Below are 57671 nucleotides of genomic sequence, written 5' to 3'. Positions count from 1 at the left end.
CGCGATCGCCGACGTGCGTGCGGACCGGGCCGAGATCTGGGGCGCGCTGAAGGCGCCGATCGTGGCCCAGGAGCTGATCGCGGCCGCGCTCGGGCTGCTGCCCACCCAGGTCACCGTGCACGTCACCCAGGGCGGCGGGTCGTTCGGCCGCAAGCTCTTCCACGACGCGGCGCTGGAGGCGGCGCTGGTCTCCCGGGCGATGGGCAAGCCGGTCAAGCTGATGTGGCACCGCACCGACGACTTCCGCCAGGGCCGCGCGCACCCGATGTCGACCTCCCGGGTGCGCGCCACCTACTCGCTGGGCAACGTGGTCAGCTTCGAGCAGCGCCACACGTCGGTCGCCACCGACTTCGGCCACGGCGTCGGCGAGATCCTCACCTCGCTGGTCGACAAGCTGCCGGTGACCAATCTGGCCTTCTCCGAGACGATGTTCGCGCTCACCCAGCAGACCCCCTACGAGTTCGGCGTCACCACCCAGCTGCTGAGCGAGGTCGACCACGGCTTCAACACCGGCAGCATGCGCGGCATCTACTCGCCCAACGTCCGCTGCGCGCAGGAGCTGGTGGTCGACCAGTTGGCGGCGGCGATGGGCCAGGACGCCTACCGGTTCCGCCGCCAGTTCCTCAAGGACGACCGGGCCAGGGCGGTGCTGGACCAGGTGGCGCAGGCCGGCGACTGGGGCAGGGCGATGCCCGCCGGGACCGCGCAGGGCATCGCGGTGCACCCCGAGTACCACGGCTTCGTCGCGGTCCTGGCCGAGATCGACTGCACCCCCGCCACGGTGGGGCGACAGGTCCAGGACGCGTACACCGGGCCGCGGGTCACCAAGGTGGTCTGCGCGGTGGACGTCGGCCTCGCCGTCAACCCGCGCGGTCTGGAGGCGCAGATGATGGGCGGCATCATGGACGGCATCGCGGTCACGCTCTCCTCCAGCCTGCATCTGCGGAACGGCCAGTTCCTGGAGGGGAGCTGGGACAACTACTTCTACACCCGGCAGTGGAACGTCCCGCCCGAGCTGCAGATCATCGTGATGCCGCCCACCACCGGGATCCCGGGCGGGGCGGGCGAGTTGGCCGTGGCGGGCGCGATGGCGGCGGTGGCCTGCGCGTACGGCCGGGCCACCGGCGGCATGCCGACCAGCTTCCCGATCAACCACACCGCCCCGCTCGGCTTCGACCCGCTGCCGGCCGAGCCGCCGATCCCCGCGTCCCCCGTCGACGGCCTCGGCCGCGCCTACTAGGAGCCACTCACCGTGCCCCAACACACCTTCATCCTCAACGGCGCCCCGGTCTCGGTCGAGGTCGAGGACGACGTGCGGCTGCTCTGGGTGCTGCGCGACGTGCTCGGCGTCACCGGTCCCAAGTACGGCTGCGGGCTGGGCGTCTGCCAGGCCTGCACCAGTCACATCAACGGGAAGGCCTTCAACCCGTGCTCGGTGCCGGTCGGCGCGGTCCAGCCGACCGACGAGATCACCACCATCGAAGGCCTGCCCGCCACCGTCGGCAAGGACCTGCACCCCATGCAGGAGGCCTGGTTGGCGTACGACGTCGCGCAGTGCGGCTACTGCCAGCCCGGTCAGATCATGGCGGCCGTGGCCAAGGTGCGCCAGGCCCGCGCGGCCGGCCACGAGATCGGTGACGCCGACTTCGACGAGATCCGCAACATCTGCCGCTGCGGCACCTACTACCGGATCCGGGAGGCGATCACGGCTGCCGCGAAGCAGTTCTGACGGGGTGTCGGGGTGTCGGGATGTCGGAGTGGTGGGGCGGCGGGGTGGGGGGCGGTGGGGCGGGGCGCCGGGCGCCCCGCCCGGTGGCGGGTGCTCCGGTCAGTCGAGCGGCGGGAGTTCGATCAGCACGGAGGAGGCCAGGGCTCCGGCGGCGGTGTTGACGATGCCCGAGGCGCTGTCCATCGGCAGGCCGCGCGCGTAGGCGCCGCCGTAGCCGTTGACGCCGGTGAAGACGCCCCAGGCGACCAGCCAGGGAACCAACTCGCCCTGCTCGTCCGGGAAGTACTCCGTCACCGGGACCGCGCGGCGCTGCAGCAGGTACGGCCCGTCCACCGCGGCGGCGATCTGCTCGCGCCAGGCGTCGGCGCTCACCCGCTCGTCCCAGCCGAGCACGATGCCCTGACCGCCGTGCAGCAGGGTCGGCTTGAGGGCGAGCGACTCCTGATGGGCCAGGGCGTGGTCGAGCAACTCGACCCGCTCCCCGTCCTCCAGGGTGACCTGGCCGGCCCGGACCATCCGGGTCCACGGCAGCAGGCGGTCCAGACTCTCCAACTCCTCGGCGGTGAAGAGGTGGCGGTTGCGCTCGTCGGAGAGCATCGCCAGCGCGCCCTTGCTGGCGAAGGCCTCGGTGGCCATCGGGGTGAAGATCTTGACCAGCCCTGCCTCGGCCGCGTCCAGCACCGGGTCCATCAGCGCGGGGGCCTCGGGGGATTCCAGCAGGTCCTCGATCAGGAAGGTGCGCACCACGATGTCGATCGGCCGCCCCGCCAGCCGGACCCGGCCGTCGCGCACCTCCAACTCGCCGATGTGGCAGGCGTGCGCCTCCAGCCCGTAGCTCCCCCAGCGCTCGCAGAGCAGCTTGTTGTAGGGGGCCAGGGTCTCGTAGCTGCTCGGCCAGTCGGCCAGTGCCACCACCGGGTGGTCCGCCAGGGTGAAGCCGCACTCGGTCACCGTGTTGTGGACCTGGACCTCGGTGGAGTCGACGAAGCCGAGCCGGTGCTCGGCGGCGAAGTCGCGCAGCACCGGGTGCTCCAGCAGTGCCTGGGCCATCACGCCGTTGTCCATGCCGCCGAGCGCGCTGCCCATGTTGCACTCGAGCATCTTGAACCCGGACTCGGTGCAGTAGATGTCCGCGCGGGTCTGCCGGGTCACACCCTGGCCACGACCGCGCAGGATCGCCGAGACCTGCACCTCCGTCATGCCCACCGCGCGGGCGAAGGCGCCGAGGTCGCCGCCGAAGAGCAGTTCGGGCAGCCGGGTCAGGGCGCCGTGGAACCGCAGCAGGTCGAGTTCGAGCTGCTCCAGCTCGGCCCGGCCGATGAAGAGCGGCCGGGAGAGGAACTCCTTGCCGTAGAACGCAGTGAGCTGGGCCGAGTCGGGCTGGCTCCCGATCAGCTCGGCAGCGGTGGCGCCGCTCGCCCGCACCCGGGCCAGGTACTGCTCGGTCAGACTCGCACGGTCGCTCACGCAGCTCGCCCTCATCTCAAGTCCGGCACCGCCAGGGGACCTGGTCGCGCTCGGCTCCGGCGCGTTCTGACCGCGCCCTCCTCGTGGCAGGGGACGATAGCCGGAAGCGGCGGAACGGGGCGGCTCGCCTGCGCAGTTGAACAGGAGGCGGGGCGGGGCGGGGCGGGGCGGGGGTGAGGGCGGAGGAGAGGCGGGGGTGGGGCTGGGGGTGGGCGGAGCGGGGCGGGGGTGGGGCTGGGGGTGGGGGTGCGTGAGGGCGGCTCAGCGCCGGGTCACGGCCGGGTGCTCGCCGGGTAGCGGAAGACCCCGGCGGGCAGCGGTGCGGGGGTCGGCAGCCAGAGGCCCAACACCCAGGCGGAGGGCCCGAAGAGGGGTGCGGGCAGCCGGTCGAGCGCGCACCGCTCCCAACCCCCGCACGCGTGCGGCTCGGTGACCTCGGCCGGCGCGTCGCTCGGCGGCGCGAGCACGGCTGCGGTCAGCCGGGGGCGGCCGTCCAGGTGGTCGAGGAGCACCCCGAGTACCCGCATCAGCCCGGCGGGCAGCTCGATCCCGGTCTCCTCGGCCAGTTCGCGCGCCGCTGCCTGCTCGAACGACTCGCCAGGGTGGTCCACCTTGCCGCCGGGCAGGCCCCAGGTCGGCGGTTCGCCCGCCGTGGTGCGGCGGCCGAGCAGCACGCCGCGCCCGTCGGTGGTGGGGACGATGACGCCCGCGCCGATCAGCGGGGCCCGGTCCAGCGGCGTACGGTCCAGCGGCGTACGGTCCAGCGGGGCACCACTGATCGGGGCACGCTCCAGCGGGGCCCGGTCGGCTGCGGTGCCGTCGCTCGTGCCGCGGTCGGTCGCCGCGTCGGGGGTCACCAAGGAGAGGGCTCGAAGTCCTTGAGGAAGCAGCCGTAGACGTCCTCGCCGTGCTCGCCGCGCACGATCGGGTCGTAGACCCGGGCCGCGCCGTCCACCAGGTCGAGCGGGGCGTGGAAGCCCTCCTCGGCCAGCCGCATCTTGTCCGGGTGCGGCCGCTCGTCGGTGATCCAGCCGGTGTCCACGGCGGTCATCAGGATGCCGTCGTTCTCCAGCATCTCCAGCGCGCTGGTGCGGGTGAGCATGTTCAGCGCGGCCTTGGCCATGTTGGTGTGCGGGTGCCCCGCGCCCTTGTAACCCCGGCTGAACTGGCCCTCCATGGCCGAGACGTTCACCACGTACTTGCGGCGGGCAGGGGAGGCGGCGAGCGCCTTGCGCAGGCGGCTGACCAGGATGAACGGCGCCGTGGAGTTGCAGAGCTGCACCTCCAGCAGCTCGATCGGGTCGACCTCGCTGACGGTCTGCACCCAGCTGTTGGAGTCGGCGAGGTCCGGCACCAGGCCGCCCGCGTCGATCGCGGTGCCCGCCTCGATCCGGGCCGGCGAGGCCGAGCCGGTGACCAGCGCGAGCGCGGTGACCTGCTGCGCGGTGAGCGCCTCGCGCTCGCCGCTCGCCTGCCCGGGCAGCGCGGGGCGGTCGACGCTGCCGCTGCCGAAGGCGCCGATCACCTCGCTGGCGGGCAACTGCCCGGCCGGCAGCGGCGCGGACTCGGCGGCGACCAGCTCGGCGTAGGCGGCGGGGGAGCGGCGCACCGTCTGCGCGGCGTTGTTGATCAGGATGTCCAGCGGGCCCTCGGCGGCCACCGAGTCGGCCAGCGCGACGACCTGGGCGGGGTCGCGCAGATCGATGCCGACGATCTTCAGGCGGTGCAGCCAGTTCGCGCTGTCCGGCATCTCGGTGAAGCGGCGGATCGCGTCGTTCGGGAACCGGGTGGTGATGGTCGTGTGGGCACCGTCACGCAGCAGGCGGAGCGCGATGTACATGCCGATCTTGGCCCGGCCGCCGGTGAGCAGCGCCCGGCGACCGGTGAGGTCGGCCGACGCGTCCCGGCGGGTCCGGTTGGTCTCGGCGCACGTCGGGCAGAGCTGGTGGTAGAACGCGTCGACCTCGACGTAGCGGCCCTTGCAGACGTAGCAGGAGCGCGGGCGCTGCAGGATGCCGGCGATCTCGGCGGTCGCGGTCGGGCTGGTGAGACCGAAGACACCCGCGGTCTCGTCGTCGATCCGGCCGGGCGCGCCGGTCGCGGTGCGCGCGGTGACGGCGCGGTCGTTGGCCGTCTTCGCGGCGCGCACCTCCTGGCGGCGGCGCTGCTTCACGGTGCGGAAGATGCCGGCGACGGCCTGGCGCACGGTGATCGCGTCGGGGTGGTCGATCGGGAGGCCGTCCAGCTCGGCGAGCACGTCGAGGCAGAGGCGCAGGCGCTCGGGCGCGAGCCCGGGGCCGAAGTCGAGTTCGGCCTCGGTGGCCTCGGTGGCCTCGGTGGCCTCGGCGGCGGCGGCCTCGGTGGCCTCGGTGGTCGCGGTGGTGGCCTCGGTGGCGGCGGTCTGCTGGCCCTCGCCGGGCGGCGTCGGGTAGCCGATCGGCTCCTGCCGGTCGTGTCGCTGCTCCGCTGCCGTCGTCATGGCGTGCCGCTTCCTTGTGTCGCTGATGGTGGAGTGGGGATGTACTCGGTGAACTTTACGGAGTGGGCGAGGGTCGGCCAAACGGCGTTGTCGTGATGACGGATGACAGAATCTGAAATCTGTCATCCGTCAGCTGAAAATGCATCGCCGCTATCGGGAATCCGACGCCCGCCGACAGTCATCGAGGGAGCGTCCCCCCGCGTCGCCACGCTGAAGAGCCGACGCCCGCCACCCTCCGCGCGGCCCGTTGGCGACTCGTGCCGCCCGGGAGGTCGAGCCTCCTCCCCGCCCTCGGCGGTCGCCGGGCGTGGTGTGCCCCGCCGGTGGTGGCTCGGTAGATTCAGCATCCATGAGCGCTGAATCCACCGTCCCGCTGTCCGACCCCGTGGTGCTGCTGCCCTATCCGGCCGCGGAGATCCCGGGCCTGCCAGGTGGTGTCGAGGTGCACACCTTCGACGGCGCCGCCTGCGACGGCCGGCCGGGGCCGCCGCCCGCCGAGCTGCTGGCGCGGGTCGAGCTCCTGGTCGTGCCGTACCTGCGGACCGGGACGGTGCTGCCGCTGCTGCCCGCGATGGAGCGACTGCGCGTGGTGCAGACGCAGACCGCTGGGGTGGACGACATCTCGCCGCACGTGCCGCCGGGCGTCACGCTCTGCAACGCCCGCGGGGTGCACGACGCGAGCACCGCCGAGCTGGCGGTGGCGCTCACGCTGGCCGCGCTGCGCGACATCCCGGGCTTCGTGCGCGGGCAGGAGCGCGAGGAGTGGCGGTCCGGTTTCTACCCGGCGCTGGCGGACCGGACCGTGCTGATCGTCGGGTACGGATCGGTCGGCGCGGCGATCGAGGACCGGCTGCGGCCCTTCGAGTGCGAGGTCCTGCGGGTGGCCCGCACGGCGCGTGAGGCACCGGCCGGTCCGGTCCGCTCGCTGGCCGAGCTGCCCGAACTGCTGCCGCTGGCAGACGTGGTGATCCTCGCCGTGCCGCTCTCGCCGCAGACCCGGGGCCTGGTGGACAGCGCCTTCCTCGCCACGCTGCGGGACGGCGCGCTGCTGGTCAACGTCGCTCGCGGCCCGGTCGTGGTGACGGACGCGCTGCTCGCTGAGCTGACGTCGGGTCGGTTGCGGGCGGCCCTGGACGTCACCGACCCCGAGCCGCTGCCCGCGGGCCACCCGCTCTGGCACGCGCCGGGCGTGCTGATCAGCCCGCACGTGGGCGGCAGCTCCTCGGCGTTCCTGCCCCGCGCCCAGCGGTTGATCGGCGCCCAGCTGACCCGGTTCGCCAAGGGGGAGCCGCTGGCGCACGTGATGCCCACGGGGTGAGGGCCTGCCGTCAACACCACCCCGCACCGTCCAGCCCGGCCCACCCGCACTGACTCCTCAGCCCAGCCGCTCCAGCGCCGCCGGCTCCAGCGTGATGCCGAAGTGCTCGCGGTAGGCCGCGAGCCGCTCGTCCGGGTCGGTGAGCCGCTCCTCGTGGCGCTCGCCGCCGGCCGTGCGGATCAGCCGGTCGCCGGAGAGCGTGATCCGGCCCTCGGCGGTGGCCCGCGAGCAGGTGGTGCTCCGGGTGAAGTGCGAGTCCGGGGAGGTGGCCTGCCACCAGCAGGTCGGGACGAAGTCCGGGAGCTGGTAGGAGCGTTGGTCCAGTCGGTACTGGGGCGCGCCGTGCTCCAGGACGTCGAGGTCGGGCCCGTGATCGCGGACGGTGAAGACGCCGGCCGGGTCGTGCTGCTCGCCGCGGTCGGCCAGCCGCAGCGGCAGGCCGCTGAACCGCCCGAAGCCCACGTCCACCAGCCAGGGTTCGGCCAGCAGCACCCGCAGTGCCAGGTGGCCGAAGAGCGGACCCGGCCCGTTGTCGCCGAAGACCCGGGCCGCCAGTAGCTCGACCCGGTAGCCGAGCGCGCCGAGCAGCGCGGCGAAGGCGCCGTTGAGTTCGTAGCAGAACCCGCCGCGGTGCCGGTCGAGCAGCTTGGCCACCAGGGCGTCCGGCTCCAGCACGATCGGCTCGCCGAGCCGCACGCTCAGGTTCTCGAACGGGACCCGGGCCAGGTGCGCCTGCTGCAGGGCGCGCAGGCCGGCCAGGTCGGGTGCGGCGGGCCGGGCGGCGCCGATCCGGGCCAGGTAGGCGTCGACCCGCCGCTCGTCGAGCGGCGGGTGGGGGAGAACGGGCCGGTCGGGCTGGTCGGGCCGCGCGGGTTGGGCTGTCATCGGATCCCCTTCAGTTGACCACGGTGCTCATGATCCCGTACCGGGCGGCGAGCGGACCGTGATCCTGCCCATGGATCGGTAGGGGCGGCGTGACGCGTGGTCAGATCTTGATGCGCGCTGGTCAAAGGGGGCGGAGGCGGCGGGCTGCCGAGCGCGACAGTGGGTGGACGTCGATTGACGGCGTCGACACGGCGTTCGTACACTCGGGCTCGGCGAAGAATGTCAGCCACGGGCCCCGGCCGGCTGACTGGCAACCCTCCACTGCGGGTGGGGTGCCCCGGGGATAAGCCAGGTGGCATGGGTGTCATGTCCACAAGCGCAGCCGGCCCCTGAGGGGCTGGGACGGAGAGGTTCATGCGGCAGGGGTCCGATGGTGCGGCCGGCCAGCTGATGCTGGTCGCCCGGCTGGACATCGATCTGCTGCGTCGCGCCAGCTCGCTCTGTTGTTGACCACGCGTCACCAGTAGTCGATCGACGGGTCGGCGGGTGGCTGTGCGGCGGCTCGGGCCGCCCCGGTCCAGCGGACCGCTGCCTTGGCCGTCCCAGCGGGCGACCAACCTGGTCCGTACTCCGTCTCGGCGCCCCGCGTTCGGCTCCGCCAGGACGGGGCCACCTCGGCCGATGAGCTGACCAGCTGGCCCGGTCGGCTCATCGGACCGGGCCGCCGGGCCCGTCGCTCCTTCTCGATCGCCGCCGCCACGGCCGCTCGGACCCCGTCCCCTCGTGTCCCGACCGGGCACGCCGAGTGCCTCCGGCCTCCCTGCCACCCGAATTCCACGCTTCTCGCACGTGACCCGCCCCGGCCCCGGGCGAGCGCCGTGCGCCTTGTACCAGGAGAACGGATGTCCGCGTTCGCCGCGCCCACCACGCGCACTTTCCCCAGGCCGCTGCCGTTCGGGCGCGACCGCGAGTTCCACCGGCTGACCGAGGCGCTGGAGCGCTGCCTGAACGGCCGTGGCGGTGTCGTCGCCCTGAACGGCTCGGTGGGCAGCGGCCGCAGCGAGCTGCTCTACACCTTCATGGAGGAGGCCGCGCTGAGCGGTGCGCGGGTGCTGGTCGGCACCGGCTCGCCGCTGGAGCGGGACTTCCCGCTCGGGCTGCTGCGCCAACTCCTCGACAGCGCCGAGCTCGACCGGGACGGCGCGGCGCGCGCGGCGCTGCTGCTGCGCGGCGCGGTGATCGAGGAGACCGAGCCGGACGGCGCCGGGAGCCACCCGCTGGCCGAGCACCGCTCGCCCCGCCTCGCGCAGCACGCCCTGGAGGGGCTCTGCGCGCTGCTGCTCGAACTCGCCGAGCGCCGACCGCTGCTGATCGCGGTCGACGACCGGCAGGACGTCGACCTGCAGTCCCTGGAGTTCCTGCTCTACCTGGTCCGCCGCACCCGCAACGCACGGGTGCTCACCGTCCTCAGCTCGCGCGAGACGATGACGCCGCCGAACCCGTTCTTCGACGTCGAGCTGGCCCGACAGCCGCACCACGAGCGGGTCAAGCTGGAGTTGCTCGCCCCGCGCGAGGTGGCCGAGCTCTGGCGGCAGCGGTTCGGCCTGCGCGCCGGGGTCGAGCACGCCGCCGAGGCGCACGCGCTGACCGGTGGGAACCGGCTGCTGGTGGACGCGCTGATGGATGATCAGGGGGACGTGCGACAGTTCGGTGGCGGTGGCCGAGGCGCGAACGCCCTGGGCACCGGCGGGTCGCCGGACGGCGGACTGGCGGTGGGGGAGAGCTACCGCAGGGGCCTGATGAGCTGCCTGCACCGGATGGACCCACTGGCGCTGCGTTGCGCGCGTGGCGTCGCGGTGCTCGGGGGTGCCGCCGAACCGGAACTGCTCGCCGAACTGCTGCTGCTCGCACCCGACTCGCTGGCCCGCGCCTTCTACCTGCTGCACGCGGCCGGGCTGTTCCAGGACGGCGCCTTCCGGCACCCCACCGCCGCCGGCGACCTGCTGGCCGCCGTGCGGCCCGCCGAACTGGCCGGGCTGCACCGGCGGGCGGCGGAGCTGCTGACCGCGACCGGCGCGCCCGACGCCACGGTGGCGGTCCAACTGCAGGCCGCCGCAGGGCAGTCCAGGTCGCCCTGGTCGGTGCCGCCGCCGCGCTCCGCCGGGCTGGGGGAGCGGGTGCCGCGGCCGCCGGCGGCGCGGGCCCCGGGTGGGCCGGTGGTCGCGGTCGAGCCGCCGGTCGCCGCCGACCACCCGTCGGATGACGGGCCGGCCGCCCGGGAGGAGGCAGGTGGCAGCGAGGCGGGTGGCAGCCTCGACCTCAAGCCGCTGCGCTACCTCTTCTGGCACGGCCGGGTCACCGAGGGGCTGGGCGAGTTGGCCAGGGCCGAGGCGGCCCCGGGTGGCGGTGCGGCCACCCGTGAGCTGCGCGCCTGGCTGGCGTACTGGTACCCCTCGCTCCTGCCGTCCGCCAACGTGGGGACGGGCGGTGGCGAGGGGACGGGCGTTGGCGCGGGGGCAGGCGGTGCCGCGGGGACGGGCGGTGGCGCGCGGGCGCTCCTCGGCGTGCGGCCGGGCGGCACCCAGGTGTTGGCGGCGCTGCTGGCCGGGACCGACCCCGTGACGGCGGTACGGCAGGCCGAGCAGCTGCTGCGGGCCGGGCAGTTGGGCCGTTCGCCGGTCTCGGTGGAGTCACTGACCGCGGCGCTCACCGTCCTGGTCTACGCCGACCGGGCGGATCTCGCGGCCCGCTGGTGCGGACCGATCGCGCAGCGCACCGGGAGCCTGTGCAGCACCGCCTGGCACGCGCTCTTCTCCGCCCTGCGGGCGGAGACGGCGTGGCGACAGGGCGACCTGCGCGGGGCGGAGGAGGGTGCCAAGGCGGCCTTCGCCGCCGTGCACCCGGACAGCTGGGGGGTGGCGGTCGGCGTCCCGCTCGCCACCATGGTCGCGGTGCAGACCGCGCTGGGCCGCCACCAGGAGGCCGCCCGTTACCTGGCACTGGAGACGCCGACGGAGATGGACCGCACTCCCGCCGGGCTGCACTACCGGTACGCGCGCGGCGGGCACCGGTTGGCGACCGGCCAACTGGACCAGGCGCTCGCCGACTTCCGGGCCTGCGGCGAGACGATGGCGCGCTGGGGGCTGGACCACCTGCCCGGCCTGGTCCCCTGGCGGATCGGCGCGGCGCGCACCCAGCTGGCGCTCGGCCGCCCTGGCACCGCGCTCGCGCTGGCCGAGGAGCAGGAGGCCAGGCTCGGCGCGTCCGGGCACGCCCGGGTGCGGGGGATGGCGCTGCGGGTCCGGGCGGCGGCCGGGGGCCGGGGCGGGCGCACCGAGCTGCTCGAAGCTGCTGTCGGGGCGCTGGAGGAAGCCGGCGACGAGTACGAACTGTCCGGTGTGCTGGCTGAGTTGAGCGTCGCCCATCAGGTCCAGGGGGATCCGGTGCGGGCCCGCCTGACGGAGCGCCGCCGACGCCACTCGCCGGCCGGCGCGGGGACGCTCTCAGCGGTCGGGGCGCTGGCGGCGGTGGGCGCGCTGGCCGCGGTGCCCGCTCCGGTCGGCCCGCCGACCACCGTCGCGTCGGCCGCCGCGCCCGCGTCGGCCCCCGCGCCGGCCGCCGCGCCCGCGCCGGTGGCGCCGGGCTCGCCGGTGCCGTCGGGCGCGCAGGCCGACGCGAGTCTGAGCGATGCCGAGCGGCGGGTGGCGGAGCTGGCGGCGCACGGGCTCAGCAACCGGGAGATCGCCCGCAAGCTCTACATCACGGTCAGCACGGTCGAGCAGCACCTGACCCGGGTGTACCGCAAGCTCGGGGTCCGCCGCCGGGTCGACCTCGGCCCGCGCCTGGCCCAGGTCGACGCGGTCGGGCTGCCCGCACCGGCCGGCCCGCCGACCACGCCCGGAGCGGTGGGCCTGACAGGCCTGCCGGGCTTGCCGGGCTTGACAGGTCTGACCGGCCTGACAGGCCTGCCGGGCTTGACAGGCCTGCCGGGCCTGGTGGGCATGGCAGCCCTGGCCGGTCCGGTCGGACCCGATGGACCGCTCGACACCCCCTTGCTGCTGGCCGGTAGGGGTACCACAGGGGTTGCCTAGGGGTCAGCTCCAGCGCCACTCGCGGAAGTCTGAGGGACATCGCCCATCGCCGTCCCCCAGAGTGGAAGCCCGCCATGCCCCTGGAAGCGCTTACCCCGCCCGAGTCGGCCCGCGCCGCCGCCACGCAGGCCGTGGCCGTCGTGGGCGCCGCCTGCCGCCTCCCCGGCGCGGCGAGCCCGCAGGAGTTCTGGGAGCTGCTGGACCGCGGTGCGAGCGCGGTCGGCCGCCCGCCCGCGGGGCGCTTCGCCGAGGGCGAGGCGGCCAGGGCCGGCGGCTGGTTGGCCCAGGTCGACCGGTTCGACCCGGAGTTCTTCGGAATCTCGCCGGCCGAGGCCGCCGCCAGCGACCCGCAGCAGCGGTTGCTGCTCGAACTCGCCTGGGAGGCCCTGGAGGACGCGGGTGTCCGGCCCGCCACGCTGGCCGGGCGCCCGGCCGGGGTCTTCGTCGGAGCGATCGGCGGCGACTACGCCACGCTGGTGACCCGCGGCGCGGGGGCGGCGCTCACCCGGCACAGCCTCACCGGTCTGAACCGGGGCATCATCGCCAACCGGATCTCCTACGCGCTGGACCTGCGCGGGCCGAGCCTGACCGTCGACTCCGCGCAGTCCTCCTCGCTGGTCGCCGTCCACCTGGCGATGGAGAGCCTGCGCTCCGGTGAGTCCGAACTCGCGCTCGCCGCCGGGGTCAACCTCAACCTGGCCGCCGAAAGCACGCTGACCGTCGAGCGGTTCGGCGCGCTCTCCCCGGACGACCGCTGCTTCACCTTCGACGCGCGGGCCAACGGCTACGCCCGGGGCGAGGGCGGCGTGCTGCTGGTGCTGAAGCCGCTGGCCGCCGCGGTGGCGGACGGTGACACGGTGCACGCCGTCCTGCTCGCCGGCGCCGTCAACAGCGACGGCGCCACCGAGGGCCTGACGGTGCCGAGTGCGAGTGCCCAGGCGGAGCTGGTGCGGACCGCGACGCGCCGGGCCGGGCTGCGCGCCGAGCAGGTCCAGTACGTGGAACTGCACGGCACCGGGACCCGGGTGGGCGATCCGATCGAAGCCGCCGGGCTCGGTGCGGCGCTCGGCGAGGGCCGCCCGGCCGGCGAGCCGCTGCTGGTCGGTTCGGCCAAGACCAACGTCGGTCACCTGGAAGGTGCTTCGGGGATCGTCGGGCTGCTGAAGACCGTGCTCAGCGTGCGGCACCGGCGGCTGCCCGCCAGCTTGAACTTCGAACAGCCCAACCCTGACATCGACTTCGACGGGCTCGGCCTGCGGGTCCGCACCGAGTCCGGGGCCTGGCCCGCGCCCGAGCGGCCGCTGATCGCGGGAGTGAGCTCCTTCGGGGTGGGCGGGACCAACGCCCATGTGCTGGTGGGACCGGCTCCGGAGCGGACCGCCTTGGTGGCAGCCGCTTCTGACGCTCCGTCGCGGGAGCGTGGGCCCGTGCTCTGGCCGCTCTCCGGCCGCACCCCTGCGGCCCTGCGCGAGCAGGCTTCCCGCCTGCGCGCGCACCTCCAGGAGCACCCCGGCCTCCGCCCGGCGGACGTGGGCCACACGCTGGCCACCACCCGCACCGGCTTCGAGCACCGGGCCGTCCTGCTGGGCCAGGCCCCCGCCGTCCAGCCTTCCGCCGTCCAGCCTTCCGCCGTCCAGCCTTCCGCCGTCCAGCCTCCCGCCGTCCAGGCCTCCGCCGTCCAGGCCTCCGAGCACGCCGAACTGCTCGCCGCACTGGCCGCGTTGGAGCGCGGTGACCAGCACCCCGACCTGGTGCGCGGGGTGGCGCGCGGCGGCCGGGGCACCGTCTTCGTCTTCCCCGGGCAGGGCTCCCAGTGGGCCGGCATGGCACGTGAACTCCACGCGACCGCACCGGCGTTCGCCGAGCGGCTGGAGGAGTGCGCCGACGCGTTGGCCCCGCACACCGACTTCGCGCTGCTGGACGTGCTGCTCGGCAGCTCCGGTGCGGCCGAGCAGTTGGAGCGGGTGGCGGTCGTGCAGCCCGCGCTCTTCGCCGTGATGGTCTCGCTGGCCGCGCTCTGGCAGGCCTCGGGCGTGCACCCGGACGCCGTGATCGGGCACTCGCAGGGCGAGATCGCCGCGGCCGCGGTGGCGGGTGCCCTTCCGCTCGCGGACGCCGCCGCCGTGGTCGCGCTGCGCGCCCGTGCCATCGCCGGACTCGCCGCCGGGCGCCCGGCCGCGGGGCGCCGGTCGGAAGGTCGGCAGTTCGACGGTCGGCAGCCGGCCGCGCCGCGCGGGGGGATGGCCTCGATCCCGCTGCCGGCCGACGAAGTCCGTTCCCGCGTCGAGCGGTTCGCGGGCCGGCTGGCCGTCGCCGCCGTCAACGGGCCGGGCGCGACCGTGGTCTCCGGTGATCTGGCGGCGGTCGAGGCGCTGGTCGCCGAGTGCCGGGACGAGGGCCTGCGGGCCAAGCTGGTCCCGGTCGACTACGCCTCGCACTCGCCGCACGTCGAGCCGCTGGCGCGGAGCCTGCCGGAGCTGCTGCACGGCATCGGGCCGCGCCGGGCCGCGACCGCCTTCTACTCCACGGTCACCGGCGCCGCCCTGGACACCACCGAGCTGACCGGCGCCTACTGGTACCGCAACCTGCGCTCGACCGTCGAGCTGGAGCGCGCCGTCCGGGCCGCCCACGCGGACGGCCACCGCGGCTTCGTCGAGATCAGCCCGCACCCGGTGCTGACCGTCGGCCTGGACCAGATCCTGGACGGCACCGCGGCCGTGGCCGGCACGCTGCGGCGCGACCAGGGCGGGCTGCGCCAGTTCCGCACCTCGCTGGCGGAGTTCCACGCCAGGGGCGGCGCGGTCGACTGGTCGGGGCTGCACGGGCCCGCCGCGCGGCGGGTGCCGCTGCCGACCTACGCGTTCCAACGGCGGCGGCTCTGGCTGGACTCGATCGCCGAGCGGCCCGCGGCGGCGGCCGGCGGCGCGCTGCTCGACGAGGCCGCCGCGCTCGCCGCGGTCCGGGTCGGCACGGCGCTCGTGCTGGGCCACGACGGCCCGGCGGCGGTCGATCCGGACCGGACCTTCAAGGACCTCGGACTCGACTCGGTCTCCGCCGTCGAACTGCGCGAGCGGCTGGTCGGCACCACCGGCCTGCCGCTGCCCGCCACGCTCACCTACGACCGCCCCACGCCCCGCGCGGTCGCCGCCTACCTGCACGAGCTGGCGGCCGGGCCCGAGCGTGACGCGGACGCGGCAGCGGTGGCGGGTACGGTGACGGCGCAGGCGGCGCAGGACGACCCGATCGCCATCGTCGCGCTGAGCGGCCGCTGGCCGGGCGGGGCCGACACACCCGAGCGGCTCTGGGAGCTGCTGCGCGAGGGGCATGACGCGATCGGCCCGTTCCCCGACAACCGTGGCTGGGACCTGGAGGCCCTCTACGACCCCGAGGGGCTGCGGCCGGGCAGCTCCTACACCCGCCAGGGCGGGTTCCTCCAGGACGCCGACCGGTTCGACGGCGCCTTCTTCGGGCTCAGCCCGCGCGAGTCGGCGGCCATGGACCCCCAGCAGCGCCTGCTGCTGGAGTGCACCTGGGAGCTGGCCGAGCGCGCGGGCCTGCGTCCGGCGGAGCTGCGCGACAGCGCCACCGGGGTCTTCGTCGGTGTGATGCCGCAGGAGTACGGCCCCCGGCTGCACGAGACGTCGGAGAGCTACCAGGGACACGCGCTGACCGGCACCCTGACCAGCGTCGCCTCCGGGCGGTTGGCCTACACGCTGGGCCTGCGCGGCCCGGCGATCACCGTGGACACCGCCTGCTCCTCCTCGCTGGTGGCGATCCACCTGGCCGCCCAGTCGCTGCGCGCGGGGGAGAGCGACCTGGCGCTGGCGGGCGGGGTGACCGTGATGTCCATGCCCGGCATGTTCACCGAGTTCAGCCGCCAGCGCGGGCTGGCCGCCGACGGGCGCTGCAAGCCGTTCGCCGCCGCGGCCGACGGCACCGCCTGGGCCGAGGGCGCGGGCCTGGTGCTGCTGGAGCGGCTCTCCGACGCCCGGCGGCGCGGGCACCAGGTGCTCGCGCTGATCCGCGGCTCCGCCGTGAACCAGGACGGGGCCTCCAACGGCCTGACCGCGCCCAACGGTCCGAGCCAGCAGCGGGTGATCACCCAGGCGCTGGCCGCCGCCGGGCTGCGGCCCGAGGAGGTCGACGCCGTCGAGGCGCACGGCACCGGGACCGCCCTCGGCGACCCGATCGAGGCGCAGGCGCTGATCGCCGCGTACGGGCCGGGGCGGCCGGCGGACCGGCCGCTGCTGATCGGCTCGGCGAAGTCGAACATCGGACACACCCAGGCAGCCGCCGGGGTGACCGGGGTGATCAAGTTGGTCCAGGCGATGCGGCACGGGGAGCTGCCCGGCACGCTGCACCTGGACCGCCCCTCCCCGCACGTGGACTGGTCGGCCGGCACGGTCGAGCTGCTGACGGACCGTCAGGCATGGCCGGAGAACGGGCGGCCGCGACGGGCGGCGGTCTCCTCCTTCGGCATCAGCGGAACCAACGCGCACCTGATCCTGGAGGCGCCGTCACAAGCTGACGCTCCGTCAGTTCCGGCGCTGGACGAGGCCCCGGCCGGGGACGCCCCGCTGCCGTGGGTGCTCTCCGCCCGGGACGAGCCGGCGCTGCGCGAGCACGCCGCGCGGCTGGCTGCCTCGCTGGCGGACCGGCTGGACGAGGGGGCGCGGCTGGACCCGGCCGACGTCGGGCACGCGCTCGCCGTCGACCGCACCGCCTTCGGACACCGCGCGGTGCTGCTCGCCGCCACCCCGGCCGACCGGCTCGCGGCGCTGCGTGCACTCGCCCGGACCGCTGAGGCCGCCGGGCCCATCGGGGGCGGCGCGGCAGCGGACGGCGCTGCGGGGGCGGCGTTCACCCTGATCCAGGGGGTCACCACCCCGGCGGCGGCTGGAACCGCGTTCCTCTTCTCCGGCCAGGGCAGCCAGCGGCCGGGCGCCGGGCGCGAGCTCTACCGCTCCCACCCGGTCTTCGCCGAGGCGGTGGACGCCGTGGCGGAACTCTTCGACCAGCAACTGGACCGCCCGCTACGCCCGCTGCTCTTCGCCGAGCCGGGCAGCGCGCAAGCCGCGCTGCTCGACGACACCGCTTACACCCAGCCCGCCCTGTTCACCCTGCACGTCGCGCTGTACCGGCTCGCGGAGTCCTTCGGGGTGCGCCCGGCCTACCTGATCGGCCACTCCATCGGCGAGTTGAGCGCGGCCCACCTGGCCGGGGTGCTCTCGCTGCCCGACGCCGTCACGCTGGTCGCGGCCCGCGCCCGGCTGATGCAGGCGCTCCCGTCCGGCGGCGCGATGGCGGCGATCCAGGCCACCGAGGCCGAGCTGCTGCCCGAGCTCGCGGCCGCCGGGGCCGGGGCCGGTGCGACCGAAGGAGCCCCGGGCGCCGCCCGGGTGGGCATCGCCGCCGTCAACGGGCCTGCCTCGGTGGTCGTCTCCGGTGACGCCGAGCCGGTCCGGGCGTTCGCCGAGCGCTGGCGGGCCAAGGGGCGGCGGACCAAGCTGCTCCAGGTCAGCCACGCTTTCCACTCGCCCCGGATGGACGCGGTGCTGGCCGAGTTCGGGGCCGTTGCCGCCGCGTTGGACTACGCCGAGCCGCGGTTGCCGGTGGTCTCCAACCTGACCGGTGCCCTGGCCACCGCCGAGCAACTGCGCAGCCCCGACTACTGGGTGCGCCACATCCGCGAGGCCGTCCGCTTCCATGACGGGATCCGCACCCTGCACGGACTCGGGGTCGGCGCCTACCTGGAACTCGGGCCGGCCCCGGTGCTCACCGCGCTCGTCGCGGCGAGCCTGGAGAGCTTCGAGGGCGAGCCGGGCTTCGAGGACCCGCAGATCCCGCAGATCCCGCAGGCCCCGGATGCCGCCCCCGCCGCCCCCGCCGTGGCGGTGCTGCGCGCGGACCGCCCCGAGGTGCTGACCTTCACCGAGGCGCTGGCCCATCTGCACGTGCACGGCGCGGCGGTGGACTGGCGGCCCGCCTACGCGGGCCGGGCCGGCCACCGGGTCGAGCTGCCCACCTACCCGTTCCAGCGCCGCCGGCACTGGCTCCAGGCGCCCGTCCGGGCCGACGGCGCGGCCGCCGGGCTGCTCGTCCTGGATCACCCGCTGCTCGGCGCGGCGGCCGAACTGAGCGAGGAGGACGGCTGGTTGCTGACCGGTCGACTCTCGCTGCGGACCCACCCCTGGCTGGCCGACCACGCGGTGGGCGGCGCGGTGCTGCTGCCGGGCACCGCGTTCGCCGAGCTGGCGGCGCAGGCGGCCGCCCGGGTCGGCGCGGTGCGCGTCGAGCAACTGGACCTGCGGGCCCCGCTGGTGCTGACACCGCGCGGCGCCGTGCGCCTTCAGGTGCTGCTCGGCGGCGCGGACGAGGACGGGCGGCGCACCCTGCAGGTGCGCTCGCAGCCGGAGGACGCCGCCACCGGATGGACCCAGCACGCCGGCGGCACGATCGCGCCGGTCGGCGCCGACGCCGAGGCGGCCGACAGTGCTGAGGTCGACGGCGCTGAGGTCGACGGCGCTGAGGTCGACGGCGCTGAGGCAGACGCGGGCGCGGCGGCTTGGCCGCCGCCCGGTGCGGCACCGGTCGAACTCACCGGTCTGTACGAGCAACTCGCCGAGCGCGGTTACGCGTACGGCCCGGCGTTCCGGCAGCTGACCGGCGCCTGGCGGCTGGGCGAGGAGCTGTTCGTCGAGGTCGGGCCCACCGAGCCCGAGCGGCGCTACGCGGTGCACCCGGTGCTGCTCGACGCGGCACTGCACGGCGTCGTCGGCCTGCTGCTGGCGGCCGGCACGCCTCTCGTCCCGTTCTCCTGGCAGGATCTGACGCTCCATCGGAACAGTGCCTCGGTGCTGCGCGCCCGGATCACCCCGAACGGCTCGAACGCCGTCGCGCTGCGGCTCTTCGGCCCCGGCGGCGAGCGGATCGCCACGGTCGGCGCGCTCGGCTTCCGCGCCCAGGCCGCGGCGGCCGCCGACTCCCTCTACCGCCTCGACTGGACGCCCGCCCCGGCGCCCGCCCCGACAACTGCTCCGGCACTCGCCCCGACGCCCGCCCCCACGTCGGCGCCCGCTCCGACCGGAGCGGTGGCGGACTGGCTGCTGCTCGGCGAACCGGCGCTGCTCGGCCTCCCCGCCGACACCCCGGCGCACGCCACCCTCGCCGAGCTCCCCGCCGGCTCCGCCACCGCTCCCACCGCCCCCCGAACAGTCGCCGCGCCCGTCACCACCGCGCCGCAGGCCCTCGCGCTGCTGCAGCGGTGGCTGGCCGAGGACCGTCCGGGCAGCCTCGCGCTGATCACCCGCACGGCCGTCGCCACCCACCCGGGTGAGGACGTCCCCGACCCCGCGGCCGCCGCGGTCTGGGGCCTGGTCCGCGCCGCGCAGGCCGAGCACCCCGACCGCTTCCTGCTCCTCGACACCGACGGCACCCCCGAGAGCGCCGCCGCCCTGCCGGCCGCCCTGGTGACGGCCGCCGGGCCCACTGCCAACTCGGCCAACCCGGCCGCCCCGGGGACCCCCGGTGAGCCGGAACTCGCCCTGCGGGCCGGTGAAGCGCTGGTCCCGAGGCTGGCCGCCCCCGCGTCCGGTGACGTGCCCGGCGAGGTGCTGGCGCCGCGCGGCGAGCACGCCTGGCGGCTGGACACCGAGCGGCCCGGCAGCCTGGACAGCCTGGCGGCGCTACCCGCCCCCGAGGCGCGGGCACCGCTGACGGACCATCAGGTACGGTTGGAGATCCGGGCGGCGGGCCTCAACTTCCGGGACGTGCTGATCACCCTGGGCATGTACCCGGGTGGCGCGCGGGTCGGAGCCGAGGCCGCGGGCCTGGTGCTGGAGACCGGCCCGGGCGTGACCGGACTGCGCCCCGGCGACCGGGTGATGGGCCTGGTCCAGGGCACCCTGGGGCCCGTCGCGGTCACCGACCACCGGCTGCTCACCACGATCCCGGCCGACTGGAGCTTCGCTCAGGCGGCCACCGCCCCGGTCGCCTTCCTCACCGCCTACCGCGGCCTCCACGACCTGGCGGGGCTGCGCGCCGGCGAGCACGTGCTGGTGCACGCCGCGACCGGCGGGGTCGGCCAGGCCGCCGTCCAACTGGCCCGGCACAGCGGAGCGGTGGTGCTCGGCACCGCCGCGCCCGGCAAGTGGCCGGTGCTGCGCTCGCAGGGCCTGGCGCAGGACGCGATCGCCTCCAGCCGCACCCTGGACTTCGAAGCGGAGTTCCGGGCGCGCACCGGCGGGCGCGGAGTGGACGTCGTCCTCAACGCGCTGGCCCGGGAGTTCACCGACGCCTCGCTGCGCCTGCTCGCCCCCGGCGGCCGGTTCGTCGAGCTCGGCAAGACCGACCAGCGCGACCCGGCCGTCGTCGCGGCCGAGCACGACGGCGCCGCCTACCTGGCCTTCGACCTGTTCGACGTCGCGCCGCAGCGGATCTCGGAGATCCTGGCCGTGCTGCGGCCGCTCTTCGAGGACGGCGCGCTGCGCCCGCTCCCGGTGGCGGCCCAGGACATCCGACTCGCCCCGCAGGCGGTGCGCCGGTTCAGCCAGGCGCGGCACATCGGCAAGCTCGCGCTGACCGTGCCGCGGGCCCTGGACCCGGAGGGCACGGTGCTGATCACCGGCGGCACCGGCGCGCTCGGTGCCCTGATCGCCCACCGCCTGGTCACCCGCCACGGCGTGCGCCACCTGCTGCTGGCCGGGCGGCAGGGCGCCCGAGCCGCCGGAGCCGCCGAGCTGGCCGCCGAACTCACCGCGCTGGGCGCCGAGGTGACCATCGCCGCCGCCGATGTCGCCGATCCGGCGGCGGTGGCCGGGCTGCTCGCGGGCCTGGCGCCCGAGCACCCGCTGACCGCCGTGGTGCACGCGGCCGGGGTGCTGGCGGACACGCTGCTCACCGACCTGACACCGGAGCGGCTCGCCCAGGTGCTGCGCCCGAAGGCGGACGGGGCCTGGCAGTTGCACCGCGCCACCGAGCACCTCGACCTGGCCGCCTTCGTACTCTTCTCCTCGGCGGTCGGCCTGCTCGGCAACGCGGGCCAGGCCAACTACGCGGCGGCGAACGCCCAGTTGGACGCGCTGGCCCAGCACCGCCGGGTGCGCGGCCTGCCCGCCCTCTCGCTCGCCTGGGGACACTGGGCGCAGGCCGGCGGCATGGCCGCCTCGCTGAGCGCCGCCGAGACCGAGCGGCTGGCCCGCACCGGTCTGGCGCCGATGACCAGCGAGCAGGCGCTCGCCCTCTTCGACGCCGCGCTCGACTCGCCTTACGCCGCCCTGGCCGCCGCGCGCCTGGCGCCGGCCGCGACCGAGGGCGACCGGCTCGCCCCCGTGCTGCGCGGCCTGCTCCGGGTGGGACCTCGGCCGACCCGGGCCGCCGCCGCACCTGGCGGAGACGAACCAGCGGCGCTGGCCAGGCAGTTGACCGGACGGCAGCCCGCCGACCAGGAGCGGATCCTGCTCGCCCTGGTGCGCGCCACGGCGGCGGCGGTGCTCGGGCACCCGGATCCGGCGGTGATCCAGCCCCAGATCGGCTTCATGGACGCCGAGTTCGACTCCCTCGGGGTGATCGAACTGCGCAACCGGCTGAACCGGGCGACCGGTCTGCGGCTGCCCACCACAGCGGTCTTCGACCACCCCACCCCGCTGGCCCTGGCGGCCCACCTGCGCGAACTGCTGGCCCCGGTCGAGCCCGCGCCGAGTTCGGCGCCAAGGATCGGCGGCCCCGGCGAGTTGGAGCTGGACCGGCTCGCCGCCCTGCTCACCGAGCAGGCCGCGGCCGACCCGGGCGCCCGGGAGCACGCGGTGCGCCGGCTGACCGACCTGCTCGCCGAGCTCGGCGCCGCGCGGCACCTGGCGGACACCGAGGCCGGCCACGACGCCCGGTTCGGCCAGGACGGCCAGCTCGGCCCGGACGGCCACGGTGGCCGGCTCGGCCAGGACGGCCCGCCTGACGAGGACATCGCGGCCCGGCTGACCGGTGTCAGCACCGACGAGATCTTCGACTTCATCGACAACGAGCTCGGAATTTCCTGAGAGAGGCGACCAGAGACATGACCACCAACGAGGAGAAGCTCCGCGACTACCTCACCAAGGTCGCCGCCGAGCTGCACCAGACCCGCAAGCTGCTGCGCGAGGCGGAGGCCAAGGCGAAGGCGGCGGGGGCGGAGCACGAGCCGATCGCGATCGTGGGCATGGCCTGCCGGTTCCCCGGCGGCGCCGCGAGCCCGGAGGCGCTGTGGCGGCTGGTGACCGAGGAGCGCGATGTGGTCGGGCCGTTCCCGACCGACCGGGGCTGGGACCTGGAGCACCTCTACGACCCGGATCCCGACAAGCCCGGCCGGAGCTACGCCCGCGAGGGCGGCTTCCTCTACGACGCGGGCGACTTCGACGCGGAGTTCTTCGGCGTCTCGCCGCGTGAGGCGCTGGCCGCCGAGCCGCAGCAGCGGCTGCTGCTGGAGACCGCCTGGGAGGCGCTGGAGCACGCCGCGCTGGACCCGACCGCGCTGCGCGGCACCCGCACCGGCGTCTTCGCCGGGGTGATCGCCCAGGAGTACGGGCCGAGCATGCACCACCTGCCCGCCGAGGAGACCGACGGCTACGTGCTCACCGGCACCACCACCAGCGTCGCCTCCGGGCGGATCGCCTACACGCTGGGCCTGGAGGGCCCGGCCGTCACGGTGGATACCGCGTGCTCCTCCTCGCTGGTGGCGCTGCACCTGGCGGCGCAGGCGCTGCGTGCCGGGGAGTGCTCGCTCGCGCTGGCCGGCGGCGCCACCGTGCTGTCCGCGCCCGGCCTGTTCATCGAGTTCTCCCGGCAGCGCGGGCTGGCTCCCGACGGCCGCTGCAAGCCGTTCGCCGCGGCGGCCGACGGCACCGGCTGGGGCGAGGGCGCCGGCGTGCTGGTGCTGGAGAAGCTCTCCGAGGCGCAGCGCCTGGGGCACCGGGTGCTGGCCGTGCTGCGCGGCTCGGCGGTCAACCAGGACGGCCGCAGCAGCCAGCTCACCGCGCCCAGCGGCTCGGCGCAGCAGCGGGTGATCCGCCAGGCGCTGGCCGGCGCCGGGCTGCGCGCCGCCGACGTGGACGTGGTCGAGGCGCACGGCACCGGCACCCGGCTGGGTGACCCGATCGAGGCGCAGGCGTTGATCGCCACCTACGGTCGTGAGCACAGCGCCGAGTCGCCGCTCTGGCTGGGTTCGGTGAAGTCGAACATCGGGCACACCCAGGCGGCGGCCGGGGTGGCGGGTGTGATCAAGTCGGTGCTGGCGATCCGGAGCGGCGTGCTGCCCAGGACCCTGCACGTGGACGAGCCCTCCTCGCACGTGGACTGGTCGGACGGCACGGTACGGCTGCTGACGGAGCGTCAGGACTGGCCGGAGCTGGGGCGCCCGCGTCGGGCCGCCGTCTCGTCCTTCGGTGTCTCCGGCACCAACGCGCACGTGATCATCGAGCAGGCTCCAACCGCCGAGCCGGCCAAGGCCGCCCCGGCGCCCGAGATCGCCCCGGCGCCCGAGGCCGGGACCGCCCCCGAGGCCCAGGCGGCGGCGTTGGTGCCGCCGGTGCTCCCCTTCGTGCTCTCCGCCCGCACCCCGCAGGCGCTGCGCGACCGGGCCGGGCAGTTGGCCGGTCTGCTGGAGAGCGCCGATCCGACGGCGCTCGCGCACACCCTGGCCACCACCCGGGCCGCCCTGGAGGAGCGCGCGGTGCTGCTCGGCGCGCCCGCCGAGGGCCTGCGGGCCCTGGCGGCCGGGCGTGATCTGCCGGAACTGGTCCGGGGTCGGGCGCGGACGCCCGGCAAGGTGGTCTTCGTCTTCCCCGGCCAGGGCTCCCAGTGGCTCGGCATGGGCGCCGAACTGCTCGCCACCGAACCGGTGTTCGCGCAGGTCATCGAGCAGGCCGCCGCCGCGCTCGCCCCGCACACCGACTGGTCGCTGCTCGATGTGCTGCGCGGCGCGGACGGCACGCCCGACCCCGACCGGGTGGACGTGGTGCAACCGGCGCTCTGGGCCGTGCTGGTGGGCCTGGCCGAGCTGTGGCGCTCCTACGGCGTGCGGCCGGACGCGGTGGTCGGCCACAGCCAGGGCGAGGTGGCCGCCGCCTACGTGGCCGGCGCGCTCACGCTTGAGGACGCCGCCCGGATCGTCGCGCTGCGGGCCAAGGCGCTGGCCAGGATCTCGGGACTCGGCGGGATGCTCTCGGTGCCGCGCCCGCTGGCCGAGGTCGAGGCGCGGATCGCCGACCGCGCGCAACGGCTGTCGATCGGCGTGGTCAACGGCCCGTCCTCGACCGTGGTCTCGGGCGAGCTCGCCGCGCTGGCCGAACTCGCCGAGCAGTACGCGGCGGAGGGCGTGCGGACCCGTCCGGTCAACATCGACTACGCCTCCCACTCGGTGCAGACCGAGGCGCTGCGCGCCGAACTGGCCGAGCTGCTCGGCGGTGTCGCGCCGCGCGCCGGTCAGATCCCGCTGGTCTCCACGGTGACCGCCGACTGGCAGGACACCGCCGGGCTGGACGCCGACTACTGGTTCGCCAACCTGCGCCGCACCGTCCGCTTCGAGCAGGCCACCCGGCTGCTCGCGGCGGACGGCCACACGGTCTTCATCGAGGTCAGCCCGCACCCGGTGCTGACCGGCTCGATCGAGGACACCCTCGCGGACCTCGGGGCCGCCGACACGGTGGTCACCGGTTCGCTGCGCCGCGGTGAGGGCGGCCGCGAGCGGTTCCTGCGCTCGGTCGCCGAGTTGGCTGTGCGGGGCGTGGCCGTCGACTGGTCGCCGGCCTTCGCCGGGGCCCGACCCGAGCCGGTCGACCTGCCCAACTACCCGTTCCAGCACCAGCGCTACTGGCTGGCCGCGACCCGCTCGCCCGAGCGGCTGACCGCCGCGGGCGGCGCGCCGGACCAGGCGTTCTGGGAGCTGGTCGCCGGAGGGGACGCCGAGCGGCTGGCCGAGGCGATCGGCGTGGACGGCGAGCGCCTGACGCCGGTGCTGCCCGCGCTGGCCGGCTGGTGGGAGCGGCAGCGCGGTGAGCGGGCCGCCGACGGCTGGCGGCACCGGGTGGTCTGGCGTGCCGTCACCGCGCCCGCCGCGGGCCGGCTGACCGGCGACTGGCTGGTCGCCGTGCCCGAGGAGCAGCGCGAACACCCGTGGGTGCGCGGCCTGGTGAGCCGGCTGGCGGAGCAGGGGGCCACGCCGGTGCTGCTGGCGGCGGTGCCCGAGCGGGCGGCGCTGGCCGAACTCCTGCGCACGGCCGAGCCGTTCACGGGCATCGTGTCGCTGCTCGGCCTGGGCGCCGGCACGCTGCCGGGACAGGACGCCGTGCCGTGGGGCTACGGCGCGAACGTGGCCCTGGCCCAGGCGCTGGAGGACGCGGGGGCGCAGGCGCCGCTCTGGTACCTGAGTCGGGGCGCGGTCGCCACCGGCCCGTCGGACGAGGTGACCGACCCCGAGCAGGCACTCGTCTGGGGCTTCGGCGCGATCCTCGCGGTGGAGAGCCCCGGGCTCTGGGGCGGGTTGATCGACCTGCCGGACGGGGAGCTCGGCGAGCGCGACTGGCGGCAGGTGACGGCGCTGCTCGCGGACACCGGCGCCGAGCGGGAATCCGAGCTGGCGATCCGTCAGGCGGGCTCCTTCGCACGGCGGTTGATCAAGGCCGCGCCGGTCGCAGCAGATCGGGTGGGCTCGGCGGACCGGGTGGGCTCGGCGGACCGGGTGGGTCCGGCGGACCAGGTGGGATCGGCACAGCGGGAGGCCGAGGCCGTCACCGGCTGGCGCCCCACCGGCACCACCCTGATCACCGGCGGCACCGGTGCGCTCGGCGGCCACGTGGCCCGCTGGCTGGCGGCACGCGGCGCCGAGCACCTGCTGCTGGTCAGCCGCCGGGGCGCCGACGCCCCCGGGGCCGCCGCGCTGGCGGCCGAGTTGGCGGAGCTGGGGGCCGAGGTCGACTTCGCGGCGGCGGACGTCGCGGACCGCGCCGCGTTGGCGGCCGTGCTCGCCCGGATCCCCGCCGACCGGCCGCTGGGCGCGGTGGTGCACACCGCTGCCGCGCTGCACGACGGCCTGATCCCCACCCTCACCCCGCAGGCGCTCGACCTGGCGCTGCGGGCCAAGGCCGCAGCCGCACGCCTGCTGCACGAGCTGACGGCCGGGCTGGACCTGTCGGCCTTCGTGCTCTTCTCCTCGCTCGCGGGCCTGTGCGGCATCCCGGGCCAGGGCAACTACGCGCCCGGCAACGCCTATCTGGACGCCCTGGCGGCCCAGCGGCGCGCGGCGGGCCTGCCCGCCACCTCGATCGCCTGGGGCCACTGGGCCGGTGACGGCATCGCCGCCGCCGGGGCCGAGCAGCAGCTGCTGCGGCACGGCCTGGTCTCGCTGCCGCCCGAGCAGGCGGTCGCGGTGCTCGGCCAGGCGCTCGACCACGGTGAGAGTCACCTGGTGGTGGCCGACGCCGACTGGTCGGCGCTGGTCGCGGGCCGCCGCCACCCGCTGGTCGCCGAACTGCTGCCGCGCACCGGCGCCGAGTCGGCGGCCGACGCCGCCGGTGGCGAGGCGAGCCGGATCGAGCGGCTGGGCGAACTGGCCCCGGCCGAGCGCCGGCGCGGGCTGCTGGCAGTGGTGCGGGCCGAGGCCGCCGCCGTCCAGCGGCACCGCTCGCCCGAGGCGATCGACCCGGCGCGAGCCTTCGGCCAGCAGGGCTTCGACTCGCTCACCGCCGTGGAGTTCCGCAACCGGCTGGCGGCCGCCACCGGCCGCCGGCTGCCCGCGACCCTGGTCTTCGACCACCCGACCCCCACCGCGCTGACCGACTGGCTGGCGGAGGAGCTCTGGGGCGCCGAGCAGTTGGCACCGCCCACCGTGGCGCCGCTCGCCCAGGACCAGGAGCAGGAGCAGGACCCGATCGTCATCGTCGGCATGGCCTGCCGCTACCCCGGCGGCGTCGAGTCGCCCGAGGACCTCTGGCGGCTGGTCAGCGAAGGCGTGGACGCGCTCAGCGAGTTCCCCGCCGACCGGGGCTGGGACCTGGAGGCCCTGTACAGCCCGGACCCCGAGGTGCCCGGCACCTCCTACTCCCGCCACGGCGGATTCCTGGACGGCATCGCCGACTTCGACGCCGAGTTCTTCGGCATCCCGCCGCGCGAGGCGCCCGCCATCGACCCGCAGCAGCGGCTCCTGTTGGAGGCCACCTGGCGGGTCTTCGAGCGGGCGGGCATCGACGTGACCGCGCTGCGCGGCAGCCGGACCGGCGTCTTCGCGGGCATCTCGGGCCGGGACTACGCGGGTTCGGGCCAGCGGGTGCCCGAGGAGCTGGAGGCCTACCTCGGGATCGGCAACGCGGGCAGCGTGGCCTCGGGCCGGATCTCCTACACCTTCGGGTTCGAAGGTCCGGCGGTCACGGTGGACACCGCGTGCTCCTCCTCGCTGGTGGCGCTGCACCTGGCGGCGCAGGCGCTGCGTGCCGGGGAGTGCGACCTCGCGGTGGCCGGCGGCGTGCTGCTGATGTCCACGCCGACCACCTTCATCGAGTTCTCCAGGCAGCGCGCGATGTCCCCGGACGGGCGGTGCAAGGCCTTCGCGGCGGCGGCCGACGGCACGGGGTGGGCCGAGGGGGTGGGCCTGCTGCTGGTGGAGCGGCTCTCGGACGCGCGGCGCAACGGGCACGAGGTGCTGGCGGTGCTGCGCGGCTCGGCGGTGAACCAGGACGGCGCCTCCAACGGGCTGACCGCGCCGAGCGGCCCCGCTCAGCAGCGGGTGATCCGCCAGGCGCTGGCCGGAGCGGGCCTGCGCGCGGCGGAGGTCGACCTGCTGGAGGCGCACGGCACCGGCACCACGCTGGGCGACCCGATCGAGGCGCAGGCGTTGATCGCCACCTATGGTCGTGAGCACAGTGCCGAGTCGCCGCTCTGGCTGGGTTCGGTGAAGTCGAACATCGGGCACACCCAGGCGGCGGCCGGGGTGGCGGGTGTGATCAAGTCGGTGCTGGCACTGCGGCACGGCGTGCTGCCCAGGACCCTGCACGTGGACGAGCCCTCCCCGCACGTGGACTGGGCGGACGGTACGGTAAGTCTTCTGACGGAGCATCAGCCCTGGCCGGCGACCGATCGGCCGCGCCGCGCGGCCGTCTCGGCCTTCGGCGTCTCCGGCACCAACGCGCATGTGATCATCGAGCAGGCCCCGGACGCCGCGCCCGCCGAGGGCGCTCCCGAGAAGTCGCCCCTCGGCGCTCCCCAGGCTCCGCCGGTGCTGCCGTTCGTCTTCTCCGCGCGGACCGAGCCTGCGCTGCGCGCCCAGGCCGCCCAACTGGCCGACCTGCTGGAGAGCGCCGAACCGGCCGCCGTGGCGCGGGCCCTGGTGACCTCCCGCGCCACCCTGGAGGAGCGCGCCGTGCTGGTCGGCGACCTGGCCGGACTGCGGGCCTTCGCCGACGGCGGCGAGCCGCCCGCGCTGGTGCGCGGTTCGGCCGCGGTGGCGGGTCCGCTCGCGGTGCTCTTCGCCGGTCAGGGCAGCCAGCGGGTCGGCATGGGCCTGGAGTTGGCGGCGGCGTTCCCGGTCTTCGCGACCGCCTTCGACGAGGTGGCAGGTGAGTTGGGCCTCTCGCTGCGCGAGGTGATCGCTTCCGGTGACGGCCTGGACGAGACGGGTTGGACCCAGCCCGCCCTGTTCGCGCTGGAGGTGGCACTCTTCCGACTGGTCGAATCCTGGGGTGTGCGACCGGACTTCGTCGCCGGCCACTCGATCGGCGAGATCGCGGCGGCCCACGTGGCCGGTGTGCTCGCGCTGCCCGACGCGGCCCGGCTGGTGGGCGCCCGCGCCGCGCTGATGCAGGCGCTGCCCGCCGGTGGCGCGATGGTCTCGATCCGGGCGACCGAGGCGCGGGTGCGCGCGGCGCTCGTGGCGGGCGTCGACATCGCGGCGGTGAACGCGCCGCAGGCGGTGGTGGTCTCCGGCGATGAGAGCGCGGTGCTGGACCTGGCCGCGCGGTTCACCGCCGAGGGGGTACGGACCAAGCGCCTGACGGTCAGCCACCCCTTCCACTCGGCGGGGATGGACGGGATGCTGGAGGGGTTCCGCGAGGTCGTGCGGACGCTCTCGTTCCAGCCGCCGGCGATCCCGGTGGTCTCCGCGCTGACCGGCCGGCTCGCCACGGCCGCCGAACTGGCCGACCCGGAGCACTGGGTGCGCCAGGTCCGCGAGGCGGTCCGCTTCGCCGACGTGGTCGCGGAGCTGGACACCGCCGGGGCCACCGCCTTCCTGGAGCTGGGCCCCGACGGCACGCTGAGCGCGCTGGTCCAGCAGACGTTGGACGAGGCGGTCGCGGTGCCGGCACTGCGCCGCGACACGCCCGAGGCGGCCGCGGTGCTCGGCGCCCTGGCGCGGCTGCACGTGCGGGGCCACGCGGTCGACTGGCCGGCCCTGTTCGGCGGTGCGCGCCGGCCCGAGGTGGCGCTGCCCGGCTATCCGTTCCAGCGCCGCCGCTACTGGCTGGACCCCGCCGTCCGGGCGAACGACGCGGCCGGGCTCGGGCTGCAGGAGGTCGAGCACGCGCTGCTCGGCGCGGCCGTCGCCCTGCCGGACTCGGACGGCGTGCTGCTCACCGGCCGCCTCTCGCTCGCGGCGCACCCGTGGCTCGCCGACCATGTCGCGCTCGGCACGGTGCTGGCCCCCGGCGCGGCGCTGGTGGACCTCGCGGTCCGCGCCGGCGACGAGGTGGGCGCGGGCACGCTGGAGGAACTGGTGATCGAGGCGCCGCTGCCGCTGGTCGGGCAGCAGGCCCGGCAGTTGCAGGTCTCGGTCGGCGCGGCCGACCCGAGCGGCGCCCGCCCGGTGGCCATCCACTCGCGGACCGGTGCCGAGGGCGGCTGGCTGCGGCACGCCGGCGGCCTGCTCTCGACCGGGACGCCTGCCGGCACCTCCAGGGCTGCCGATGATGCCGACCTGTCCGCCTGGCCCCCCGCCGACGCGGAGCCGGTCGCGGTCGAGGAGGTCTACGCGACGCTGGCCACCGCCGGGTTGGAGTACGGGCCGGCCTTCCGCGGCCTGCGCGCGGTCTGGCGCAGCGGTGACACCTACTACGCCGAGGCCGCGCTGCCCGAGGAACTGCGCGCCGACGCGGGCCGGTTCGGCATCCATCCGGTGCTGCTCGACGCCGCCCTGCAACTGCCGGGCCTGCACGTGGGCGCGGCGGGCGGTAGCCAACTGCCCTTCTCCTACCGGGGGGTGACCCTGCACGCCGCCGGCGCGAGCGAGCTGCGCGTGCGGCTCACCGTCACCGGCCCCGACCGCTACCGCCTGCTGGCGGCCGACACCACCGGCCGACCGGTGGTCACCGTCGAGGCGCTGCGGACCCGTCCGGCCCAGGCCGGGCAGTTGGGCGCCGACCCGGGGCGGCACCGCGACTCGCTCTTCGCGGTGGAGTGGGTGCCGACCGAGCGGGCCGGGCAGGACGCCTCGGCCGAGTCCCGGGCGAGTGCCTGGCAGGCGCTGCGGATCGAGGCCGGCGGGGACCCGCGCGAGGTGCTGGCACGGACCCTCGCCTCGGTGCGGCAGCGGCTGGCGGACGAGGCGCGTCTGGTGGTCGTCACCCGCTCGGCGGTGGCGGTCGCGGACGGTGAGTCGCCCGATCTGGGGGCGGCCGGGGTGTGGGGGCTGCTGCGTTCGGCGCAGTCGGAGCACCCGGGGCGGATCGTGCTGCTGGATGCCGACGGTGATCCGTCGGACGATCAGGTGGCGGCCGCACTGGCCACCGGGGAGGAGCAGTTGGCTCTTCGCGGCGGCCGGGTGCTGACGCCGCGCCTGGTCCGCGTCGCCACCGCGCCCACGGCGGAGCCGGTCCGGTACGCCGGGGGCACGGTGTTGATCACCGGTGGTACGGGGGTGCTGGGTGCGCTGTTGGCCCGGCACTTGGTGGTCGAGCACGGGGTGCGGCGGTTGCTGTTGACCTCGCGTCGGGGTGAGGGGGCTCCGGGTGCGGTGGAACTGCGTGCGGAGCTGGTGGAGTTGGGTGCGGTCGAGGTGCGGATCGCCGCGGTGGACGTGGCCGAGCGGGCGGCGCTGGCCGAGTTGCTCGGCTCGGTTGCGGCCGAGCATCCGCTGACTGCCGTGGTGCACACGGCGGGTGTGGTGGACGACGGGGTGCTCGACTCGCTGACGCCCGAGCGCCTGGCGACCGTCTGGGGTCCCAAGGCGGACGGCGCGTGGCACCTGCACGAGCTGACCAAGGACCAGCCGCTCACCGCCTTCGTCCTCTACTCCTCGGTCGCCGGGGTGCTCGGCTCGCCCGGGCAGGGCAGTTACGCGGCGGCCAACAGCTACCTCGACGCGCTCGCCGCGCACCGCCGCGCCGCCGGCCTGCCCGCGCAGTCGCTCGCCTGGGGCCAGTGGGCCGAGGCCAGCGGGATCACCGGCCACCTGAGCGCGGCCGACCACGCCCGCCTGGCCCGGCTGGGCATCCGGCCGCTGGACTCGGCCGAGGGGCTGGAGCTCTTCGACCTCGCCGGCGCCCTGACCGACCGGGCCGCGCTGGTGCCCTCCCCGCTCGCGCTCGCCACCCTGCGCGAGCGCGGCGAGCGTGGTGGTCAACTGCCGGGCCTGCTGCGCTTTTTGGTGCGGCCGACCCGGCGCGCGGCCACGGCCGGCGCCACCAGCGCCACCAGTGCGGCCGCCGACCCGCTGGCGGCGCGGCTGGCCGCACTGCCCGGCGAGGGCGAGCGCCGCGCCGCGCTGCTGGAGCTGGTCCGCGCCGAGGTCGCCGCCGTGCTCGGCACCGACCCGAGCGGCATCGGCGCCCAGCGCGCCTTCACCGGCCTGGGCGTGGACTCGCTCACCGCCGTCGAACTGCGCAACCGGGTCGCCGCCGCCACCGGCTTGCGGCTCTCCGCGACGTTGGTCTTCGACCACCCGAGCCCGGCGGCGCTGGCCGACCACCTGGCCGCCGAGCTCCTCGGCGGTGCGGTGGAGCCGGCCCCGGCGGCGCCGGTCGCCGCCCGCGCGGTGGACGAGCCGATCGCCATCGTCGGCATGGCCTGCCGCCTGCCGGGTGGGGTCGCCACCCCGGACGACCTGTGGCGCCTGGTCGCCGAAGGCCGCGACGCGATAGGCGAGTTCCCCACCGACCGGGGCTGGGACCTGGACGCGCTCTACAGCGCGGACCCCGACGTCCCCGGCACCTCGTACACCCGGCACGGCGGATTCCTGGAGCGGGCGGCCGACTTCGACGCGGAGTTCTTCAACGTCTCGCCGCGCGAGGCGCTGGCCACCGACCCGCAGCAGCGGCTGCTCCTGGAGACCGGTTGGGAGGCGCTGGAGAGTGCCGGGATCGACCCGACCGCGCTGCGCGGCAGCCGGACCGGCGTCTTCGCGGGGGTGATGTACCACGACTACGCGCCCCGGGTGCGCGAGGTGCCGGCCGAGTTGGAGGGCTGGCTGGGCAACGGCACGGCGGGCAGCGTGGCCTCGGGCCGGATCTCCTACACCTTCGGCTTCGAGGGCCCGGCCGTGACCGTGGACACCGCGTGCTCCTCCTCGCTGGTGGCGCTGCACCTGGCGGCCCAGTCGCTGCGGGCGGGCGAGTGCGACCTCGCGCTCGCCGGGGGCGTGGCGGTGATGTCCACGCCGACCACCTTCGTGGAGTTCTCCCGGCAGAAGGCGCTCTCCGCCGACGGCCGCTGCAAGGCCTACGCGGGCGGTGCGGACGGCACCGGTTGGGGCGAGGGGGTGGGACTGCTGCTGGTCGAGCGGCTCTCCGACGCGCGGCGCAACGGCCACCGGGTGCTGGCCGTGGTGCGCGGCACGGCGGTGAACCAGGACGGCGCCTCCAACGGGCTGACCGCGCCCAGCGGCCCGGCCCAGCAGCGGGTGATCCGTCAGGCGCTGGCCAACGCCGGCCTGTCCCCTGCCGAGGTGGACGCCGTGGAGGGCCACGGCACCGGGACCACCCTGGGCGACCCGATCGAGGCGCAGGCGCTGCTGGCCACCTACGGCCAGGACCGCGCCGGGGCCGAGCCGCTGCAACTCGGCTCGCTGAAGTCGAACATCGGCCACACCCAGGCCGCCGCCGGCGCCGCCGGGGTGATCAAGATGGTGCAGGCGATCCGGCACGGAGTGCTGCCGCAGACCCTGCACGTGGACGAGCCGTCCCCGTACGTGGACTGGACGGCCGGTGAGGTCAGCCTGCTGACCGAGCGGCGCGCCTGGCCGAGCACGGGACGCCCGCGCCGCGCGGGGATCTCCTCCTTCGGGGTCTCCGGCACCAACGCGCACGTGATCATCGAGCAGGCACCGGAGTTGACGGATCGTCAGAAGAGCGAGGGCGGCAAGGGTGGCGACGAGGCGCCCACCGCGCTGCCGTTCCTGCTCTCCGCCCGCACCCCGCAGGCGCTGCGCGAGCAGGCGGCCCGGGTGGCGGAGCTGGCGGCGACGGGGGCGGAGCCGGTCGAGCTGGCCCACGCCCTGCTCACCACCCGTGCGGTGCTGGACGAGCGGGCCGTGGTGGTCGGCGACCTGAGCGCGCTGCGCGCGCTGGCCGACGGCGACTCCGCCGGTGCGCTGGTGCGCGGGCGGGCCGAGCAGGTCGGCAGGACGGTCTTCGTCTTCCCCGGCCAGGGCTCGCAGTGGGTCGCGATGGCCCGCGAACTGCTCGACACCGCACCGGTGTTCGCCGATCGGATCGCCGAGTGCGCCGCCGCCCTGGCGCCGCACACCGACTTCTCGCTGCTCGACGTGCTGCGCGGCGCGGAGGGCGCGCCCGGCCTTGACCGGGTGGACGTGGTGCAGCCGGTGCTCTGGGCCGTGATGGTCTCGCTGGCGGAACTGTGGGGCTCCTACGGGGTGCGCCCGGACGCGGTGGTCGGGCACAGCCAGGGCGAGATCGCCGCCGCCTGCGTGGCGGGCGGCCTGTCGCTGGCCGACGGCGCGCGGGTGGTCGCGCTGCGCAGCCGGGCGATCCTGGCGCTCTCCGGCCAGGGCGGCATGGCGTCGGTGGCGCTGCCCGCCGTCGAGGTCGAGGAGCGGCTGGCCCGGTGGGACGGGCGGCTCTCGCTGGCCGTGGTCAACGGCCCCTCGGCGGTCGTGGTGGCCGGCGAGCCGGCCGCGCTGGCCGAGCTGGTGGCCGAGTACGTGGAGCAGGGCGAGCGGGCCCGGCTGATCCCGGTCGACTACGCCTCGCACTCCGCCCAGGTCGACACCCTGCGGGCCGAGTTGCTGGAGCTGCTCGCCCCGGTCCGGCCGCGCGAGGGAAGCATCCCGATGCTCTCCACGGTGACGGCCGACTGGATCGACACCACCGAGCTGGACGCCGCCTACTGGGTCGGCAACCTGCGCGAGACGGTCCGCTTCGAGCAGGCCACCCGCGAGCTGGCCGAGCAGGGCTACACGGTCTTCGTCGAGGTCAGCCCGCACGCGGTGCTCACCGTGCCGCTCCAGGAGACGCTGGCCCAGCTGGGCACGGTCGGGGGCGGGGTGGTGGCCGGCACGCTGCGGCGCGACCACGGCGGGCTGGAGCGGTTCCTGCTCTCCGCCGCCGAGTTGGCGGTGCGCGGGGTCGAGGTGGACTTCTCGGCCGCGTTCGGCGGGGCCCGCCCGCGCCGGATCGAGCTGCCCACCTACCCGTTCCAGCGCCAGCGCTACTGGTTGGACGCCACGGTCACCAACAGCACGGTGACCGCCGTGCTGGCCCAGGCGGCGGTGGCGGAGGCGGCCCCGCTCTGGCGGGAGCGGCTGGACCGCCTCGCCGACCAGGGCGAACGCGACGCCCTGCTGGTGGAGTTGGTCCGACGCGAGGCAGCCGCGGTGCTCGGCCACAGCGGCACCGCGGGCATCGCGGGTGACCGGGCCTTCCGTGACCTCGGGCTCAGCTCGCTGACCGCCGTCGAGCTGCGCGGCCGGATCGCGGCCGCCACCGGCCTCGACCTGCCCGCCACGCTGGTATTCGACCACCCGACCGCCCTCGACCTGGCCGCCTACCTGGCCACCGAGCTGCCGATCGGCGGAGCCCAGCAGGCCGGTCCGGCCGACGCCCTGAGCTCGCTGGCCGCGCTGGAACGCGCGCTGGCGGCGCCCGCGTCCGACGACCTGGACCGCCTCGCGGTGCTGAGCCGGCTGCGCGAGCTGGTGGACCGCTGGGACCTGGGCGCCCTCCCGCCGCTGGACGAGGACGAGTTGGACCTGGAGACGGCCACCGACGAGGAGCTGTTCGAGCTGATGGACCGCAACTCCGATGTCTCCTGACGCGCCACCGACGCACCCCCCAGCACCAGCGGACGCGGTGCCGGCCGGCGCAGCACCAGCACTTCAGACCGTGATCCGAGAGGCACCCATGTCGAACGACCAGAAGCTCCGCGAATACCTCAAGCGCGCGCTGGCCGACGCGGCCAAGGCGAAGAAGCGCCTCCAGGAGGTGGAGACGGCCCGGCGCGAGCCGATCGCCATCGTCGGCATGGCCTGCCGGCTGCCCGGCGGGATCGGTTCGCCCGAGCAGCTCTGGCAGGCGGTGCTGGACGGCACGGACGCGATCACCGAGTTCCCCGCCGACCGGGGCTGGGACCTGGAGGCGCTCTATGACCCGGACCCGGAGCGGATCGGCACCTCCTACACCCGGCACGGCGGATTCCTCGACACCACAACCGACTTCGACGCGGAGTTCTTCGGCATCTCGCCGCGCGAGGCGCTGGCGACCGACCCGCAGCACCGGTTGCTCCTGGAGACGGCCTGGGAGGCCTTCGAGCGGGCGGGCATCGACGTGACCGGGCTGCGCGGCAGCCGGACCGCCGTCTTCGCGGGGATCGCCGGGGGCGACTACACCCCGCGCGCCCACGAGGCGCCGGGGGAGCTGGAGGGCTTCCTCGGCATCGGCGGGCTGGACAGCGTGGCCTCGGGCCGGATCTCCTACACCTTCGGCTTCGAGGGCCCGGCGGTCACGGTGGACACCGCCTGCTCCTCCTCGCTGGTGGCGCTGCACCTGGCGGCGCAGGCGCTGCGCTCCGGGGAGTGCGACCTCGCGCTGGCCGGCGGGGTGAGTGTGATGGCGACGCCCCAGGGGTTCGTGGAGTTCGCCCGGCAGCGTGGCCTCTCCCCGGACGGGCGGTGCAAGGCCTTCGGCGCCGAGGCGGACGGCACGGGGTGGGCCGAGGGCGTGGGGCTGCTGCTGGTGGAACGACTCTCGGACGCGCGGCGCAACGGGCACGAGGTGCTCGCGGTGCTGCGCGGCTCGGCGGTGAACCAGGACGGCGCCTCCAACGGGCTGACCGCGCCGAGCGGCCCCGCTCAGCAGCGGGTGATCCGCCAGGCGCTGGCCGGCGCCCGGCTGGCCGCCGCCGACGTGCAGGCGGTGGAGGCGCACGGCACCGGCACCTCGCTGGGCGACCCGATCGAGGCGCAGGCGCTGCTGGCCACCTACGGGCAGGACCGGGGCGGGGCCGAGCCGCTGCTTCTGGGGTCGCTGAAGTCCAACATCGGCCACACCCAGGCCGCGGCCGGGGTGGCGGGCGTGATCAAGATGGTGCAGGCGATCCGGCACGGGGTCCTGCCGCGCACCCTGCACGCCGAGCAGCCGACCCCCTACGTGGACTGGTCGGCCGGGGCGGTCCAGTTGCTGACGGAGCGTCAAGACTGGCCCGAGGTGGCGGGGCCGCGCCGGGCGGGGGTCTCCGCCTTCGGGGCCAGCGGCACCAACGCCCACGTCATCATCGAGCAGGCGCCGACGCCGGAGCAGCCCGCCGAGCTGCCGGACGGGGAACTCCCGGGCGCCGATGTTGATGACGATGGCGACGCCGACGCCGCTCCCGTCGTGACCGGGCGAGCGCTGCCGGTGCTGCCGCTGGTCTTCTCGGCCCGCTCCCCACAGGCCCTGCGGGCCCAGGCCGGTCAACTGGCCGAGCTGCTCGCGGACACGGGCGCGCAGACGGGCACGGGCACGGGCACGGGCAAGCCCCCGGCCGCCGACCCGGCGCGGGTGGCGCACGCCCTGGTGACCACCCGCGCCCTGCTGGACGAGCGCGCCGTGGTGGTCGGCGCCGACCGGGCCGCGCTGCTGGCCGGCCTGGCCGAGGTCGCCGCCGGGCGCGGCACGACCGGCTCGGCCGAGCAGGGCGGCCCGCTGGCGGTGCTCTTCGCGGGCCAGGGCAGCCAGCGGATCGGGATGGGCCTGGAGTTGGCGGCCGCGTACCCGGTCTTCGCGGCCGTCTTCGACACGGTGGCCACCGAGTTCGGCCTGCCGCTGCGCGAGGTGATCGCCTCGGGCGCGGAGCTGGACGAGACGGGCTGGACCCAGCCGGCCCTGTTCGCGGTGGAGGTGGCGCTCTACCGCCTCTTCGAATCCTGGGGCGTGCGGCCCGACTTCGTGGCGGGACACTCGATCGGCGAGGTCGCGGCGGCGCACGTGGCCGGGGTGCTCTCGCTGGCGGACGCGGTGCGCCTGGTGGGCGCGCGGGCCTGGCTGATGCAGGCTCTGCCCAGGGGTGGCGCGATGGTCGCGGTGCGGGCGGCGGAGCAGGAGGTCCGGTCGGCGCTGATCGCCGGGGTCGACATCGCGGCGGTCAACGGGCCGCAGGCGGTGGTGATCTCCGGTGACGAGACCGAAGTGCTCAAGCTGGCCGACGAGTTCGCCGGAAGCGGGGTGCGGACCAAGCGCCTGACGGTCAGTCACGCTTTCCACTCCGCCCAGATGGACGGGATGCTGGCCCAGTACCGGGAGACCGTCCGGGGCCTCTCCTTCCAGCCGCCGGTGATCCCGCTGGTCTCCACCGTCACCGGCCGCCTGGCCACCGCCGAGGAGCTGGCCGATCCGGAGTACTGGGTGCGCCAGGTCCGCGAGGCCGTGCGCTTCGCCGACGCCGTCACGGCGCTGGACGCCGCCGGGGCGGCCGGCTACCTGGAGCTGGGCCCCGACGGCGCGCTCAGCGCGCTGGTGCAGCAGGTGCTCGACGAGGCGATCGCGGTGCCCGCGCTGCGCCGGGACACGCCCGAGGCGCTCGCGGCGGTCGGCGCGCTCGGGCGGCTGCACAGCCACGGCCACCCGGTCACCTGGACCGGACTGTTCGGCCCCGGCCCCGCCGCGCGCACCGCGCTGCCCACCTACCCGTTCCAGCGCCGCCGCTACTGGCTGGACCCGGTGCCCCGCACCGTGGACGCGGGCGGCCTGGGCCTGGGCGCGGTGGACCACCCGCTGGTCGGCGCGGTCGTCGGCCTGCCCGACACCGACGCGGTGGTGCTCACCGGCAGCCTGGCGCTGCGCAGCCACCCGTGGCTGGCCGACCACGCCGTGCAGGGCACCGTGATCGTGCCCGGCACCGCGCTGGTGGAGCTGGCGATCCGGGCGGGCGACGAGGTGGGCGCGAGCACCCTGGACGAACTGGTCATCGAGGCGCCGCTGCTGCTGCCCGAGCGGGGCGCCGTGCAGCTGCGGGTCACCGTCGGCGAGCCGGACGGCGGCGCGAACGGCGGCGCGGGCACCGGCGCGAACGGCGGCGCGAACGGCGGTGCGGGGCAGGCAGGTGCGACCGGCACCGGCCTGCGGACGGTCGCCATCCACTCGCGCGCGGCGGGGGAGCGCGAATGGATCCGCCACGCGTCCGGATTCCTGACGGACCATCAGCAAGGCTCCACCGCCGACCTTGCGGCCTGGCCACCGGCCGGGGCGCGGCCGCTCGACATCGAGCGGATCTATCCCGAGCTGGCGGCGGCCGGGCTCGCCTACGGCCCCGCCTTCCGGGGTGTGCGGGCCGCCTGGCGCGCCGGGGACACCTTCTACGCCGAGGTGGCGCTGCCCGAGGAGCGGCGCGCGGAGGCGGCCAGGTTCGGCCTGCACCCCGCGCTGCTGGACGCCGCCGTGCACCTCACCGCCCACGACAGCCTGGCGGGCACGCCCGAGGGCGCGAGTCGGCTGCCGTTCGCCTACCGCGGCGTGCGGCTGCACGCGAGCGGTGCCACCGCGCTGCGGGTCGAGCTGCGCTACACCGAGCCCGAGGCGATCTCGGTCGCCGTGGCCGACGAGACCGGCGCGCCGGTCGCCTCGATCGCCGCCCTGCACGCGCGCCTGGTGACGGCGGAGCAACTCGCCGCCGGGGCACGGGCCGAGCGGGACGCGCTCTTCGCGCTCAGCTGGGTCGCGGCCGGGCCGGCCACGGCGGAGCCGACCGAGGCCTGGTCGGTGCTGCGGCTCGACACGCGGTCGGAGCCGCAGGCCGCGGTCGCCCATGCCCTGGAGGCGGTGCGGCAGCGGCTGGCGGACGAGGCGCGTCTGGTGGTCGTCACCCGCTCGGCGGTGGCGGTCGCGGACGGTGAGTCGCCCGATCTGGGGGCGGCCGGGGTCTGGGGGCTGCTGCGTTCGGCGCAGTCGGAGCACCCGGGGCGGATCGTGCTGCTGGATGCCGACGGTGATCCGTCGGACGATCAGGTGGCCGCCGCGCTGGCCACGGGGGAGGAGCAACTCGCGCTGCGCTCGGGCGAGCTGCTGGTACCGCGCCTGGTGCGCGCGGCCGGTGGGCCGGCTGGTGGGCCGGTCGGCGGTCAGGTCGGCGGTCAGGTCGGCGAGCCGGTCTGGGATGCCGGGGGCACGGTGTTGATCACCGGTGGTACGGGGGTGCTGGGTGCGCTGTTGGCCCGGCACTTGGTGGTCGAGCACGGGGTGCGGCGGTTGCTGTTGACCTCGCGTCGGGGTGAGGGGGCTCCGGGTGCGGTGGAACTGCGTGCGGAGCTGGTGGAGTTGGGTGCGGTCGAGGTGCGGATCGCCGCGGTGGACGTGGCCGAGCGGGCGGCGCTGGCCGAGTTGCTCGGCTCGGTTGCGGCCGAGCATCCGCTGACTGCCGTGGTGCACACGGCGGGTGTGGTGGACGACGGGGTGCTCGACTCGCTGACGCCCGAGCGCCTGGCCACCGTCTGGGGTCCCAAGGCGGACGGCGCGTGGCACCTGCACGAGCTGACCAAGGACCAGCCGCTCACCGCGTTCCTGCTCTACTCCTCTGTCGCCGCGCTCTTCGGCGGCCCGGGCCAGGGCAGTTACGCGGCGGCCAACAGCTACCTCGACGCGCTCGCCGCGCACCGCCGCGCCGCCGGCCTGCCCGCGCAGTCGCTCGCCTGGGGTCCGTGGGCGCGGGTCAGCGGGGTGTCCGCGCACCTCACCGAGGCGGACCAGCGCCGAGCCGCGCGGGCCGGGCTGCGCGCGATCGCCGACCAGCAGGGCCGGCAACTGCTGGACGCGGCGGTCGGCAACGGCGCCGCCTACCTCGTCCCCGCGCCCTTCGACCTCGCCGCGCTGCGCGGTGGTCCGGTGCCCGCGCTGCTGCGCGACCTGCTGCCCGCACCCCGGCGCACGGCCCGCGCGGCGGCCGCCGAAGGACCTGCCGTGCTGCCCCGGCTGCTGGCGCTGGTGGGCGCGGAGCGGGAGGCGGCGGTGCTGGAGCTGATCCGGGCCGAGACCGCCGCGGTGCTGGGCACCGACCTGGCGGCGATCGGCGCGGCGCGCCCGTTCAACGACCTCGGCCTGGACTCGCTGACCGCCGTCGAGCTGCGCAACCGGCTGACCGGTGTCACCGGCCTGCGGCTGCCGCCCACGGTGACCTTCGACCAGCCGAACCCGCAGGCCCTCGCCGCCCATCTGACCGCGTTGCTGGCCGATCGGACCGCCCCGGGCGCGGCAGGTGCTGCCGGCGCGGCCGGTGGAGCCGCCGGTGCCGGCCCCGGCGCCCCGGCGCCCGCGCCCGAGGAGCCGCTGGCCGGCCTCTACCGCCGGTTCGCCGCGCGGGGCAGCTTCATCGAGGCCTCCGAGCTGATCGCGGTCGCCTCCCACCTGCGCGGCCGCTTCACCGCCGCCGAGAGCCGCGTGCGGGCGCCCGCGCCGATCCGACTGGCCGAGGGCGACGGCGAGTTGGCGATCGTCTGCTTCCCCGCGCTGAGCGCGATCTCGGGCCCGCACGAGTACGCGCGGTTCGGCCACGCCTTCCAGGGCGAACGGGACGTCTTCGTGCTGCCCTCGCCCGGCTGGGCCGCCGAGGACCCGCTGCCGGACAGCCTGGACACCTTCCTGGCCATGCACACCGAGTCGGTGCGCGAACTGCTGGGCGATCGCCCGTTCGTGGTGGTCGGCCGCTCGATGGGCGGCGCGCTCGCGCAGGCGGTCACCGACCGGCTGGAGCAGGCCGGGCACGCGGTGGCCGGCCTCGCCCTGGTGGACGCCTATCCGGTGGACAGCGCGGTCCGCGAGGGCATGCGCGACTGGTGGATGACCGCGATGCTCGGCGGGATGATCGACCGGATCGAGAAGTACGACATGGTCTGGAGCGACGCCAGCCTCACCGCGATGGGCGCCTACAACACCCACTTCGCCGCCTGGCAGCCCACCCCCGTGCGCGCGCCCATCCTCGCGCTGCGCGCCGACACCCCGCTGCGCGGCACGGTGATCGACCCGACGGGGCAGGCCGACTGGCGCGCCTACTGGCCGGTGCCGCACCAGGCGCAGGACATCCAGGGCGATCACTTCACCGTGCTGGAGGAGCACGCGCCGAGTACCGCGGCGGCCCTCCGGCGCTGGATCACCGACATCGAGACCAAGGAGCAGCGATGACCCACCCGCAGCACCCCGCCACCCCGGCCGGACACCCGGCCCCGGCCCCGGCCCCGGCCACGCACTCGGCCTCGACCGCACCCTCGGCCCCGGCCGCACCCGTCGCCCTGGTGACCGGAGCCGCCTCCGGCATCGGCGCGGCCACGGCCCGCCTCTTCGCGGAGCGCGGCCACCGCGTGGTGGCGCTCGACCTGGACCCGCGCGGGCTGAAGGAGCTCGCCGACCTGCCGAACGTGCTCACGCTGGTGGGTGACGTCTCCACCGAGCGGAGCAACGCCGAGGCGGTCGCGCTGGCGGTGGAGCGGTTCGGCCGGTTGGACGCGGTGGTGCTCAACGCCGGGATCGGCGGCGCGGGCCCGCTGGAGTCGCCGGGCGCGATCGAGCGCTTCGACCGGCTCTTCGCGGTCAACGTGCGCGGTGTCGCCCTCGGCATCCGCGCCGCCGTGCCGGCCCTGCGGGCCGCCGGCGGTGGCGCGATCGTGGCCACCTCCTCGGTCTCCGGCCTGCGCGGGGACCCCGGCACCTGGGGCTACAACGCCACCAAGGCGGCGGTGATCAACCTGGTCCGCGGCGCCGCGATCGACTACGCCGCCCAGGGCATCCGGATCAACGCCATCGCGCCCGGCGGCACCGCCACCGGCATGACGGCCGGTCAGGTCGCCGACCCCGAGTTCTCCCACTTCATCACCAGCCGGATCCCCGCCCAGCGTTGGGCCGACGCGCGGGAGCAGGCGGAGGTGATCTGGTTCCTGACCTCCCCGGCCGCCTCCTACGTGACCGGGGTGACGGTGCCGGTGGACGGGGGGCTGACCGCCAACGGCGGCATCCTGCTCCCGCCGCAGGCGCACTGAACCGCGGGCGCACTGAGCCGTGAACCCGCAGGCGCACTGAACCGCAGGCGCACTGAACCGCGGGCGCACCAACCGCATATCCCACCGCACATCGACAACACCTTTGGAGTGGAACAACCATGAGCACTGACACCGCCGCCCAGACCACTGCCGCAACGACCATCGAGGCCAACAAGGCCCTGGTCCACCGCTACTACGCCGAGCTGGTCACCGGTCAGCGGATCGAGCTGCTGGAGGAGCTGGTCGCGGCCGACGCCGCCGACGAGACCCGGGTGGGCCCGGGCGGCGCCGGCACCCGCGAGGACTTCGCCGAGCACCTGCGGGTGCTCTGGGAGACGGTCGAGGGCGTCACGGCCACCGTCGAGGACCTGGTGGCCGAGGGCGACCGGGTGATCGCGTTCTGGCGGATCGAGGGCAAGCACGTCGGCCACGTCTTCGGCGTCCCCGCCACCGGGCGCGACTTCGTCGGTCACAGCATCAGCACGCTGACCATCAAGGACGGCCGGGTGGTGCGCTACAACGTGCTGCCGGACCGCCTCGGCATCATCCGCCAGCTCACCCCGGCGCTGGTCTGACCCTTCACCAGCACTCCCAGGGGCGGGCCCACCAGGGCCCGCCCCGGCCCCCTCCCCTCTCCCCGGAGCCCGCAAATGACCCAGTTCTCCGCCCCCGCCGACCAGGAGGAGATCCGCCGCCTCCTGGCCCTCTTCTCGCACGCGTTCGACAACGCCGACGCCGAGCTGATCGCCGAGGTCTTCGCCCCCGACGGCACCATCGAACTGGCCCGCACCGGTGCCCGCTTCGAGGGCCTCGCGGCGATCCAGGCCTTCAGCCGCGACCTCGGCGCCACCTCCCCGGACCACCACACCCTGGACACCGTCCTCACCCCGCAACCCGACGGGACCGTCCGCGCCCGCAGCCGCTACCTGGCGATCCTGGCCGACGGCTCGGTGCACAACGGCGACTACTTCGACGTGCTGGTCCGCACCGACCAGGGCTGGCGGATCGCCGAACGCCGCTCCGTGCCGCGCTACCCGGCCGCCGTTCACCCGAACGAGTGATCTTCGCAGCGCTTTTCACCGCTGCCGACCCGTCGCCCCTAGCCTCCGGCGGGAGTGCGTTTCGGGTCGGCAGCGGGACGACCGCCGGGTGAAGGGGGAGGCGGACGGTGCCCGTGGGATCGCGAGTGGACGAGGTGCGGGAGTCGGCCCAGGCCGGCCGGCTGGTCCTCTTCGAGGAGTCGGCGCGTGACGGGGCGCAGGCCAAGACGCTGATGAGCGCCGGGTTCCGGGTGCGGCTGGCCCGGGAGCAGGGGGCGGTGTTCGGGGCGGACGGGCCGCGGCACGTGGTCTTCGCCGCCGGGTTCCCCTCGGTCTGCGCGCAGGAGTTCGAGGCCACCCGGCAGGTCGCGCTGGAGGCGCAGGACTCGGTGAGCCCGGCCGCGATCTGCCGGGGCACCGCGGCGGACGTGCGGCTGGCGATCAGCGCGGTGCGCGGCGCGGCGCACGCGCGGGTGATGGTGATCGTCGCCGCCTCCGAGGCGACCGCGCGCGCCCTGGTGCACCGGAGCGCCCGCGAGGCGTTGGCCCAGGGCCTGGAGGTGGTCAAGGAGGCGGTCGACCTGGCGGCCGGCGTGGCGGCGGTCGACGTCTGCCTGGTGGACGCGCCGCGGGCCGATCCGGCGCTGGTGGCCGAGTACGCGGGCGCGATGACGGCCCAGGGCGCGGGCACGATCGTGCTGGCGGACACGGTCGGCGACCTGCTGCCCGGTCAGGCGCGCGAGTTGTTCACCCGGGTCGCCCGCGGCGCCGGATCGGACACGGTGCTGGTCTCGCACCTGCACAACGACCTCGGCCTGGGCCTGGCCAACACTCTGGCGGCGCTGGAGAGCGGGGTCCGGGTGGCGGCCTGCTCCTGGCTGGGCCTGGCCGAGCGCAGCGGCATGGTGGCCACCGAGCAGCTGCTCTTCCTGCTGGCCCACGACCCGGCCAAGGCCGCGCGGATCCTGGGGCCCGACTGCCGGCCGTGGTGGACGGCGCCCGACCTGACCCGGCTGCCGGGCATCGCGCGACTGGTCTCGGCCGAGACCGGCCTGCCGCTGACCGTCACCACGCCGATCGTGGGCAGCGGGGTGGGCGCCATCTCCACCGGCACCCCGTTCACCCACCCGCGGACCTTCCAGCCCTACGACCCGGAGCGGCAGTTGGGCGTGGCACCGACCGTGGTGCTGACCCACCTGGCCAGCGGGCGGGTGCTGCGCGCGGTGGCCGAGCGCCTGGGCCACGAGCTGGACCAGGCGCAGACCCGTACGGCGCTGGCCTGGGTCAAGGACCGTGCCTACCGGCTCGGCCGAGCCGTCGTCCCCGACGCCGACTTCGCCGCCTACCTCGACGGACTCACTGCCGTGCCGCTGACCGCGGTGACGCCCGCTGCCGGAAGGGAGCGCGCCGATGCCCGCTCCTGAGCCGCTCGACACCGCCGCCGCCGACCGCGCCCTGGCGGCCGGCCAGGCGGTGGTGCTGCCCAACCCCAGCCCGCTGACCTACGTGGTCGCGGCCACCGCGCCCCGGGCCGTCAACGCGGCCAAGGGGCGGCCCGGCGACCAGGAGGTCGCCCTGTGGGTGCACGCCGACGCCACCTGGCGCGAGCTGGCCCCCGCGCTGGCCCTGCCGCCGATCGCGCTGCGCACCGCGCTCGCCCTGCTGCGCGAGGAACTGGTCACTCTGCTGGTCCCCGTCCGCATTGGCGGCACCGCCCCCGCGCCGCCCGCCTGGGCCGCCCCGGCGCTGCGCGCGGGCCACCTGCTGCTCTTCGGCGCCCGCTGGCAGCCGCTGGCCCCGCTGCTGGCCCGCCACTCCCGCCTGTACGTCAGCAGCGCCAACCGCACCGGGCGGGCGCCGGCCGCCGACGCCGCCGAGGCCGCGGCGATGTTCGGCCCCGGCGTCACGGTCACCGACGGCGACGCGCTGCGCGACACCCGCGCCCCGCACGCGGCCACCACGATGCTGCGGATCGCCCCGGACGGCGAGCTGGCCCACATCCGCCACGGCGCCCAGGACCGGGCCCACGGCCCCGACCCGGCGCGGTACTTGGCGCACCTCCGGGCGGTCGGCGCCGGCTGACCCGGTGGCCGGACAGGGGCAGTAAGGGTTGCCTAGGGGTCCGGTAGGGGTGTTCGCGGTGGCCCGCGCGGATAGCTTCTGCGCACGTCAACCCCCTTACACCCCCTCCACCGCAACGGAGTCAGCCCCATGTCCAGAACCGGCCCCCGGTCGCTCACCCTGCTCGCCGCCGTCACCGCCGGGGTGCTGCTGCTCGCCGCCTGCGGCGGCACGGGCACGAAGACCACCGCGAGCGGCACCGACGGAGGCAAGCCCGTGCAGGGCGGCTCGCTCACCTACGCCACCGACACCGAGCCGATCTCCTTCGACATCCACGTCAGCCAGCAGGACGCCACCGGCGCCATCCAGCGCAACGTCTTCGACTCGCTGGTGCACCAGGACGCCAAGGGCGACTTCCAGCCCTGGCTGGCCACCTCCTGGGACATAGCACCGGACTTCACCTCCTACACCTTCCACCTGCGCCCGGGCGTCAAGTTCACCGACGGCACGCCGTTCGACGCCAACGCGGTCAAGGTCAACTTCGACCGGATCGTGGCCAAGGACACCAAGTCCCAGTACGCGGCCAGCCTGCTCGGCCCGTACACCGGCAGCCAGGTCATCGACGCGCAGACGGTGAAGGTCAGCTTCAGCAAGCCGTTCGCGCCGTTCCTGCAGGCCGCCAGCACCGCCTACCTGGGCTTCTACTCGCCGAAGGCGATCGCGGAGAACGGCACCAAGCTCGGCCAGGGCGGCCCGGTGGACGTGGGCACCGGACCGTTCATCTTCAGCAGCTACACCAAGGGGCAGAGCGCGGTCTTCACCCGCAACCCGGACTACGACTGGGCGCCCAAGGACGCCGCGCACCAGGGCCCGGCCTACCTGGACAAGCTCACCGTCCGCTTCCTGACCGAGGACTCGGTGCGGGTGGGCGCGCTGCAGAGCGGGCAGGTCCAGGTCGCGGACCCGATCCCGCCGGCCGACGTGAAGAGCGTGCAGGGCGATTCGCGGCTGCGGACCGTCAGCACCCAGGCGCCCGGCGCCAACTACGCGCTGGTGCTGAACACCACCAAGACCCCGCTCAACGACCCGCTGGTGCGCCAGGCGGTGCAGCGCGGCATCGACGTCGACACCGACGTCAAGAGCGTCTACTTCGGGGTCAACCAGCGCGCCTGGAGCCCGCTCTCGCCCACCACCCCGGACTACGACAAGTCGCTGGAGAACTCCTGGCCCTACGACCCGGCGCTGGCCAACAAGGACCTGGACCAGGCGGGTTGGACCGGCCGCGACGCCCAGGGCTACCGCACCAAGGACGGCCAGCGCCTCACCCTGGAGTGGCCGCTGCCCCCGGCCGAGTACGTGCGCGAGCAGCGCGACACCCTCGGGCAGGCGATCCAGGCGGACCTGAAGAAGGTCGGCATCGAGGTGACCCGGCCCCGCCAGGACATCGGCACCTACATCGCCAACACCTACGGCGGCAAGGAGGCCATCGCCGACTACAGCTGGGCCCGGTTCGACCCGGACGTGCTGCGCCTCTACTTCAACAGCGCCAGCAGCCCGGCCACCGGCGGCGAGAACGCCACCTTCTACCAGGACAGCCAGCTGGACACCTGGACCAACACCGGTGAGGCGACCCTCGACGCGGCGACCCGCCAGGACGTCTACGGCAAGACCCAGCAGCGCGCCATCGACCTGGGCCTGATCGTGCCGCTCTACGTGCGCACGGACGTGGTCGGGGCCACCTCGCAGGTGCACGGGCTGACCGCCGACCCCAACACCTGGCTCAACTTCCACGACGCCTGGCTCGCCAAGTGAGCAGTGGGTTGACACTCCGTCACCTCGCGCGGGCGGTGCTGCGCCGCCTGCTGGGGGCCCTCGCGGTGCTGTTCGGGGCCGCCACCATCGCCTTCGTCGCCCTGCACCTGGTGCCGGGCGACCCGGTGACGGTGATGCTCGGCCCCGGCAGCCCGGCCACCCCCGAGGTGAAGGCGCAGATCCGGGCGCAGTACGGGCTGGACCAGCCGGTCTTCGCGCAGTACCTGCACTACCTGGGCCGGTTGCTGCACGGCGACCTCGGTGAGTCCTACCAGTTGCAGCGGCCGGTGGCGGACGTGATCGGCGAGCAGCTCGGCTCCACGGTCCAACTCGCGCTGGCCGCCGTGCTGGTGGCGGTGGTGCTCGCGGTGCTGGGGGCGCTGGCCACGGCGGGGCGGCGCCGGCTGCCGCGCGCGCTGGTCGGCCTGGCCGAGCTGCTTGCCGTCTCCAGCCCGTCCTACTGGATCGGGATCCTGCTGCTGACCGCGTTCTCCTTCCAGCTGCGGATCTTCCCGGTGGCGGGCGACGAGGGCCTGCCGGCGCTGGTGCTGCCCGCCCTGACGCTGGCGCTGCCGCTGGCCGGCGTGCTCGGGCAGGTGCTGCGCGAGGGCCTGGAGGCCGCGCTGGGGCAGCCGTTCGTGCTCACCGCCCGGTCGCGCGGCCTGGGCGAGGGCGCGGTGCTGCTGCGGCACGCGCTGCGGCACGCGGCGGTGCCCGCGGTCACCCTGGCCGGCTGGCTGACCGGCTCGCTGCTGGGCGGGGCGGTGCTGGTGGAGACCGTCTTCGGGCGGCCGGGCATCGGCGCGCTCAGCCTGCAGGGCACCACCAACAAGGACATGCCGCTGGTGATCGGGCTGGTGCTGCTCTCCGCGCTGGTCTTCGTGCTCATCTCGACCGTGGTGGACCTGCTCTACCTGGTCATCGACCCACGACTGCGGAGCGGGTGACCCCCTATGACCACCCCTGTGACCACCCCTACGACCACCGCTACGACCACCACTGCGACCACTGCGACCACTGGGGCGACCACCGCGGCGACCACCGTGAAGCCCCGGCGGCGGCCGAGCGGCGGGCGGGTCCTCGCGCTGCTCGCCTCGGCCGCGCTGGTGCTGATCGTGCTGGTGGCGCTGGTGCCCCAGCTGTTCGCCGGCGCCTCGCCGGACGTCACCGACCCGGTGCACGCGCTCGCCCCGCCGAGCACCGCGCACCTCTTCGGCACCGACCAGCTCGGGCGCGACCTGTTCGCCCGGGTGCTCTACGGGGCCCGGCCCTCGCTGCTGCTGGGCGCCGGCGCCACCGCCCTCGCGGTGGCCGGCGGGGCGCTGCTGGGCCTGGCCGCCGCGCTCGGCGGGCGCTTCGCCGACCAGGCGCTGAGCCGGCTGGCCGACATCCTGCTCGCGCTGCCGCCGATCCTGCTGGCGCTGCTCGCGGTGATCGTGCTGGGCACCGGCTCGGTCAATGTGATGATCGCCATCGCGCTGGCCTTCGTGCCCGGCTACGCCCGGATCGTGCGGGCCGAGACCATGGTGGTGCGGCGCTCGGGATACGTCGAGGCGGCGGTCGGCCTGGGCCTGCGCCGCCCGGTGCTGATCGCGCGGCACATCCTGCCCAACGCGGTGGGCCCGATGCTGGTGCTGGCCACCGTCGGCTTCGGCGCCTCGCTGATCGCCGCCTCCGGGCTGAGTTTCCTGGGCCTGGGCCCGCAGCCGCCCTCGCCCGAGTGGGGCGCGATGCTCTCGCAGGGCCGCGGCTTCCTGCAGTCCGCCTGGTGGGTCGGGGTCTTCCCGGGCGCCGCCATCACGTTCACCGCCCTGGTGGTCAACGCCGTCGGCCGCCGACTGCAGGCCCGCTTCACCCGGAGGACCCTCGGATGACCCTGCTCAACGTCGAGAAGCTGAACGTCGGTTTCGGCGCCGCGCCGGTGGTGCGGGACGTCTCCTTCAGCGTGGCGCCCGGCGAGTGCCTGGCGATCGTCGGCGAGTCCGGCTCCGGGAAGAGCGTCACCGCCCGCACGCTGATCGGCCTGCCCGGCGCCGGCGCCGAAGTCACGGCAGGGCGGCTGGAGTTCGACGGCCTGGACCTGCGCACCCTCGACAAGGCGGCCTGGCGCGGGCTGCGCGGGCGCCGGATCGGCCTGGTGCTGCAGGACGCGCTGGTCTCGCTGGACCCGCTGCGCACGGTCGGGGCCGAGGTGGCCGAACCGCTGCGCACCCACGGCCTGGCCACCCGGGCGCAGGCCGGGCCCCGGGTGCTCGACCTGCTGGAGCAGGCCGGCATCCCCGACCCCGCCCGGCGCGCCGAGCAGTACCCGCACCAGCTCTCCGGCGGCCTGCGCCAACGCGCGCTGATCGCCTCCGCGCTGGCCGGCGAGCCCGAGCTGCTGATCGCCGACGAGCCGACCACCGCGCTGGACGTCACCATCCAGGCGCAGCTGCTGGACCTGCTGGACGGCCTGCGGCGCCGGGGCACCGCGCTGCTGCTGATCAGCCACGACCTCGCGGTGGTGGCCAGGTTGGCCGACCGGGTCGCGGTGATGAACGGCGGCCGCTTCGTGGAGACCGGCCCGACCGCCGAGGTGCTGGCCGACCCGCGACACGCCTACACCCGGGCGCTGCTGGCGGCGGTGCCGAGCGGGGCGACCCGGGGCCGACGGCTCTCCGCGCGTCCCGACGTTGCCGCTGCTGCTGCTACTACTGCTGCCGCCGCTGCCAGCACCGCCGCCACCGCCGCGGCCAGCACCGCCGCCACCGCCGTTGCCGTTGCCGCCGCCCCCGTGGTGCCGGCCCCCGTGGTGCTGGCCGTCGACAAGATCGCCAAGGCGTTCCGCGCGCCGGACGGCGGCAGCTACCAGGCCGTCCGCGAGGTCTCCTTCGAGCTGCGGGCGGGTGAGATCCTGGGCCTGGTGGGGGAGTCGGGCTCCGGCAAGACCACGGCCGCGCGGATCGCGCTCGGCCTGATCGAACCGGACAGCGGCACGGTGCGGCTCGGCGACCTGCCGTGGAGCGGGGTGCCGGAGCGGCACCGGCGCCCGGCCCGCCGCCGGATCCAGGCGGTGCCGCAGGACCCGCTGGGCTCCTTCGACCCGCGGTTCAGCGTGGAGCGGGTGGTCGGCGAGGCCGTCGCGCTCCGTGGTCGGGCCCGGCGGGCCAGGGTCGGCGAACTGCTCGACCAGGTCGGCCTCGACACGGCGCTGCTGACCCGCAGGCCCGCCGAGCTGTCGGGCGGGCAGCGCCAGCGGGTGGCCATCGCCCGGGCGTTGGCGCCCGGCCCGGAGGTGCTGGTCTGCGACGAGCCGGTCTCCGCGCTCGATGTCTCCATCCAGGCCCAGATCCTGGACCTGCTCCTCGAACTGCGCCGTGAGCTGGGGCTCGCCATGCTCTTCATCTCGCACGACCTCGGCGTGGTGCACCACCTGAGCGACCGGGTGGCGGTCATGGAGAATGGGCTCGTCGTGGAGAGCGGCCCGGCGGCGGCGGTGTTCACCGCCCCGACGGCGCCGTACACCCGCCGGCTGCTCGCCGCACTCCCGGGCGGGAGGCCGGCCGTGCTGAAGGAGACATCGGCTTGACCGGCACCTTGGTCGCGATCAGTGACCTGCACATCGGTTACCAGGAGAACCGCGCGTTCGTCGAGCAGCTGCGGCCCGCCTCCGCCGAGGACTGGCTGATCGTGGCCGGTGACGTGGCGGAGCGGTTCAGCGACATCGAGTGGGCGCTCGGTACCCTGCGGGAGCGCTACGCCGCCGTGATCTGGGCGCCGGGCAACCACGAGCTGTGGACGCCGGCGGACGACCCGGTGCGGCTGCGCGGCGAGGAGCGCTACCAGGCGCTGGTCGAGCTCTGCCGCGGCCTGGACATCAGCACCCCCGAAGACCCGTACCGCGTCTGGCGCGGGGCCGGCGGCCCGGTGACCGTGGTGCCGCTCTTCGTGCTCTACGACTACACCTTCCGGCCGCCGGGCACGCACACCAAGGAGCAGGCGCTCGCCGTCGCCCACGAGTCCGGGATCGTCTGCACCGACGAGATGCTGCTGCACCCCGACCCCTACGCGAGCCGCGACGAGTGGTGCGCGGCGCGGATCGCGGTGACCGAGCGCCGGCTGGCCGAGCTGGACCCGGAGCTGCCGACCGTGCTGGTCAACCACTTCCCGTTGCGCCGCGAACCCACGCTGGTGCTGCGCTACCCGGAGTTCGCGCAGTGGTGCGGCACCGAGCGGACCGCCGACTGGCACCTGAAGTACCGTGCGGCGGTGGCGGTCTACGGGCACCTGCACATCCCCCGGACGATGTGGATCGACGACATCCGCTTCGAGGAGGTCTCGGTGGGCTACCCGCGCGAGTGGAAGCCGCGCGGCGGCCCCAGGGGTCCACGCCCGGTCTTCCCGGACGCGGCGGCGGCCGGCGGCCCGCCGCCGGGCAGCGCGCGGTGATCGAGCGCCTGCTGCCCGCCGCCGCGGTGGCCGCCGAGGCCTTCGCGGACGAGGGCGACGCGGGCACCCTCTTCGCCGAGGAGCGTGCCCTGCTGGCGGGCATGGCGCCGGGGCGGCGGGCGGAGTTCATCACGGTGCGCGGCTGCGCCCGGCGGGCCCTCGGCGCGCTCGGGCTGCCGCCCGCCCCGGTGCCGCGCGGGCCGCACGGCGCGCCGCGCTGGCCGGCCGGCCTGGTCGGCAGCCTGACGCACTGCGAGGGCTACCGCGCGGCGGTGCTGGCCCGTGGCGCGGAGCTGGCCGCCGTCGGCATCGACGCCGAGCCGCACCGGGCGCTGCCGCCCGGGGTGCTGGACGCGGTGGCCTCGCCCGCCGAGCGGGCCGCCCTGGCCGACCTGCGCCGGGCGTCCCCGGTGGTGCACTGGGACCGGCTGCTGTTCAGCGCCAAGGAGAGCGTCTACAAGGCCTGGTACCCACTGACCGGGCAGCGCCTGGACTTCGCGGACGCGGAGATCGCCTTCGCGCTGGACGGCGGCTGGACGGCGGCGGTGGTACCGGTTTCGACGCCGGTTTCGGCACCGGTTTCGACGCCTGCGCTGGCCGGGCGCTGGCTGACCGGGGGCGGGCTGCTGCTGACGGCGGTGGCGGTGGAGGTGGCGGTGGCGGCGACGGACCGGGACCCGCGCGGCGTGGGCTAGTTCATCCCGAGGGCCTGAAGGACCAGGCCCAGCGCGGTGAGGCAGCCGAGCAGGAACACCAGGCCCACGACGGCCCGGCGGAGCACCTGGAGCACCGTCCGCAGCCGGGGGCCGGCCTCGCCCTTCCCCTTCTCCCACTCGACGTGCTCGTCCTCGCCGCAGTTCTCGCAGCAGCTCTCGCAGCGGTCAGCGCAGCACTTCTCGTCCAAGGGCTCGCAGCAGTCGTCGTCCATGAGCTCGTCCCAGGCCGCGTCCTGGTCCGAGTCGCCCCGCCGCTCGCGCCGCTCGCGGAAGAAGAGCCGGCCGAGCCAGTCGCCCTCGGTGAAGCAGGTCACCGCGATCCCGAAGCAGCAGGCCGCGACCGTCCCCCAGCCGCCGGCGTCGGGCCGGTCGAGCAGTGCGACGCCGCCGGCCACGACGGCCCCGACGGCGGCGGCGCAGCCGGTGGCTGTCCAGGTACGGTGTGCACGATCCATCGCATCATCATCTCATCCGCCCAGGTCAACGCGATGCCCGGCCGGGTCGGCCGCTTCGCCGCCGCCTCGCCACCGGGCCGCCGCCGAGCTGTCACCGCTCCGCCGCTCGGTCCCACCAAGCTGACGTGACGTCAACATGCCCCACTGGAAACAGTTGTGTCGTCCTGTTGCAGGCGTATGGCAGCGCACCGCAGTGCCTTGACCGCCCCGGCGGAGCTCCAGCAGAGTGCTCGTCATGTCCCTGCCCAATAAGCGCGGCGCCACGGCCGCGACCGCCTCCCTTGCCCTGCTCGCAGCGCTCGCGACCGCCTGCGGCGGTCCGGCGAACGGATCGACGGCAGCCGCCTTCGACCCGGCCACCTGCCAGGGCGGCACGCTCACCGTGCTCGCGCACAGCGGGCAGGGCAAGTTCGACCCGGCGCAGCTCTACACCTCGGGTGGCGGCAAGGTGCCGACCCTGGTCTTCCGGACCCTCACCACGCGCGACCACACCACGGCCGGCCCGGACGGCGCCAAGGTGGTGCCCGACCTGGCCACCGACATCGGCGAGCCCAACCAGGACGCCACGGTCTGGACCTACCACCTCAAGCCGGGGCTGAAGTTCGAGGACGGCACGCCGATCCGCGCCCAGGACGTCAAGTACGGCATCGAGCGCTCCTTCTCGCCCGAACTGCCCGGCGGCCCGCCCTACCTGCGCGACTGGCTGGTCGGCGGCGAGCAGTACCAGGGCCCCTACCACGGCGGCGGCGACCTGGCCTCGATCCAGACCCCGAACGACTCCACCCTCGTCTTCCAACTCACCAAGCCCGAGGGCGACTTCCCGTTCCTGGCCACCGCCACCCAGTTCGCCCCGGTGCCGCAGGCCAAGGACACCGGCGCGGACTACCAGAAGCACCCGATCTCCTCGGGGCCCTACGAGGTGGTCAGCAACGACGACGGCAAGCAGATGGTGCTGGCACGCAATCCGTACTGGTCGCGCTCGATCGACGACCAGCGGCTGGCCTGCCCCGATAAGATCGTCTACACCTCGGGCCTGGACCCGTCGGTGATCAACCAGCGGCTGCTGGCCAGCAGCGGTGACGACGCCCGCGCGGTCAGCGGCGACACCGACATCGACGCGAGCGTGCTGGCCCGACTGAACGGCGACCCGGCGCTGCGCAAGCGGGTGGCGGTCGGCAACTTCGGCGAGACCGACTACCTGGCGTTCAACCCGAAGGTGAAGCCCTTCGACAACCCGCTGGTGCGGCAGGCGATCTCCTACGCCGTCGACCGCCAGTCGGTGATCAACGCGGTCGGCGGCAGCGCGGTGGCCAAGCCCGCCACCACCTTCCTGCCCGACCAGGCGGCCTTCGGCTACACGCCCTACGACGACTTCCCGGCCGGCCCGAGCGGCGACCCGGCCAAGGCCAAGCAGGTGCTGGCGCAGGCCGGTTACCCGGACGGCCTGACCATCACGCTGAGCCACTCCACCACCTCGGTCACCTCGGGACCCGACGTGGCCACCGCCGTGCAGCAGGCGCTCGCCAAGGCCGGGATCACGGTCAAGCTCGACCCCTCCTCGGACGACGACTACTCCACCAAGATCCAGACCCCCGCCCAGGAGCCCGGCTTCTTCATCACCGGCTGGGGCGCCGACTGGCCCTCCGGCGGCCCCTTCCTGGCCCCGATCTTCGACGGCCGGCAGATCCTGACGGACGGCAACTTCAACACCGCGCAGCTCGACGACCCGCAGGTGAACGCCGAGATCGACGCCGCCAACCGGCTCACCGACCCCGCGCAGTCCGCCAAGGCCTGGGGGCAGTTGGACGTCGAACTGGGCAAGCAGGCCTGGGACGTGCCGCTCTTCCACCCGGTCTACCAGCGGCTCTTCGGCAGCGCCGTCAAGAACGCCTACGTCAGCCAGTGGAACGGGGTCTACGACCTCTCCCGGATCTCGGTGAAGTAGGTGGCCGAGCAGGGGAGCGGGCTCTGGCGGCGGCTGCGCGCCGACCGGGCGGCGCTGGCCGGCCTGGTGGTGGTGGGGCTGCTGGTGCTGATCGCGGTGGCGGCCCCGCTGATCAGCGCCCTGGAGGGGCAGGACCCGACGACGTACCACAACGAGCTGATCGACTCGGCCACCGGCGGAGTGCCGATCGGCCCGTTCGGCGGCGCCGGTGCCCGGCACTGGCTGGGTGTCGAGCCGGGCACCGGGCGCGACCTGCTGGCCCGGCTGGTCTACGGCGCGCAGGTCTCGCTCTCGGTCGCGGTCGGCGCCACCGTCCTGCAGGTGCTGCTGGGTCTGCTGATCGGGCTGGCCGCCGGGCTCGGCAACCGGCTCGCCGACACCGTGCTGGCCCGGGCGATGGACCTGGTGATCGCCTTCCCCGGGCTGGTCTTCGCGATCTCGCTGATGGCCGTGGTGCCCGGCGGGTTCCCCCGCCCGGTGCTGCTGATGCTGGTCCTCGGTGTGCTCGGCTGGGGCGGCACCGCGCGGCTGACCCGCGGTCAGGTGCTCACCCTGCGCGGCCTGGACCACGTGGCGGCGGCCCGCCTGGGCGGCGCCCGTGGCTGGCGCGTCGCGCGGCGCGAGATCCTGCCCGCGCTGGGCGCGCCGGTGATCACCTACGCGGCGCTGCTGCTGCCCACCAACGTCACCGCCGAGGCGGGCCTGTCCTTCCTCGGCGTGGGGGTGCGCCCGCCCACCGCCTCCTGGGGGCAGATGCTCGCCGGCGCGAGCACCTGGTTCGAGGCCGACCCGGCCTTCGTGCTGCTGCCGTCCGCGCTGCTCTTCGCCACTGTGCTGGCCTTCACCTTGCTCGGCGAGGGCCTGCGCACCGCGCTCGACCCGCGCGCGGCGGCCCGACTGGGGCGGGTGGCGCGAGCCCGCACCTGGCGGGGCCTGCGCCCCCGGGTGGCCGCGGCCGAGGCCGGCGCCGAGCCCTCGGTGCCCGCCGAGCCCGCCGAGCGCGAGGTGCGCACATGATCCGCTTCCTGGTCCGACGCGCCGTCAGCACCGTGACCATCATGCTGATCCTCTCCGCGGTGATCTACCTGGTCTTCTACATCGCCCCGCACGACCCGGCCCGGCTGGTCTGCGGCAAGGGCTGCGACGCCGCCCGCCTCGCGGTGGTACGGCACAAGCTCGGCACCGACCAGCCCGTCTGGCAGCAGTACTGGCAGTTCCTGCGCGGCCTGCTGCTGGGCCGCAGCTTCGACGCCGGGACGGACACCACCAGCTGCGCCGCGCCCTGCTTCGGCTGGTCCTTCCAGACCGACCAGCCGGTGCTCTCGATGATCACCCAGCGGCTGCCGGTGGACGCCTCGCTCGCCGTCGGCGCCGCCGTGCTCTGGCTGCTGCTGGGCATCGGCACCGGCGTCCTGGCGGCGCTGCGGCGCGGCCGCTTCACCGAGCGGGCGCTGACCGCCGTGACGCTGGCGGGCATGTCGATGCCGGTCTTCCTGATCGGCCTGCTGCTGATGATGGTCTGCTGCGCCGAACTGCGCTGGCTGCCGTTCCCGGCCTACGTGCCGATCACCCAGGACCCGGCGGCCTGGGCGGGCAACCTGCTGCTGCCCTGGATCACCCTGGCCCTGGTCTTCGCCGCCGCCTACGCCCGGATGACCCGCGGCCTGGTGCTGGAGACGCTGGCCGAGGACCACATCCGCACCGCGCGGGCCTACGGCCTGACGGAGCGCCGGATCGTGGTCGGCCACGCGCTGCGCGGGGCGCTGACCCCGGTGATCACCATGCTCGCGATGGACCTCGGCGGCCTGATCGGCAGCGCCCAGCTCACCGAGTCGGTCTTCGGTTTCGACGGCATGTCCCATCTGCTGGTGGACGCGGTCAACCAGGTCGATCTGCCGGTGGTGGTCGGGGTCACCCTGATCGCCGGGTTCTTCATCGTCATCGCCAACGCCGTCGCCGATGTGCTCTACGCGGTGGCCGATCCGAGAGTGCGGCCCTGGTGAACCTGATGAACCCGGTGGACCCGGTGGACCCGGTGAAGCAACCTCTGCTGGTCGTCGAGGACCTGACCGTCCGGTTCGCCGCCGGGCGGGCGGACGGGGCGGCGGACACGGTGACCGCCGTCGACGGCCTCTCCTTCAGCATCGGCGCGGGCGGGTCGCTCGGCCTGGTCGGGGAGTCCGGCTCGGGCAAGACCACGGTGGCCGCCGCGCTGCTCGGACTGCACTCCGCCGCGAGCGCCACGGTCACCGGCAGCGTGCGGCTGGACGGGACCGAGGTCGTCGGCGCCACCGAGCCGGAGCTGCGGGCGCTGCGCGGGGCGCGGGCCGCGATGGTCTTCCAGGACCCGCTCTCCGCGCTGGACCCCTACTGGTCGATCGGCGCCCAGATCGCCGAGGTGTACCGGGCGCACAGCGGCGCGGGCCGGGCGGCCGCCGAGCAGCGGGCGGTGCGGGTGCTGGACCGGGTCGGCATCCCCGACGCCGCCCGTCGCGCCCGCGCCCACCCGCACGAGTTCTCCGGCGGCATGCGGCAGCGGGCGCTGATCGCGATGGCGCTGGCCTGCGAGCCGAAGCTGCTGATCGCGGACGAGCCCACCACCGCGCTGGACGTCACCGTGCAGGCCCAGATCCTCGACCTGCTGGCCGAGTTGCGCGCCGAGCACGCGATGGCCCTGCTGCTGGTCACCCACGACCTGGGCGTGGTGGCGGGCACCACCGAGCGGGTGCTGGTGATGAGCGCGGGCCGGGCGGTGGAGCAGGGCGAGGTCGGCCAGGTGCTGGGCGCCCCGAGCGCGCCGTACACCCGCGAACTGGTCGCCGCCGTGCCCCGATTGGACCGGAGCCGGCCGCCCGCGCCCGTCGGTGAGGGCGCCGGCGAGGTGCTGATGCGGGTGCGCGGG

The 57671-nt window shown here is 75.4% G+C and carries 27 protein-coding genes and 1 riboswitch (2 of these 28 only partly in view); of the genes, 22 read left to right on the top strand and 5 right to left on the bottom strand.

What is annotated here, in order from left to right:
* Both OG455_RS05680 and OG455_RS05675 read left to right on the top strand, forming a co-directional pair.
* A protein-coding gene (locus OG455_RS05680; protein ID WP_266290844.1) for a molybdopterin cofactor-binding domain-containing protein crosses the window boundary here: on the top strand, positions 1-1240 show its 3' portion. The gene continues 1064 nt to the left of window position 1, outside the view; 1240 of the gene's 2304 nt are visible here — the last part of the coding sequence; the start codon falls outside the window, past its left edge; the stop codon is at positions 1238-1240.
* A gap of 12 nt (positions 1241-1252) precedes the next feature.
* Positions 1253-1729 carry a (2Fe-2S)-binding protein gene (locus OG455_RS05675; protein WP_266290842.1) on the top strand — a complete coding sequence of 159 codons (477 nt, stop codon included), beginning with the start codon at positions 1253-1255 and terminating at the stop codon, positions 1727-1729.
* Positions 1730-1828: 99 nt separating this feature from the next.
* Here OG455_RS05675 and OG455_RS05670 read toward each other — a convergent pair whose 3' ends face one another.
* The 3 genes from OG455_RS05670 to OG455_RS05660 form a co-directional block, all read right to left on the bottom strand.
* Entirely contained in the window at positions 1829-3196 is a 1368-nt protein-coding gene (locus tag OG455_RS05670) for a hypothetical protein (protein WP_266290840.1), read from the bottom strand.
* 272 nt (positions 3197-3468) lie between these two features.
* Positions 3469-4053, bottom strand: coding sequence for an NUDIX hydrolase (locus OG455_RS05665; protein WP_266290838.1), 585 nt, complete (start codon positions 4051-4053; stop codon positions 3469-3471).
* Positions 4050-5675 (bottom strand): SDR family NAD(P)-dependent oxidoreductase, encoded by a 1626-nt coding sequence (locus OG455_RS05660; protein WP_266290836.1) that lies wholly within the window; start codon positions 5673-5675, stop codon positions 4050-4052. Before OG455_RS05660 ends, OG455_RS05665 begins: the two co-directional genes overlap by 4 nt.
* Before the next feature lie 349 nt (positions 5676-6024).
* On the opposite strand from OG455_RS05660, the gene OG455_RS05655 reads away from it, so the two are divergent.
* On the top strand, positions 6025-6993 hold the full coding sequence (locus OG455_RS05655; RefSeq protein ID WP_266290834.1) for a 2-hydroxyacid dehydrogenase: 969 nt from the start codon (positions 6025-6027) through the stop codon (positions 6991-6993).
* A gap of 57 nt (positions 6994-7050) precedes the next feature.
* Here the strand turns inward: OG455_RS05655 and OG455_RS05650 are convergent, their stop codons facing one another.
* Positions 7051-7878: an arylamine N-acetyltransferase gene (locus OG455_RS05650; RefSeq protein ID WP_266290832.1), complete on the bottom strand. Its 828-nt coding sequence runs from the start codon at positions 7876-7878 to the stop codon at positions 7051-7053.
* Between the two features lie 211 nt (positions 7879-8089).
* Positions 8090-8203, top strand: a riboswitch (SAM riboswitch).
* Between the two features lie 517 nt (positions 8204-8720).
* Here OG455_RS05650 and OG455_RS05645 point away from each other — a divergent pair.
* From OG455_RS05645 to OG455_RS05575, 15 genes are all read left to right on the top strand, one after another.
* Positions 8721-11909, top strand: coding sequence for a LuxR family transcriptional regulator (locus OG455_RS05645; protein ID WP_266290830.1), 3189 nt, complete (start codon positions 8721-8723; stop codon positions 11907-11909).
* Between the two features lie 74 nt (positions 11910-11983).
* Positions 11984-21943 (top strand): type I polyketide synthase, encoded by a 9960-nt coding sequence (locus tag OG455_RS05640; RefSeq protein ID WP_266290828.1) that lies wholly within the window; start codon positions 11984-11986, stop codon positions 21941-21943.
* A 17-nt stretch (positions 21944-21960) separates the two neighbouring features.
* On the top strand, positions 21961-35130 hold the full coding sequence (locus OG455_RS05635) for a type I polyketide synthase (protein WP_266290826.1): 13170 nt from the start codon (positions 21961-21963) through the stop codon (positions 35128-35130).
* An 88-nt stretch (positions 35131-35218) separates the two neighbouring features.
* Complete coding sequence (locus OG455_RS05630) at positions 35219-41461, top strand: type I polyketide synthase (protein ID WP_266290824.1); 6243 nt, start codon at positions 35219-35221, stop codon at positions 41459-41461.
* Positions 41458-42312 carry an SDR family NAD(P)-dependent oxidoreductase gene (locus tag OG455_RS05625; protein WP_266290822.1) on the top strand — a complete coding sequence of 285 codons (855 nt, stop codon included), beginning with the start codon at positions 41458-41460 and terminating at the stop codon, positions 42310-42312. The genes OG455_RS05630 and OG455_RS05625 overlap by 4 nt, the downstream gene beginning before the upstream one ends.
* A 119-nt stretch (positions 42313-42431) precedes the next feature.
* On the top strand, positions 42432-42887 hold the full coding sequence (locus OG455_RS05620) for an ester cyclase (RefSeq protein WP_266290820.1): 456 nt from the start codon (positions 42432-42434) through the stop codon (positions 42885-42887).
* Positions 42888-42962: 75 nt separating this feature from the next.
* Complete coding sequence (locus OG455_RS05615) at positions 42963-43373, top strand: nuclear transport factor 2 family protein (protein ID WP_266290818.1); 411 nt, start codon at positions 42963-42965, stop codon at positions 43371-43373.
* Positions 43374-43480: 107 nt separating this feature from the next.
* Positions 43481-44776 (top strand): 2-isopropylmalate synthase, encoded by a 1296-nt coding sequence (locus OG455_RS05610; RefSeq protein ID WP_266290816.1) that lies wholly within the window; start codon positions 43481-43483, stop codon positions 44774-44776.
* Complete coding sequence (locus OG455_RS05605) at positions 44763-45434, top strand: hypothetical protein (RefSeq protein ID WP_266290814.1); 672 nt, start codon at positions 44763-44765, stop codon at positions 45432-45434. Before OG455_RS05610 ends, OG455_RS05605 begins: the two co-directional genes overlap by 14 nt.
* Before the next feature lie 129 nt (positions 45435-45563).
* Positions 45564-47225 carry an ABC transporter substrate-binding protein gene (locus tag OG455_RS05600; protein ID WP_266290812.1) on the top strand — a complete coding sequence of 554 codons (1662 nt, stop codon included), beginning with the start codon at positions 45564-45566 and terminating at the stop codon, positions 47223-47225.
* Positions 47226-47233: 8 nt separating this feature from the next.
* Positions 47234-48172 (top strand): ABC transporter permease, encoded by a 939-nt coding sequence (locus OG455_RS05595; protein WP_266290810.1) that lies wholly within the window; start codon positions 47234-47236, stop codon positions 48170-48172.
* Positions 48173-48178: 6 nt separating this feature from the next.
* A complete protein-coding gene (locus tag OG455_RS05590; protein ID WP_266290808.1) occupies positions 48179-49099 on the top strand; it encodes an ABC transporter permease in 921 nt (306 codons plus the stop codon).
* Entirely contained in the window at positions 49096-50793 is a 1698-nt protein-coding gene (locus tag OG455_RS05585; RefSeq protein ID WP_266290806.1) for an ABC transporter ATP-binding protein, read from the top strand. The genes OG455_RS05590 and OG455_RS05585 overlap by 4 nt, the downstream gene beginning before the upstream one ends.
* A complete protein-coding gene (locus tag OG455_RS05580) occupies positions 50790-51653 on the top strand; it encodes a metallophosphoesterase (RefSeq protein WP_266290804.1) in 864 nt (287 codons plus the stop codon). The genes OG455_RS05585 and OG455_RS05580 overlap by 4 nt, the downstream gene beginning before the upstream one ends.
* Positions 51650-52348: a 4'-phosphopantetheinyl transferase gene (locus OG455_RS05575; RefSeq protein WP_266290802.1), complete on the top strand. Its 699-nt coding sequence runs from the start codon at positions 51650-51652 to the stop codon at positions 52346-52348. Before OG455_RS05580 ends, OG455_RS05575 begins: the two co-directional genes overlap by 4 nt.
* On the opposite strand, the gene OG455_RS05570 is transcribed toward OG455_RS05575, so the two are convergent.
* The gene (locus OG455_RS05570) at positions 52345-52824 is read right to left on the bottom strand and encodes a hypothetical protein (RefSeq protein WP_266290800.1); all 480 of its coding nucleotides are present in this window, start codon (positions 52822-52824) and stop codon (positions 52345-52347) included. The genes OG455_RS05575 and OG455_RS05570 overlap by 4 nt on opposite strands.
* A gap of 235 nt (positions 52825-53059) precedes the next feature.
* Here OG455_RS05570 and OG455_RS05565 point away from each other — a divergent pair, with 235 nt between their 5' ends.
* The 4 genes in view from OG455_RS05565 to OG455_RS05550 are tightly spaced (at most 5 nt apart) and all read left to right on the top strand, a layout consistent with a single transcriptional unit that may run on beyond the window.
* On the top strand, positions 53060-54769 hold the full coding sequence (locus OG455_RS05565) for an ABC transporter substrate-binding protein (protein WP_266290798.1): 1710 nt from the start codon (positions 53060-53062) through the stop codon (positions 54767-54769).
* Complete coding sequence (locus tag OG455_RS05560) at positions 54770-55786, top strand: ABC transporter permease (RefSeq protein ID WP_266290796.1); 1017 nt, start codon at positions 54770-54772, stop codon at positions 55784-55786.
* Positions 55783-56772: an ABC transporter permease gene (locus OG455_RS05555; protein WP_266290794.1), complete on the top strand. Its 990-nt coding sequence runs from the start codon at positions 55783-55785 to the stop codon at positions 56770-56772. The genes OG455_RS05560 and OG455_RS05555 overlap by 4 nt, the downstream gene beginning before the upstream one ends.
* 5 nt (positions 56773-56777) lie before the next feature.
* On the top strand, positions 56778-57671 hold the 5' portion of the coding sequence (locus OG455_RS05550; protein ID WP_266300670.1) for an ABC transporter ATP-binding protein. 840 nt of this gene lie beyond the right edge of the window; 894 of the gene's 1734 nt are visible here — the first part of the coding sequence; the start codon lies at positions 56778-56780; its stop codon lies beyond the right edge, outside the window.

Origin of the sequence: Kitasatospora sp. NBC_01287, assembly GCF_026340565.1 — a bacterium.
Taxonomy (GTDB): domain Bacteria; phylum Actinomycetota; class Actinomycetes; order Streptomycetales; family Streptomycetaceae; genus Kitasatospora.
Note: the sequence above shows the minus strand (reverse complement) of the source record. Positions and strands in the feature narration are given on the sequence as shown.

Coding starts and splice junctions, on each gene's coding strand:
- OG455_RS05660 (WP_266290836.1), bottom strand. CDS start 5,675: ATGACGACGGCAGCGGAGCAGCGACACGACCGGCAGGAGCCGATCGGC.
- OG455_RS05655 (WP_266290834.1), top strand. CDS start 6,025: ATGAGCGCTGAATCCACCGTCCCGCTGTCCGACCCCGTGGTGCTGCTG.
- OG455_RS05650 (WP_266290832.1), bottom strand. CDS start 7,878: ATGACAGCCCAACCCGCGCGGCCCGACCAGCCCGACCGGCCCGTTCTC.
- OG455_RS05645 (WP_266290830.1), top strand. CDS start 8,721: ATGTCCGCGTTCGCCGCGCCCACCACGCGCACTTTCCCCAGGCCGCTG.
- OG455_RS05640 (WP_266290828.1), top strand. CDS start 11,984: ATGCCCCTGGAAGCGCTTACCCCGCCCGAGTCGGCCCGCGCCGCCGCC.
- OG455_RS05635 (WP_266290826.1), top strand. CDS start 21,961: ATGACCACCAACGAGGAGAAGCTCCGCGACTACCTCACCAAGGTCGCC.
- OG455_RS05630 (WP_266290824.1), top strand. CDS start 35,219: ATGTCGAACGACCAGAAGCTCCGCGAATACCTCAAGCGCGCGCTGGCC.
- OG455_RS05625 (WP_266290822.1), top strand. CDS start 41,458: ATGACCCACCCGCAGCACCCCGCCACCCCGGCCGGACACCCGGCCCCG.
- OG455_RS05620 (WP_266290820.1), top strand. CDS start 42,432: ATGAGCACTGACACCGCCGCCCAGACCACTGCCGCAACGACCATCGAG.
- OG455_RS05615 (WP_266290818.1), top strand. CDS start 42,963: ATGACCCAGTTCTCCGCCCCCGCCGACCAGGAGGAGATCCGCCGCCTC.
- OG455_RS05605 (WP_266290814.1), top strand. CDS start 44,763: ATGCCCGCTCCTGAGCCGCTCGACACCGCCGCCGCCGACCGCGCCCTG.
- OG455_RS05600 (WP_266290812.1), top strand. CDS start 45,564: ATGTCCAGAACCGGCCCCCGGTCGCTCACCCTGCTCGCCGCCGTCACC.
- OG455_RS05590 (WP_266290808.1), top strand. CDS start 48,179: ATGACCACCCCTGTGACCACCCCTACGACCACCGCTACGACCACCACT.
- OG455_RS05585 (WP_266290806.1), top strand. CDS start 49,096: ATGACCCTGCTCAACGTCGAGAAGCTGAACGTCGGTTTCGGCGCCGCG.
- OG455_RS05570 (WP_266290800.1), bottom strand. CDS start 52,824: ATGGATCGTGCACACCGTACCTGGACAGCCACCGGCTGCGCCGCCGCC.
- OG455_RS05565 (WP_266290798.1), top strand. CDS start 53,060: ATGTCCCTGCCCAATAAGCGCGGCGCCACGGCCGCGACCGCCTCCCTT.
- OG455_RS05555 (WP_266290794.1), top strand. CDS start 55,783: ATGATCCGCTTCCTGGTCCGACGCGCCGTCAGCACCGTGACCATCATG.